At 73.7% G+C, this 55,472-nt stretch carries 53 protein-coding genes (1 of these 53 running past the window's edge); 13 read left to right on the forward strand and 40 right to left on the reverse strand.

The features are described 5' to 3' along the window. Positions 1–193: 193 nt before the first annotated feature. Complete coding sequence (locus ACIA79_RS14885; protein WP_399428648.1) at positions 194–1,333, reverse strand: glycerophosphodiester phosphodiesterase; 1,140 nt, start codon at positions 1,331–1,333, stop codon at positions 194–196. Positions 1,334–1,580: 247 nt separating this feature from the next. On the opposite strand from ACIA79_RS14885, the gene ACIA79_RS14890 reads away from it, so the two are divergent. Then, on the forward strand, positions 1,581–2,252 hold the full coding sequence (locus tag ACIA79_RS14890) for a lysophospholipid acyltransferase family protein (protein WP_399428649.1): 672 nt from the start codon (positions 1,581–1,583) through the stop codon (positions 2,250–2,252). Positions 2,253–2,546: 294 nt separating this feature from the next. Here the strand turns inward: ACIA79_RS14890 and ACIA79_RS14895 are convergent, their stop codons facing one another. The 4 genes from ACIA79_RS14895 to ACIA79_RS14910 all read right to left on the reverse strand — a co-directional run bounded on the left by ACIA79_RS14895 (position 2,547) and on the right by ACIA79_RS14910 (position 7,639). After that, on the reverse strand, positions 2,547–4,091 hold the full coding sequence (locus tag ACIA79_RS14895; protein ID WP_399428650.1) for an MFS transporter: 1,545 nt from the start codon (positions 4,089–4,091) through the stop codon (positions 2,547–2,549). After that, positions 4,088–4,639 (reverse strand): TetR/AcrR family transcriptional regulator, encoded by a 552-nt coding sequence (locus ACIA79_RS14900; RefSeq protein ID WP_399428651.1) that lies wholly within the window; start codon positions 4,637–4,639, stop codon positions 4,088–4,090. The genes ACIA79_RS14895 and ACIA79_RS14900 overlap by 4 nt, the downstream gene beginning before the upstream one ends. Positions 4,640–4,846: 207 nt before the next feature. Continuing rightward, on the reverse strand, positions 4,847–6,274 hold the full coding sequence (gene argH, locus ACIA79_RS14905; protein ID WP_399428652.1) for an argininosuccinate lyase: 1,428 nt from the start codon (positions 6,272–6,274) through the stop codon (positions 4,847–4,849). Positions 6,275–6,445: 171 nt separating this feature from the next. Next, complete coding sequence (locus ACIA79_RS14910) at positions 6,446–7,639, reverse strand: argininosuccinate synthase (RefSeq protein ID WP_399428653.1); 1,194 nt, start codon at positions 7,637–7,639, stop codon at positions 6,446–6,448. 196 nt (positions 7,640–7,835) lie between these two features. Here ACIA79_RS14910 and ACIA79_RS14915 point away from each other — a divergent pair, with 196 nt between their 5' ends. Then, positions 7,836–8,519 (forward strand): L,D-transpeptidase, encoded by a 684-nt coding sequence (locus ACIA79_RS14915; protein WP_399428654.1) that lies wholly within the window; start codon positions 7,836–7,838, stop codon positions 8,517–8,519. 87 nt (positions 8,520–8,606) lie between these two features. Here the strand turns inward: ACIA79_RS14915 and ACIA79_RS14920 are convergent, their stop codons facing one another. The 10 genes from ACIA79_RS14920 to ACIA79_RS14965 form a co-directional block, all read right to left on the reverse strand. Then, positions 8,607–9,170 carry an arginine repressor gene (locus ACIA79_RS14920; protein WP_399428655.1) on the reverse strand — a complete coding sequence of 188 codons (564 nt, stop codon included), beginning with the start codon at positions 9,168–9,170 and terminating at the stop codon, positions 8,607–8,609. Positions 9,171–9,177: 7 nt separating this feature from the next. Beyond that, complete coding sequence (locus ACIA79_RS14925) at positions 9,178–10,374, reverse strand: acetylornithine transaminase (protein ID WP_399428656.1); 1,197 nt, start codon at positions 10,372–10,374, stop codon at positions 9,178–9,180. Then, positions 10,371–11,273: an acetylglutamate kinase gene (gene argB / locus ACIA79_RS14930; RefSeq protein WP_399428657.1), complete on the reverse strand. Its 903-nt coding sequence runs from the start codon at positions 11,271–11,273 to the stop codon at positions 10,371–10,373. The genes ACIA79_RS14925 and argB overlap by 4 nt, the downstream gene beginning before the upstream one ends. Beyond that, positions 11,270–12,421: a bifunctional glutamate N-acetyltransferase/amino-acid acetyltransferase ArgJ gene (argJ, locus tag ACIA79_RS14935; protein ID WP_399428658.1), complete on the reverse strand. Its 1,152-nt coding sequence runs from the start codon at positions 12,419–12,421 to the stop codon at positions 11,270–11,272. The genes argB and argJ overlap by 4 nt, the downstream gene beginning before the upstream one ends. Positions 12,422–12,533: 112 nt before the next feature. Next, positions 12,534–13,562, reverse strand: a complete 1,029-nt coding sequence (gene argC / locus ACIA79_RS14940) for an N-acetyl-gamma-glutamyl-phosphate reductase (RefSeq protein WP_399428659.1) — start codon at positions 13,560–13,562, stop codon at positions 12,534–12,536. A gap of 246 nt (positions 13,563–13,808) precedes the next feature. Beyond that, positions 13,809–15,101, reverse strand: a complete 1,293-nt coding sequence (locus ACIA79_RS14945; protein ID WP_399428661.1) for an alpha/beta fold hydrolase — start codon at positions 15,099–15,101, stop codon at positions 13,809–13,811. A 225-nt stretch (positions 15,102–15,326) separates the two neighbouring features. Next, entirely contained in the window at positions 15,327–16,013 is a 687-nt protein-coding gene (locus ACIA79_RS14950; RefSeq protein ID WP_399428662.1) for a response regulator, read from the reverse strand. Continuing rightward, positions 16,010–17,401, reverse strand: coding sequence for a sensor histidine kinase (locus ACIA79_RS14955; RefSeq protein ID WP_399428876.1), 1,392 nt, complete (start codon positions 17,399–17,401; stop codon positions 16,010–16,012). Before ACIA79_RS14955 ends, ACIA79_RS14950 begins: the two co-directional genes overlap by 4 nt. A 28-nt stretch (positions 17,402–17,429) precedes the next feature. Next, the gene (locus tag ACIA79_RS14960) at positions 17,430–18,596 is read right to left on the reverse strand and encodes an acyltransferase (RefSeq protein ID WP_399428663.1); all 1,167 of its coding nucleotides are present in this window, start codon (positions 18,594–18,596) and stop codon (positions 17,430–17,432) included. After that, positions 18,589–19,542, reverse strand: coding sequence for an alpha/beta hydrolase (locus ACIA79_RS14965; RefSeq protein ID WP_399428664.1), 954 nt, complete (start codon positions 19,540–19,542; stop codon positions 18,589–18,591). Before ACIA79_RS14965 ends, ACIA79_RS14960 begins: the two co-directional genes overlap by 8 nt. Before the next feature lie 362 nt (positions 19,543–19,904). Between ACIA79_RS14965 and ACIA79_RS14970 the strand changes: the two genes are divergently transcribed. Beyond that, positions 19,905–20,453 carry a hypothetical protein gene (locus ACIA79_RS14970; protein WP_399428665.1) on the forward strand — a complete coding sequence of 183 codons (549 nt, stop codon included), beginning with the start codon at positions 19,905–19,907 and terminating at the stop codon, positions 20,451–20,453. A 43-nt stretch (positions 20,454–20,496) separates the two neighbouring features. Here ACIA79_RS14970 and ACIA79_RS14975 read toward each other — a convergent pair whose 3' ends face one another. The 3 genes from ACIA79_RS14975 to ACIA79_RS14985 all read right to left on the reverse strand — a co-directional run bounded on the left by ACIA79_RS14975 (position 20,497) and on the right by ACIA79_RS14985 (position 23,739). Further along, complete coding sequence (locus ACIA79_RS14975) at positions 20,497–21,687, reverse strand: methyltransferase (protein ID WP_399428666.1); 1,191 nt, start codon at positions 21,685–21,687, stop codon at positions 20,497–20,499. Positions 21,688–21,806: 119 nt separating this feature from the next. Next, positions 21,807–22,244 (reverse strand): GNAT family N-acetyltransferase, encoded by a 438-nt coding sequence (locus ACIA79_RS14980; protein WP_399428667.1) that lies wholly within the window; start codon positions 22,242–22,244, stop codon positions 21,807–21,809. Between the two features lie 55 nt (positions 22,245–22,299). After that, on the reverse strand, positions 22,300–23,739 hold the full coding sequence (locus ACIA79_RS14985) for a PLP-dependent aminotransferase family protein (protein ID WP_399428668.1): 1,440 nt from the start codon (positions 23,737–23,739) through the stop codon (positions 22,300–22,302). On the opposite strand from ACIA79_RS14985, the gene ACIA79_RS14990 reads away from it, so the two are divergent. Both ACIA79_RS14990 and ACIA79_RS14995 read left to right on the forward strand, forming a co-directional pair. Then, on the forward strand, positions 23,738–24,658 hold the full coding sequence (locus ACIA79_RS14990; RefSeq protein ID WP_399428669.1) for a DMT family transporter: 921 nt from the start codon (positions 23,738–23,740) through the stop codon (positions 24,656–24,658). The two genes, ACIA79_RS14985 and ACIA79_RS14990, sit on opposite strands and share 2 nt — an antisense overlap. Before the next feature lie 121 nt (positions 24,659–24,779). Further along, positions 24,780–24,971 (forward strand): DUF1918 domain-containing protein, encoded by a 192-nt coding sequence (locus ACIA79_RS14995; RefSeq protein ID WP_399428670.1) that lies wholly within the window; start codon positions 24,780–24,782, stop codon positions 24,969–24,971. A 50-nt stretch (positions 24,972–25,021) separates the two neighbouring features. Here ACIA79_RS14995 and ACIA79_RS15000 read toward each other — a convergent pair whose 3' ends face one another. Further along, complete coding sequence (locus ACIA79_RS15000; protein WP_399428671.1) at positions 25,022–26,275, reverse strand: glycoside hydrolase family 10 protein; 1,254 nt, start codon at positions 26,273–26,275, stop codon at positions 25,022–25,024. 158 nt (positions 26,276–26,433) lie between these two features. Here ACIA79_RS15000 and ACIA79_RS15005 point away from each other — a divergent pair, with 158 nt between their 5' ends. Beyond that, entirely contained in the window at positions 26,434–27,297 is an 864-nt protein-coding gene (locus ACIA79_RS15005) for a 3-hydroxybutyryl-CoA dehydrogenase (RefSeq protein WP_399428672.1), read from the forward strand. A gap of 129 nt (positions 27,298–27,426) precedes the next feature. Next, positions 27,427–27,684, forward strand: coding sequence for a hypothetical protein (locus tag ACIA79_RS15010; protein WP_031080007.1), 258 nt, complete (start codon positions 27,427–27,429; stop codon positions 27,682–27,684). Between the two features lie 25 nt (positions 27,685–27,709). Here the strand turns inward: ACIA79_RS15010 and ACIA79_RS15015 are convergent, their stop codons facing one another. The 10 genes from ACIA79_RS15015 to infC all read right to left on the reverse strand — a co-directional run bounded on the left by ACIA79_RS15015 (position 27,710) and on the right by infC (position 38,670). After that, entirely contained in the window at positions 27,710–28,240 is a 531-nt protein-coding gene (locus ACIA79_RS15015) for an NUDIX hydrolase (RefSeq protein WP_399428673.1), read from the reverse strand. Positions 28,241–28,317: 77 nt separating this feature from the next. Then, a complete protein-coding gene (locus ACIA79_RS15020) occupies positions 28,318–29,658 on the reverse strand; it encodes a transcriptional regulator (protein ID WP_399428675.1) in 1,341 nt (446 codons plus the stop codon). A 270-nt stretch (positions 29,659–29,928) separates the two neighbouring features. Beyond that, a complete protein-coding gene (locus tag ACIA79_RS15025) occupies positions 29,929–30,981 on the reverse strand; it encodes a PP2C family protein-serine/threonine phosphatase (protein WP_399428676.1) in 1,053 nt (350 codons plus the stop codon). Between the two features lie 202 nt (positions 30,982–31,183). Continuing rightward, a complete protein-coding gene (gene pheT, locus ACIA79_RS15030; protein ID WP_399428677.1) occupies positions 31,184–33,712 on the reverse strand; it encodes a phenylalanine--tRNA ligase subunit beta in 2,529 nt (842 codons plus the stop codon). Continuing rightward, positions 33,712–34,836: a phenylalanine--tRNA ligase subunit alpha gene (gene pheS, locus ACIA79_RS15035; protein ID WP_399428679.1), complete on the reverse strand. Its 1,125-nt coding sequence runs from the start codon at positions 34,834–34,836 to the stop codon at positions 33,712–33,714. Before pheS ends, pheT begins: the two co-directional genes overlap by 1 nt. Positions 34,837–34,975: 139 nt before the next feature. Next, a complete protein-coding gene (locus tag ACIA79_RS15040) occupies positions 34,976–36,133 on the reverse strand; it encodes an ATP-binding protein (RefSeq protein WP_399428680.1) in 1,158 nt (385 codons plus the stop codon). A 55-nt stretch (positions 36,134–36,188) separates the two neighbouring features. Beyond that, entirely contained in the window at positions 36,189–37,043 is an 855-nt protein-coding gene (locus tag ACIA79_RS15045; protein ID WP_399428681.1) for a TrmH family RNA methyltransferase, read from the reverse strand. Positions 37,044–37,147: 104 nt separating this feature from the next. Continuing rightward, positions 37,148–37,534 carry a 50S ribosomal protein L20 gene (rplT, locus tag ACIA79_RS15050; RefSeq protein WP_058944927.1) on the reverse strand — a complete coding sequence of 129 codons (387 nt, stop codon included), beginning with the start codon at positions 37,532–37,534 and terminating at the stop codon, positions 37,148–37,150. A gap of 104 nt (positions 37,535–37,638) precedes the next feature. Next, a complete protein-coding gene (gene rpmI / locus ACIA79_RS15055; protein WP_010476245.1) occupies positions 37,639–37,833 on the reverse strand; it encodes a 50S ribosomal protein L35 in 195 nt (64 codons plus the stop codon). Between the two features lie 126 nt (positions 37,834–37,959). Further along, on the reverse strand, positions 37,960–38,670 hold the full coding sequence (gene infC / locus ACIA79_RS15060) for a translation initiation factor IF-3 (protein WP_399428682.1): 711 nt from the start codon (positions 38,668–38,670) through the stop codon (positions 37,960–37,962). Between the two features lie 290 nt (positions 38,671–38,960). Here infC and ACIA79_RS15065 point away from each other — a divergent pair, with 290 nt between their 5' ends. Beyond that, positions 38,961–39,335, forward strand: coding sequence for a DUF1844 domain-containing protein (locus tag ACIA79_RS15065; protein WP_031080027.1), 375 nt, complete (start codon positions 38,961–38,963; stop codon positions 39,333–39,335). Between the two features lie 44 nt (positions 39,336–39,379). On the opposite strand, the gene ACIA79_RS15070 is transcribed toward ACIA79_RS15065, so the two are convergent. The 3 genes from ACIA79_RS15070 to ACIA79_RS15080 are packed head-to-tail and all read right to left on the reverse strand — an operon-like array spanning position 39,380 to position 42,236. Further along, positions 39,380–40,111, reverse strand: a complete 732-nt coding sequence (locus ACIA79_RS15070) for an SseB family protein (RefSeq protein ID WP_399428683.1) — start codon at positions 40,109–40,111, stop codon at positions 39,380–39,382. Between the two features lie 20 nt (positions 40,112–40,131). Further along, positions 40,132–41,316: a type VII secretion-associated serine protease mycosin gene (gene mycP / locus ACIA79_RS15075; RefSeq protein WP_399428684.1), complete on the reverse strand. Its 1,185-nt coding sequence runs from the start codon at positions 41,314–41,316 to the stop codon at positions 40,132–40,134. After that, entirely contained in the window at positions 41,313–42,236 is a 924-nt protein-coding gene (locus ACIA79_RS15080; protein WP_399428877.1) for a hypothetical protein, read from the reverse strand. The genes mycP and ACIA79_RS15080 overlap by 4 nt, the downstream gene beginning before the upstream one ends. A 717-nt stretch (positions 42,237–42,953) precedes the next feature. Between ACIA79_RS15080 and ACIA79_RS15085 the strand changes: the two genes are divergently transcribed. Next, entirely contained in the window at positions 42,954–44,156 is a 1,203-nt protein-coding gene (locus ACIA79_RS15085) for an amino acid deaminase/aldolase (protein WP_399428685.1), read from the forward strand. Positions 44,157–44,249: 93 nt separating this feature from the next. On the opposite strand, the gene ACIA79_RS15090 is transcribed toward ACIA79_RS15085, so the two are convergent. From ACIA79_RS15090 to ACIA79_RS15115, 6 genes are all read right to left on the reverse strand, one after another. Then, entirely contained in the window at positions 44,250–44,717 is a 468-nt protein-coding gene (locus tag ACIA79_RS15090; RefSeq protein ID WP_399428686.1) for a cupin domain-containing protein, read from the reverse strand. A 124-nt stretch (positions 44,718–44,841) separates the two neighbouring features. Then, positions 44,842–45,747, reverse strand: a complete 906-nt coding sequence (locus ACIA79_RS15095; RefSeq protein ID WP_399428687.1) for a DUF2510 domain-containing protein — start codon at positions 45,745–45,747, stop codon at positions 44,842–44,844. Positions 45,748–45,756: 9 nt separating this feature from the next. After that, the gene (locus tag ACIA79_RS15100) at positions 45,757–45,987 is read right to left on the reverse strand and encodes a hypothetical protein (protein WP_399428688.1); all 231 of its coding nucleotides are present in this window, start codon (positions 45,985–45,987) and stop codon (positions 45,757–45,759) included. An 80-nt stretch (positions 45,988–46,067) separates the two neighbouring features. Beyond that, complete coding sequence (locus tag ACIA79_RS15105) at positions 46,068–46,850, reverse strand: 3-oxoacyl-ACP reductase (RefSeq protein WP_399428689.1); 783 nt, start codon at positions 46,848–46,850, stop codon at positions 46,068–46,070. Positions 46,851–46,856: 6 nt separating this feature from the next. Beyond that, the gene (locus ACIA79_RS15110; protein WP_399428690.1) at positions 46,857–48,221 is read right to left on the reverse strand and encodes an aldehyde dehydrogenase family protein; all 1,365 of its coding nucleotides are present in this window, start codon (positions 48,219–48,221) and stop codon (positions 46,857–46,859) included. An 8-nt stretch (positions 48,222–48,229) separates the two neighbouring features. Then, positions 48,230–49,594, reverse strand: a complete 1,365-nt coding sequence (locus tag ACIA79_RS15115) for a glutamine synthetase family protein (protein ID WP_399428691.1) — start codon at positions 49,592–49,594, stop codon at positions 48,230–48,232. A 78-nt stretch (positions 49,595–49,672) separates the two neighbouring features. Here ACIA79_RS15115 and ACIA79_RS15120 point away from each other — a divergent pair, with 78 nt between their 5' ends. The 3 genes from ACIA79_RS15120 to ACIA79_RS15130 all read left to right on the forward strand — a co-directional run bounded on the left by ACIA79_RS15120 (position 49,673) and on the right by ACIA79_RS15130 (position 52,717). Then, positions 49,673–50,419, forward strand: a complete 747-nt coding sequence (locus ACIA79_RS15120; RefSeq protein ID WP_399428692.1) for a FadR/GntR family transcriptional regulator — start codon at positions 49,673–49,675, stop codon at positions 50,417–50,419. Positions 50,420–50,561: 142 nt separating this feature from the next. Next, positions 50,562–52,010, forward strand: coding sequence for an ethanolamine permease (gene eat / locus ACIA79_RS15125; RefSeq protein ID WP_399428693.1), 1,449 nt, complete (start codon positions 50,562–50,564; stop codon positions 52,008–52,010). 23 nt (positions 52,011–52,033) lie between these two features. Further along, a complete protein-coding gene (locus ACIA79_RS15130; RefSeq protein ID WP_399428694.1) occupies positions 52,034–52,717 on the forward strand; it encodes a gamma-glutamyl-gamma-aminobutyrate hydrolase family protein in 684 nt (227 codons plus the stop codon). A 430-nt stretch (positions 52,718–53,147) separates the two neighbouring features. Here ACIA79_RS15130 and ACIA79_RS15135 read toward each other — a convergent pair whose 3' ends face one another. Then, positions 53,148–54,047: a LysR family transcriptional regulator gene (locus ACIA79_RS15135; RefSeq protein WP_399428695.1), complete on the reverse strand. Its 900-nt coding sequence runs from the start codon at positions 54,045–54,047 to the stop codon at positions 53,148–53,150. Between the two features lie 70 nt (positions 54,048–54,117). On the opposite strand from ACIA79_RS15135, the gene ACIA79_RS15140 reads away from it, so the two are divergent. After that, a complete protein-coding gene (locus ACIA79_RS15140) occupies positions 54,118–55,251 on the forward strand; it encodes a TDT family transporter (RefSeq protein ID WP_399428696.1) in 1,134 nt (377 codons plus the stop codon). On the opposite strand, the gene ACIA79_RS15145 is transcribed toward ACIA79_RS15140, so the two are convergent. Continuing rightward, positions 55,190–55,472 carry the 3' end of a helical backbone metal receptor gene (locus tag ACIA79_RS15145; protein ID WP_399428697.1) on the reverse strand. 434 nt of this gene lie beyond the right edge of the window, so only the last 283 of its 717 coding nucleotides appear in the window; the start codon falls outside the window, past its right edge — the gene reads right to left on this strand; it ends in the stop codon at positions 55,190–55,192. The genes ACIA79_RS15140 and ACIA79_RS15145 overlap by 62 nt on opposite strands.

A 55,472-nucleotide genomic window follows, 5' to 3' on the forward strand; every position in this document is an offset into this window, starting at 1 on the left:
AGCGGGGTCCTCGGGCACCGAGAAGTGCGGCACCAGGGCCTCGTACAGCGCCTTGAGCCGCTCGGTCTCCGCCTCGTCGGGGGGGGGGGGGGGGGGGGGGGGGGGGGGGCGGGGGCGGCCCCCCCCCCCCCCCCCCCCCCCCCCCCCCCCGCGACCCGGCGGGCGTGACCCGGCGGGCGTGACCCGGTGGGCGTCAGCGGTTGCGGAAGTCCGCCGCCGCCAGCAGCCCCGTGTCGGGGTGGTCGGTGAAGATGCCGTCGATACCGGTCGCGAAGTACGCCTCGTACGCCCCGAAGACGTCCCCGAACGCCGTCGGGTCCGTACCGCGCCGGAAGTCGGCCGGGAGGAAGCTGTTCTCGTTGCGCAGCGTGTACGGGTGGAGGACCAGGCCCTTGGCGTGCGCGTCGCGCACCAGAGTGGTGGGCTCGCCCAGCCTGCCGTCCTCGCCGCGGGGGATGACGAGGTCCAGCAGCGGGCCGATGCCCTGCGCGAAGGACGCGATCCACTGCAGGCCCCGGGGCGTGATCAGATCGGCCACCGTGCGCGGGTCGCCCGTCTCGCGGAAGTCCCAGGGCCGGTCGTCCGCCGTCCACAGCAGCACGACGCGCGGCGTGCGGACGAGCTTCGCCATCCGCTGCATGCTGGTCGGCTCGAAGGACTGCAGGAACGTCGGCGAGTCGGCGCCGTCGCGCCCGTACCGCCGCAGCAGCCTCGCGAGCCGCTCCTCCAGGCCGAGGCCCAGCGCGCGGAAGTAGGTGGGGTGCTTGGTCTCGACGTGGAGCCACACCGGGTGGCCGCGGCGGCGGCCCTCCTTCTCCGCCCAGCGCAGCACCTCCTCGAAGGTGGGAACCGCCCAGCGCCCGTCGTACACGGTGTTCTCCTGGCGCGTGCCGGGGATGCGCTCCTTCGCGCGCAGGGTCTTCAGCTCCGCGAGGGTGAAGTCCTCGGTGAACCAGCCCGTCAGGGCCGTGCCGTCGACGGTCTTCGTCGTCCTGCGGGAGGCGAACTCGGGGTGGTCGGCGACGTCCGTCGTGCCCGTGATGTCGTTCTCGTGGCGGCAGACCAGGTGCCCGTCCTTCGTGGGGACGAGGTCCTGCTCGATGACGTGCGCGCCCATGTCGAGGGCGAGCTGGTACGCGCCGAGGGTGTGCTCGGGCCGGTGGCCACTGGCGCCGCGGTGCGCGATGACCGCCGGGACGGGCAGCTCGCGGTAGGGGGCGGACGGCCGGGCGTGGGCCGTGCCGCCGCCGGCCGCGAGGGCGGCGGCCGGGCCGAGCACCGCCGCTCCCAGCACGGTCCGCCGGCCCGGGGTCCTGCGCGCACCCTGTGTCATGGAGGCTCCTTCGTGTACGTCGTCGAGCATCGTGGGCGTCCTTTCGGACGATCGAGCGGGGCCGATGGTAGGGAATTCGGCCTTACGTACGGGAGACCCCCGACGAACGGGTGGAAAACACAGGTCAACACCGTGTATCGGCGGTGTGAACCCGGTGTGCGGGGGCACGTGACCCGCGAGTATCGTCCTCACCTGCACATACTGGTACTGGTCACTTACTCGGTCGGCTACTTCGTCGGAGGACTCGTTGTCCCGCTTCGCACTCATCAAGGCAGTGCTCGGCCCGGTCTTGCGCCTGATGTTCCGCCCCCGGGTGGAGGGCGCCGAGCACATCCCCGGCACGGGTCCGGTCATCCTCGCGGGCAACCACCTGACGTTCATCGACTCCATCGTGCTGCCGGTCGTCTGCGACCGGCAGGTCGTCTTCATCGGCAAGGACGAGTACGTCACGGGCAAGGGGCTCAAGGGCCGGCTCATGGCCTGGTTCTTCACGGGCGTCGGCATGATCCCGGTGGACCGCGACGGCGCGAACGGCGGTGTCGCGGCGCTGATGACCGGGCGTCGGGTGCTGGAGGAGGGCAGGATGTTCGGCATCTACCCGGAGGGCACCCGCTCCCCCGACGGCCGGCTCTACCGGGGCCGTACGGGGATCGCGCGGCTGACGCTGATGACGGGCGCGCCGGTGGTGCCGTTCGCGGTGATCGGCACGGACAAGCTCCAGCCGGGCGGCGCGGGCCTGCCGCGCCCGGGCCGGGTGACGGTGCGTTTCGGCGAGCCGATGGAGTTCTCGCGCTACGAGGGCATGGACCGCGACCGCTATGTGCTGCGGGCGGTGACGGACTCGGTGATGGCCGAGGTCATGCGGCTGTCGGGCCAGGAGTACGTGGACATGTACGCCACGAAGGCCAAGGCGGCGTAGCGGCCCGTGGCCGCAGGGCCACACGGCACGTGGGCCGGCGCCCCCGTACAGCGGACGGCTGTACGGGGGCGCCGGCCGTTTCACGCGGCGGGCCTAGGGGGTGTCGCGAAGTGGCGTCGTCCGCCCGCAGGGCGGGGCCGGCGGCGTCCGGTGCGTGCGATCGCAAGGCGGAAGAGCCGGCCACGTGCGGTGGGGGCACCTCCCGTGCCCGAAGGGCAACGGGGGTGACCGACGACAACGCAGCGAGCGTGCGTGCCGGGCGTTGCCGGGCAGACGGGAATTTGCGGACACCCCCTACGGGTGCTCCACGCCGTCCGCGAGCTTCTGGCCGCGCAGCAGGAACCACGCCGCGACCGCGGTCGCCAGCAGGACCACCGCGCCGACGCCCGCCGCGATGCGCAGGCCCTCGACGAACGCGTCCTGGGCGGCCGTGACGAGCGCGGCGGCCGTCGCGTCCGGCAGTCCGGCGGACACCTCCACCGCGCCGCCCAGCGATTGGTGCGCCGCGGCGGCCGTACCGGCGGGAACGCCGTCCGGCGTGACGAAGTCGCTGTAGACGCCCGTCACCACGGAGCCGAGCAGCGCGATGCCGAGCGCCGCGCCCAGCTCGTACGCCGTCTCCGAGACCGCGGACGCGGCGCCCGCCTGCTCCCGCGGGACGCTGGAGAGGATCACGTCCGCGGTGACGGTGAACGCGAAGCCCGCGCCCACGCCGACGACCAGCAGCGTCGCGCCGAGCAGCGGGTAGCCGGTGGTCCGGTCGAGCAGGGTCAGCGCGGCCAGCGCCAGGCCGACCGCGGCGAGGCCGCCCGACACCACGGACCGCACCGAGAAGCGGCGGGCGACCACGCCGGCCACCAGACCGGCCGTCACGGCTCCGACGGCGGCGGGCAGTTCCGCCAGACCGGCCTCCAGCGGCTCGCGCCCCTGGACCAGCTGGAGGAACTGGGAGAGGAAGAACACCAGCCCGGACAGTCCGAGAATGGTCAGCAGGTCCGCCAGAACCGCTCCGGAGAAGCCCCGGTGGTGAAAGAGCCTCATGTCCAGCAGGGGCGCCTCCAGCCGGAGCTGGCGCCGCACGAACAGGGTCAGCGCGGACGCGCCGGCCACGGCGGCGACGGCCATGTCGAGGCGCAGGCCGTGCGCGGCCGCCTCCTTGACCGCGTAGACGACGCCGATCATGCCGACGAGCGAGAGCGCGACACTGGGCAGGTCCCACGGGCCGGGCGCCGGGTTCTTGGACTCGGGGATCAGCTTGGCGCCCACGACCACCAGGACCACCATGACCGGCAGGTTGATCAGGAAGACCGAGCCCCACCAGAAGTGCTCCAGCAGGAAGCCGCCGACGACGGGGCCGACGGCCGCGCCCGCGGAGGCCATGGCTCCCCAGATGCCGATGGCGAGGCTGCGCTCGCGCGGGTCGTGGAAGAGGTTGCGGATGAGCGCCAGCGTCGACGGCATCAGGGTGGCACCGGCGACCCCGAGCAGCGCCCGCGCCACGATCATCATCTCGGGGCTGGTGGCGTACGCGTTGAGCACCGACACGGCGCCGAAGGCGGCGGCACCCGTCAGCAGCAGCTTCTTGCGGCCGATGCGGTCGCCGAGGCTGCCCATGGAGACGAGGAGACCGGCGATGACGAAGGAGTAGACGTCGCCGATCCACAGCAGCTGCGTACCGGTCGGGCGGAGGTCCTCGCTGAGGAACGGGGTCGCGAGGCCGAGCACGGTGGCGTCGACCGCGACGAGCAGCACGGCCAGGACGAGCACGGCGAGCGCCAGCCACCGCCCGAGCCGGCTGACGACCTCCGATTCCTCGGCCGGCTGTGCGGGTCGGATCATTTGTCCACGCTCCTGCGTGCTCCGCCGAGCAGCAGCTCGGCGATCATGTACTGGAAGTCCTTGCCGGCCACCCGGCCGTCCTGCACCGCCCAGGCGCAGGTGCCGACGAGGCCGTAGAGCGCCTCCGTGAGCCAGGCCGGCGACAGGTCGATCCGGAAGTCGCCCTCCTCCTGGCCGCGCCGGAAGAGCGCGGCGACCCGGGCGTCGAGGCGGGCCCAGCCCTCGTTCATCTGGTCGCCCTCGAAGAGCTGGTTCTCGGTGACGAGGAAGGCGAGCAGTCCGGCGACCGGCTCCACCCCGGCGATGAGCCGGCGCAGCGCCTCCTCGGCGGTGCCGTCGTCGAACCGGGCCCGGTCGATGGCTGCCTCGAACTCCTGGATCCCGAGCGACTCCAGCGCCCTGACCAGCGCGTCCCGCCCGGCGAAGTGCCGATGGAGGGTCGCGCGGCCGATTCCCGCGGCGCGGGCGACCTCGTCCATGGTGGCGGTCGCCTTGCGGGAGAGGAGGGCGGCGGCGGTGCGCAGCACCTGCTCACGATCGACTGTCATGAGACGACCATACCCCCAAGTGAGACATCAACGTCTCATTCGGAATGCGAGTGCCTCACCGGAGGGGTAACGCCTCCGGAGACCTCCGGCCCTTTCCGGAAACGCCGCCACCCGGTCGCTGCGCGCCGATCCCCCTCCGTACCGGGCCGATACGGGGAGGATCTCGGCGCGCTCGCGGACCGGGCGGCGGCGCTGTGACGGGAGGGGTTACCGCTCGGCGGTGGCCCAGGCGCGCTGGATGACCAGGTCGGCCTTGACCTCGGCGAGCTGGACGGCGACGGCGGAGGGGGCCGTGCCGCCGCGGCCGCTGCGGGAGGCCAGGGCGCCGGGGACGTTCAGGACCGTCCGCACCTCGGGGGTGAGGTGCTCGGAGATCTTCGCGAACTGCTCGTCGGTGAGCTGGTCGAGCTCGATGCCGTGCGCCTCGCACTCCTTGACGCACTCGCCCGCGACCTCGTGCGCCACCCGGAACGGCACGCCCTGCTTCACCAGCCACTCCGCGATGTCCGTCGCGAGCGAGAAGCCGGCCGGGGCGAGCTCCTCCATCCGCTCCCGGTTGACGGTGAGCGTGGCCATCATGCCGGTGAAGGCCGGGAGCAGGACCTCCAGCTGGTCGCAGGAGTCGAACACCGGCTCCTTGTCCTCCTGGAGGTCGCGGTTGTACGCGAGGGGCAGGGCCTTGAGGGTCGCCATGAGGCCGGTCAGGTTGCCGATCAGGCGGCCGGACTTGCCGCGCGCGAGCTCGGCGATGTCCGGGTTCTTCTTCTGCGGCATGATCGACGAGCCGGTGGAGAAGGCGTCGTGCAGGGTCACGAAGGAGAACTCCTTCGTGTTCCAGATGATGACCTCCTCGGCGATCCGGGAGAGGTTCACGCCGATCATCGCGGTGATGAAGGCGAACTCGGCGACGAAGTCGCGCGAGGCCGTGCCGTCGATCGAGTTGCCCGCGCTGCCGTTCTCGAAGCCCAGGTCCTTGGCGACCGCCTCCGGGTCCAGCCCGAGGGAGGAGCCGGCGAGGGCGCCGGAGCCGTACGGGGAGACCGCCGTGCGCTTGTCCCACTGGCGCAGCCGCTCCGCGTCCCGGGAGAGCGACTGGACGTGGGCGAGCACATGGTGGGCGAAGAGCACGGGCTGGGCGTGCTGGAGGTGGGTGCGGCCCGGCATGGCGACGTCCGGGTGGGCCTCGGCGAGGCCGACGAGGGCGTCCTGGAGGTCGGCGAGGAGGCCGCCGATGATCCGGGCGTGGTCGCGCAGGTACATCCGGAACAGCGTGGCGACCTGGTCGTTGCGGGACCGGCCGGCCCGCAGCTTGCCGCCCAGGTCGGGCCCGAGGCGCTCCAGCAGCCCGCGCTCCAGCGCGGTGTGGACGTCCTCGTCGGCGATGGTGCCGGTGAACGACCCGTCGGCCACGTCGGCCTCCAGCCGGTCGAGGCCCGCCAGCATGCGCGTCAGCTCGTCGTCGGTGAGCAGCCCGGCCTGGTGGAGCACGCGGGCGTGGGCCCGGGAGCCGGCGATGTCGTACGGCGCGAGGCGCCAGTCGAAGTGCACGGACGCCGACAGCTTGGCCAGCGCCTCGGCGGGACCGTCGGCGAAACGGCCGCCCCAGAGCCGGACGTCACCGTTGTTGCTGCTCACTGCTTGCTCCTCCGAGGGGTGGTGCACGGTTCGGGATGCACTGTTCGGGACAGGGGATTCACCGCGCGGGACGCACGGTCCGGACGGCGGTGCGCGGGACGCGCCGCGCCGGATGTGCGACCGCCTCCCCGCCGGGATCAACGGGGAGGCGGTGTGGCGGGCGGACGCGGATCAGGCGAGGTCGCGCTTGGCCGCGATCTTCGACGAGAGGGCGAAGATGTCGATGAAGCCCTGGGCCTTCGACTGGTCGAAGGTGTCGCCGGTGTCGTAGGTCGCCAGGTTGAAGTCGTAGAGCGACTCGTCGGACTTCCGGCCGGTGACGACGGCGCGGCCGCCGTGGAGGGTCATCCGGATGTCGCCGGAGACGTGCTGGTTGGCCTCGGTGATGAAGCCGTCCAGGGCCCGCTTGAGCGGGGAGAACCACAGGCCGTCGTAGACGAGCTCGCCCCAGCGCTGCTCGACCTGCCGCTTGTAGCGGGCCAGCTCGCGCTCGACGGTGACGTTCTCCAGCTCCTGGTGGGCGGTGATCAGTGCGATGGCACCGGGGGCCTCGTAGACCTCGCGGGACTTGATGCCGACGAGCCGGTCCTCGACCATGTCGATCCGGCCGATGCCCTGGGCGCCGGCCCGCTCGTTGAGCTGCTGGATGGCCTGCAGGACGGTGACGGGCTTGCCGTCGAGGGCGACCGGGACACCCTCCTTGAAGGTGATGATCACCTCGTCGGCCTCGCGCGGCGCGGCCGGGTTGGAGGTGTACTCGTAGATGTCCTCGATCGGCGCGTTCCAGATGTCCTCGAGGAAGCCGGTCTCGACGGCGCGGCCGAAGACGTTCTGGTCGATGGAGTACGGGGACTTCTTGCTGGTCGCGATCGGGAGCTCCGCCTTCTCGGCGAAGGCGATCGCCTTGTCCCGGGTCATGGCGTAGTCACGGACCGGAGCGATGCACTTCAGGTCGGGCCCGAGAGCCTGGATGCCGGCCTCGAAGCGGACCTGGTCGTTGCCCTTGCCCGTGCAGCCGTGGGCGACGATGCCGGCGCCGTGCTTCTCGGCGGCGGCGACCAAGTGCTTGACGATGGCGGGCCGGGAGAGCGCCGAGACGAGCGGGTAGCGGTCCATGTACAGGGCGTTCGCCTTGATCGCCGGGAGGCAGTACTCCTCGGCGAACTCGTCCTTGGCGTCCGCGACCTCCGCCTCGACCGCACCGCAGGCGAGCGCGCGCTTGCGGATGACGTCCAGGTCCTCGCCGCCCTGGCCGACGTCCACGGCGACGGCGATGACCTCGGCACCCGTCTCCTCGGCGATCCAGCCGATGGCGACGGAGGTGTCCAGTCCGCCCGAGTAGGCGAGTACGACGCGCTCGGTCACGGGTTTCTCCTTACGGTGCATTCACTGACAGGTATAACTATGCAGACCCCTGTATGTTTTGTCAACGCAGCTCGTCGCCCAGGGGCACGGGTCAAGGGGCACGGGGGGTCCGGGGACGCCGGGTCGGTGGCGGGTGGCCGCCCGTCCGGACGCGTCGTACGGGCGGGGCGCGGCAGCGCGGCGTAGCGTCCGCGGCATGCGCCTCGCTCTCGTGCTCGCGTCCGTCCTGCTGCTGCTCCCGCCGGCGGAGGGTGCGCCCCTGCCCGCGCGGATGGCCGACACCGGGGGCGGTACGCAGCTGATCACGGCCGAGGCGCCGCACGCCGGCTCCACGACCGGAACGGTGAGCTGGTGGGACCGGCGCGGCGGCCGGTGGGCGCGGGCCGGCTCCACGACGGCGCGCTTCGGCGCGAACGGCCTGGTGGACGGGGCGCGGCGCCGGCAGGGCACCTCGACCACGCCCACGGGCCTGTACTCGCTGCCGTACGCCTTCGGCATCCAGGCCGCCCCGCCGGGCACGGGCTTCGCCTACCGCCGCGTGACCCGCGACTCGTGGTGGTGCCAGGACAACCGGTCGCGGTCGTACAACCGCTGGGTGGAGGGGCTGCCCGCCGACTGCCGGGCGGCCGAGTCCGAGCACCTCCTCACCTACGGGCGGCAGTACGCCCACGCCCTGGTGACCGGGTTCAACTACGCACGCCCCGTCCGCGGGCGGGGCGCCGGCATCTTCCTGCACGTCGCCGGCGACGGCCCCACGGCGGGGTGCGTGTCGGTGCCGCTGCGCGCGATGGAGCGGATCCTGGCGTGGGCGGAGCCGGGCCGGCGACCGCACATCGCGATCGGCACGGCGTCGGGGCCGACCGCCCTCACCCGCTACTGACGCCCGCTCACCCGGCCCGGGGGGCCTGCCCGTCCGGCCCGGCCGCCCGCTCGCCCCGCGCCGGGGAGCGCCCTGCCGCTCGGCGCCCTACCGCTCGCGCTGCGCCAGGCGCAGCAGGTGGTCGGCGAGCGCCTGGCCGCCGGCCGGGTCACGCGAGATGAGCAGCAGCGTGTCGTCGCCCGCGATGGTGCCCAGGACGGCGTGCAGTTCCGCCTGGTCGATGGCGGAGGCGAGGAACTGCGCCGCGCCCGGCGGGGTGCGCAGCACCACCAGGTTGGCGGACGCCTCGGCGGAGATCAGCAGTTCGGCGGAGAGGCGCCGCATGCGCTCCTCCTTGGCCGACTCCCCGAGCGGTGCCTGCGGCGTGCGGAAGCCGCCCTCGCTGGGGACCGCGTAGATCAGTTCGCCGCCCGTGTTGCGGATCTTCACCGCGCCGAGCTCGTCGAGGTCGCGGGAGAGCGTCGCCTGAGTGACGCTCAGCCCGTCGTCCGCGAGGAGCTTCGCCAGCTGGCTCTGGGAGCGGACCGGCTGCCGGTTGAGGATGTCCACGATCCGGCGGTGGCGTGCGGTGCGGGTCTGCGGAACGGACGGCCCTCCCCCAGACTCCGTCTGGGGGGACCCCCAGTGGTCATTGTCCTGGGTCTGGCTCATCGTCGTCTCATTCTCCGGATCGTCCTTCCCCGTTGACTGCGTCCAGGACGCCGGGCAGGGCCCGGAGGAAGGCGTCCACCTCGTCGTCACCGATGATCAGCGGCGGCATGAGCCGTACGACATCGGGGGCGGGCGCGTTCACCAGGAGGCCGGCGTCCTGAGCCGCCTGCTGCGCCTGGGGCGCGAGGGGCTCGGTGAGCACGATACCCAGCAGCAGGCCGGCGCCACGGACGTGGGAGACCAGCGGGTGGCCCAGGGCCTCGATCCCGTCGCGCAGTTTCTCCCCGAGCCGCTTGACCTGGTCGAGGGCGGAACCGGCGGCCAGGGTGTCGAGCACGGCCAGACCGGCGGCGCAGGCCACGGGGTTTCCGCCGAAGGTGGTGCCGTGGTGCCCCGGGCCGAACAGCTCGGCCGCCGGGCCGAAGGCGACGGTCGCGCCGAGGGGCAGCCCGCCGCCCAGGCCCTTGGCGAGGGTGACGACGTCGGGCTCGACGCCGTGCGCCTGGTGCTCGAACCAGTGGCCGCAGCGGCCGATGCCGGTCTGCACCTCGTCGAGGACGAGGAGGGTCCCGGTGGCGCGGGTGATCTCGCGGGCCGCCTTGAGGTAGCCGGCGGGCGGGACGACGACGCCGTTCTCGCCCTGGACGGGCTCGATGATGACGAACGCCGTCCGGTCGGTGACGGCCGACCGCAGCGCCTCCACGTCTCCGTACGGCACATGGGTGACGTCACCGGGGAGCGGCAGGAACGGCTCCTGCTTGCCGGGCTGGCCGGTGAGTGCGAGCGAGCCCATGGTGCGGCCGTGGAACCCGCCGTCGGTGGCGACCATGTGGGTGCGGCCGGTCAGCCGGCCGATCTTGAAGGCCGCTTCGTTGGCCTCGGCGCCGGAGTTGCAGAAGAAGACCTTGCCGGGGCGGCCGAAGAGCTGGAGCAGCCGCTCGGCGAGCGCGACGGGCGGCTCGGCGACGAAGAGGTTCGAGACGTGACCGAGCGAGGCGATCTGCGCCGAGACGGCCTCGACGACCGCGGGGTGGGCGTGGCCGAGGGCGTTGACGGCGATGCCGCCGACGAAGTCCAGGTATTCGGTGCCGTCGGCGTCCCAGACCCTGGCGCCCGCACCGCGCACGAGGGAGAGCCGGGGCGTGCCGTAGTTGTTCATCAGGGCGCCCTGCCAGCGCCCGGTCAGCTGCTCGTTCGCGCTCACGGCTCCCCCTGTCCGTCCGGCACGACCATGGTGCCGATGCCCTCGTCGGTGAAGATCTCCAGCAGGATGGAGTGCTGCACGCGGCCGTCGATGACGCGCGCGGTGGTCACGCCGTTGCGTACGGCGTGCAGGCAGCCCTCCATCTTGGGGACCATGCCGCTGGAGAGCTCGGGCAGCAGCTTCTCCAGCTCGGTGGCGGTGAGGCGGCTGATGACCTCGTCGCTGTGGGGCCAGTCCTCGTAGAGGCCCTCGACGTCGGTGAGGACCATCAGGGTCTCGGCACCCAGCGCCGCAGCGAGTGCCGCAGCCGCCGTATCAGCATTGACGTTGTAGACATGTCCGTCGTCCTGGGAACGGGCGATCGACGAGACGACCGGGATGCGGCCGTCGGCGAGCAGGGCCTCGATGGCGCCGGCGTCGATCGCGGTGATCTCGCCGACCCGTCCGATGTCGACGAGCTCGCCGTCGATGCGCGGCTGGTGCTTGGTGGCGGTGATGGTGTGCGCGTCCTCGCCGGTGAGGCCGACGGCGAGCGGGCCGTGCCGGTTGAGCAGCCCGACGAGCTCGCGCTGGACCTGGCCGGCGAGGACCATGCGGACGACGTCCATCGCGTCCTCGGTGGTGACCCGCAGGCCCGCCTTGAACTCGCTGACGATGCCGTGGCGGTCCAGGGCGGCGCTGATCTGCGGGCCGCCGCCGTGCACGACGACCGGCTTGAGGCCGGCGTGGTGCAGGAAGACGACGTCCTGGGCGAAGGCGGCCTTGAGGTCCTCGTCGATCATGGCGTTGCCGCCGAACTTGATGACGACGGTCTTGCCGCGGTGGCGGGTCAGCCAGGGCAGCGCCTCGATGAGGATCTGGGCCTTGGGCAGGGCGGTGTGTTTCCGCGTCGTGCTCATGAGCTGTACGCGCTGTTCTCGTGGACGTAGTCGGCGGTGAGGTCGTTGGTCCAGATCACCGCGGACTGCGAGCCCGCCGCCAGGTCGGCGGTGATCGTCACCTCGCGGTACCGCATGTCGACGAGGTCGCGGTCCTCGCCGACCGAGCCGTTCTTGCAGACCCAGACGCCGTTGATGGCGACGTTGAGCCGGTCGGGCTCGAAGGCGGCTCGGGTGGTGCCGATGGCGGACAGGACGCGGCCCCAGTTGGGGTCCTCGCCGTGGAGGGCGCACTTGAGGAGGTTGTTGCGGGCGATGGAGCGGCCCACCTCGACGGCGTCCTCCTCGGTCGCCGCGTTGACGACCTCGACGCGGATGTCCTTGGACGCCCCTTCGGCGTCCCCGATGAGCTGGCGGCCGAGGTCGTCGCAGACCGCGCGGACGGCATCGGCGAAGTCGGCGTACGCCGGGGTGGTGCCGGAGGCGCCGGAGGCGAGCAGCAGGACGGTGTCGTTGGTGGACATGCAGCCGTCGGAGTCGACCCGGTCGAAGGTGACGCGGGTGGCGTCGCGCAGCGCCTTGTCGAGCGTCGGGGCGTCCACGTCGGCGTCGGTGGTGAGGACGACGAGCATGGTGGCCAGGCCGGGGGCGAGCATGCCCGCGCCCTTGGCCATGCCGCCGACGGTCCAGCCGTCCTTCGTGACGACGGACGTCTTGTGGACGGTGTCGGTGGTCTTGATGGCGATGGCGGCCTTCTCACCGCCGTGCTCGCTGAGGGCCGCTGCGGCCTTCTCGACACCGGGCAGCAGCTTGTCCATGGGCAGCAGGACGCCGATGAGGCCGGTGGAGGCGACGGCGACCTCGCCGGCGCCGATGCCGAGGACGTCGGCGGCCTTCTCCGCGGTCGCGTGGGTGTCCTGGAAGCCCTTGGGGCCGGTGCAGGCGTTGGCACCGCCGGAGTTGAGCACGACGGCGGTCAGCTCACCGCTCTTGAGGACCTGCTCGGACCACAGGACGGGGGCCGCCTTGACGCGGTTGGACGTGAAGACGCCCGCGGCGGCGCGGCGAGGCCCGGTGTTGACCACGAGGGCCAGGTCCGGGTTGCCGTTCTCCTTGATCCCGGCGGCGATGCCCGCCGCCGTGAATCCTTTCGCTGCCGTGACGCTCACTGCGCTTCTCCGTTCGCTTCGCCGCGGTGGCGGCTGATGTCGCTGTCGCCCGCGCAGCACAGGGGTGCGGGGCTCGTTGTCGTCCGCCGGCCGGCGGCTGCCCGGGCGTCGCTCACGGTGCCACTCCGATCGTGGAGAGCCCGGTCCCCTCCGGGAGCCCGAGGGCGATGTTCATGCTCTGCACCGCGCCGCCGGCGGTGCCCTTGGTGAGGTTGTCGATGGCGCTGATGGCGATCACGCGGCCGGCCGCCGGGTCGTACGCGACCTGGACCTGGACGGCGTTGGAGCCGTACACGGAGGCGGTGGCGGGCCACTGCCCCTCCGGGAGCAGGTGGACGAACGGCTCGTCGGCGTAGGCCTTCTCGTACGCGGCGCGCACGTCCTCGGCCGTGGTGCCGGGCCGTGCCTTGGCGCTGCACGTGGCGAGGATGCCGCGGGCCATCGGGGCGAGGGTCGGGGTGAACGAGACCGTCACCGGCTCACCGGCGACCGCGCCGAGGTTCTGCATCATCTCGGGGGTGTGGCGGTGACCGCCGCCGACGCCGTACGGGGACATGGAGCCCATGACCTCGGAACCGAGCAGGTGCGGCTTGAGCGCCTTGCCGGCGCCGGAGGTGCCGGTGGCCGCGACGATCACGGCCTCCGGCTCGACGAGACCGCTGCCGTACGCCGGGAACAGGGCCAGGGACACGGCGGTGGGGTAACAGCCGGGCACCGCGATGCGCTTGGACCCCTCCAGCGCGGCGCGGGCACCCGGCAGCTCGGGGAGGCCGTAGGGCCAGGTGCCGGCGTGCGGGGAGCCGTAGAACGCCTCCCAGCCGGCGGCGTCCTTCAGCCGGAAGTCGGCGCCCATGTCGACGACGAGGACGTCGTCGCCGAGCTGCTCGGCGACGGCGGCGGACTGGCCGTGCGGCAGGGCCAGGAAGACGACGTCGTGGCCGGCGAGCACCTCGGCGGCGGTCGGCTCCAGGACCCGGTCGGCGAGCGGCAGCAGATGCGGCTGCAGGCCGCCGAACCGCTGGCCGGCGTTGGAGTTGCCGGTCAGGGCGCCGATCTCGACGTGGGGGTGCGCGAGGAGCAGCCGGAGGAGCTCTCCGCCCGCGTATCCGCTCGCACCCGCCACTGCTGCTCGAACTGCCATCGAATCCTCCTCATCGATGGCATGACTATACGCAGCTATGCAGCTTTATGCAAAGGCGTCCGATGTCCGACCGGCCTGGGCTTCAGGGAGCCCGCTGGGGCCGATGCACGGAACGTCCTCGCCGGCGGTTCAGCCAAGACGTCACTCCCTGCGGCGGCCCGCACACAAGCGGTGCGTGATCCGGATACGGCTCCAGCGGGGCGCCCGGTTGCGTGGCGGACGAGGCGGACACGACGGGGAGCAGTCCTACGAGTGCTCGTGCATGAGGGCGAGAAGCTGTTCAAAGACGGCCCCGTTGCTGATGCGCAGGCCATCGTGCTGGTACTCGGTGGTCACCCAGGGCTTCAGGCCGCGGATGACCTTGGTCATGCCCAGCGACAGGTCGCGGTCGAGGTACATGTCGTCGTGATAAAGGACGGCAACCGACGGAACGGTGTTGTCGCGGAGGCGATGGATGTCGTAAAGGGCGGGCCAGTCAGCGCGCTCGGCCAGGAGATGGGCGGCCTGACGGAACGGCCGCAACAGCGGGTCGGTATCGAACATCCAGGGATAGATCATCTCTCCGGTGAACAGAAGGGGTGCGTCCGAGTCGAGTGCGGCTGCGGCGTCGAAGGCGGGGAACTCATTCCGGATCCGGTGGGCGGACCAACGGGTGCCTCCCGTTCCCTGCGCGTAGGTGGCCTCGTGCAGCAGGTAGTAGAGCGGTCCGCCGGCAACGCCGGCCAGTTCGCGGTCGACTTGGAGCAGGAATGCGTCCGACGGTTCGGTACCACCGGTGAAGGGGTCTTCGAGAAGGTGGTGCAGCCGGAGGCTTCCGTCGGTGGCGCCGAGTATGTTGCCCAGGGATTGGAAGGCTTCGACGGTCAGTATTCTGCCGCTCGGCAGGATCACCCGGTGGTCGCGCAAGTATCCGCCAATGGCTCGGGCTTGGTGCACGTCGTCCGGGAATCGGTGGTAGTGCTCGGCATTCTTGATCGTGACCTTGGGATACAGGGCACGGTAGACCTGGTCCGCGGTCGCGCACACGCCGGGCAGTCCTCCGGTGATGAAGACCTCGGCGAGACCGTGCGGAGCAAAGGACAGGTACGTGGTCGCGCACAGGCCGCCGAAGCTCTGACCCAGTACGCTCCATGGCCGGTCCCCCACGAGTGTCCTGCGGACCATCTCGGCATCCCGCACGATCGCGTCCGCGCGGAAGTGCGACAGGTAGTGCGCCTGCGCGCCGGGATCCCGGATCCGGGCCGGAAGACGGCGGTCGACCGGAGTGGAGCGTCCGGTGCCGCGCTGATCCAGCAGGAGCACGCGGTAGTCCTGCAGGGCACGGTTCAGCCAGCCTTCACCACCGGTTGGGCGAGGGGCTGCAGATCCAGGGCCGCCGCCGAGGAACAACAGCCACGGGAGATCGTGGCCGGCCTTCCCCGTGACGCGTATCTCACGTGCGTACACCTGGATCCGGCGGTCATCGGGCCGGTCATGGTCGAGGGGAACAGTGAAGGTGTGGTCGATGTGCGTCGTGCCGAATCCACGGGATGTCGTCATGACGTCATCCTTGGGCCTTCACTCCTCCGCAGTGGAGTGGTTTTCGATGCGCCGCGAGCAGAGGGTGGCGCCGGACGGCCGCCTCTCCCGCGCCGGCTGTGAAGGGCCGGATGCTGTCGAGTGCTGCATCCGGCGATGGACGCACACGAAGCGCTCCGGGCCATGGGCCGTGCGGCTCCGCGCCGGGGGCGAGCACTCGTGACTCACCGGGGCGGAGGCGTCACCTCAGGGGGCAGGGGGGCCGGCCGGGCGTACCAGCCCCGTCTCGTAGGCGTGGACCGCGGCTTGCGTCCGGTCCCGCAGGCCCAGCTTGACCAGGATGCGGCTCACATGGGTCTTGACCGTCTGCTCCGCGACCACGAGGCGCTCGGCGATCTCCGCGTTGGACAGGCCCTGCGCGACCAGGGACAGGACCTCGGTCTCGCGTTCCGTGAGGTCGCCGGCGCGGCCCTTGAGCGGGGCCCGGGCGGAACGGGTCACGCGGGAGAACTCGGCGATGAGGCGCTTGGTGACGGCGGGCGCGAGCAGCGCCTCACCGCCCGCGACCACGCGGACCGCGTGCGCGAGCTCGGCGGCCGACGCGTCCTTCAGCAGGAAGCCGGAGGCGCCGGCGCGCAGCGCCTCGTACACGTACTCGTCGAGGTCGAAGGTGGTCAGGACGAGCACCTTGGCGGTGGTGCCGGGCGAGGCGGTGAGGCGGCGCGTGGCCTCGATGCCGCCGAGGCCGGGCATGCGGATGTCCATCAGGACGACGTCCGGGGCGAGGGCGTCGACCTTGGCGAGGGCGTCGAGGCCGTCGACGGCCTGCCCGACGACCTCGATGCCGGGCTCGGCGTCGAGCAGCACCGTGAAGCCCTGCCGGACCATCATCTGGTCGTCGGCGATCAGGACGCGGATGGGGGTCGTCGTCATGCGGTGTCCTCGGTGGGGGCGGTCGGGGCGGATCCGTGAGCAGCGCGGGGTGCGTCCGGGGTGCCGGGGGTGGTGTGGGTGCCGGGCGGGGCGGCCGGGAGGAGGGCGGTCACCTCGAAGCCGCCGTCCGGGGTGGGCCCCGCCGCCAGGTCGCCGCCCAGCATGGCGGTGCGCTCCCGCATGCCGAGCAGGCCGTGTCCCGCGCCGGGCGAAGGGACGGCCGGGCGGTCCGGCGGCGTGTTGGTGACGCGGACGGTGAGCCCGGACCGCGCGTACCCGAGCTCCACCCGCGCGTGCGCGCCGGGTGCGTGCCGCATCACGTTGCTCAGCGACTCCTGCACGATGCGGTACGCCGACAGCTCGACGCCCGGCGCCAGCGGGCGCGGCCGGCCGGTGGTGCCGGCGGTGACGCCGAGACCCGCACCCCGCACGTTGGCGAGGAGCTCGTCGAGCTGGGCGAGCGAGGGCTGCGGGGCGTGGCGCACGGCGTGGGCCAGGGCGTCCTCGGAACGCAGCACGCCGAGGACGCGGCGCAGTTCGGCGAGCGCCTCGACCGCGTTCTGGCGGATGCCGGCGAGGTTCTCCTTCAGCTCGTCGGGCGGATCGGCGACCAGGTGCGGCGCGACCTGCGCCTGGATGGAGATGACCGACATGTGGTGGGCGACCACGTCGTGCAGCTCGCGGGCGATGCGGTTGCGCTCCTCCAGCAGGGTGCGCCGCGCCCGCTCCTCGGCCGTGAGCTCCTCCTGGACCTCGAGTGCGGTCCGGGCCACCTGGCGACCGCGCAGCGCGGCACCGAGGACGCCGGCGACGACGAGGGCCGCGAGCGTGGCCCGGCGGGCGTACGGGCTGGTGCCCGAGCCGTACGAGGCGCACACCAGGGCCACGGCGACGCTGAGCACCAGCACCTCGGCCGCCACCCGGAGGCGCACCCGCAGCGCCACCATGAACAGCACCGCGATGTGCACGGCGAGCCCCACGGCCGTCCAGGGCGCCGGGTGCGGCGCGAGGCCGGGCTCCGGCCAGACGGTCGTCACCGGGAGGGGGTGGGCCCCGGCGAGCAGGGCGACCGCGGCCATGGCGAGCGTGGACCCCCACCAGGCGGCCAGCGGGCGGAACAGCGCGGCGACGAGCGAGACGGCCTGGACGCCCGAGAGCAGGAAGCCCAGCTCCGGGCCCATGCCGTAACCGCCGGCGTACTCCTCCGCGTTGATGGCGAAGGCGAGCGCCGCGCACACCACCAGCAGCACGACGACGGCCGGGAGCCAGTCGCCCGCCGGACGGCGCCCCGCCCCCGGCGCCGTCCGGTCACCGGTCCACAGGTCCGCGGCCAGGGTGCGGGGCAGAGCCCGCGCTCCGCGCGCCGCGCGCACGAGCACCTTCGTCATGTCCCCCCGCTTCTCCACGGTTGCCACCCTAGGCACGCCGCATCGCCTCGGACTCGGCGGGACGCCCCTCGCGCACCACCCGGCTCGCGCCCCCGGGCGCCCTTCTGCGTTCGTACGTACGGAACGCCGACCAGCACACCACCAGCGCCCCCGTGAAGACCGGGAGCCAGGCGAGCCGGGCGGCCACCCAGCCGGCGCCGTCCGGCACGGTGTGCAGCCCCGGCAGGGGGCTGTCGGCCAGCAGTCCGGTCGCGGTGACCGCGATCATCGCGGTCTGGTGCCACAGGAACACCGTCATGGCGGAGAGGTTCACCAGCGCGACGGCCGCCCAGGCCGCGGGCCGGCGCAGCGCCCGGCGCAGCGGTCCGAGCAGCAGCAGGGCGCCGCCGCACTGGGCGAGGCCGAAGGTCACGGCAGCCAGGGACGGCGGGCCGAGGTTCGAGGTCCCGGCACCGGGAACGCCGACCATGGAGGCCGGGTAGCCGGCGCCCAGGACGAGACCCGCCGCGGCCGCGGCGCCCGAGGCGAGCAGCGCCCATCCGGTCGCGCGCCCCGGCAGGCCGTTCCTCGCCCACGAGGCGCCCAGGCAGTACGGGACCAGCCAGCCGGCCACCACGTTGATCCAGCCTGCCTCCGGCGGGCCGCCCAGGCCGAACCGCACGAGGTCGGCGTGGAGCACGACGGCGAGCGGCCACAGCGGGTGCAGCCGGGCGACCAGCGGGGTCGCGGCCGTCAGCGCCGCGAAGACCACCAGGAACCACAGCGGGGACCACACCAGCCGGAGCAGGGCATGCACGGTCGGGAGGCCCGCTCCCGCCGCGAGCATCGCCCCCGCCGTGACCGCCCACACCGCCGACACGGCGGCCACGGGCCGGAACAGCCGCGCCATGCGCACGCCGAGCCACCGCCGGTACGCCTCACCGCGGGCGCGGGCGGCCGCGTGGCTCCTCGTGCCCACGTACCCGCCGACCAGGAAGAAGACCGCCAGGGTCTGCAGCATCCAGGAGACCGGGGCCAGTCCGGGCAGGTACGACAGCGGGCTGGTGACGCGTATCGCTCCGCTGTCGGCGACCAGGGCGGTCACCAGCCAGTGGCCGAGGACCACGCCGAGGATGGCGAGGGCGCGCAGGGCGTCGACGGCCCGGTCGCGGTCGGGCGGGGTGGCGGAGTCGATCCTCCGGGCGAGGTCACGCATGGTGCCTGCCCCCCGTGGGGGTCGTGCCGGACACGATCCGGGCGAGGTTCTCCAGAGAGGTGGAACCGGGCTTCAGGTAGTCGCTGTGTCCGCCCGTGCCCGCGTCGAACCCGCGGGCGCCGAACCGCTCCGACACCGGGTCCGTCCCGAACCCCACGGTTCCGAAAGGCAGTCGGAGCCGGAGGTGCGGCACGTCGGCGACCCGGTCGCCGGTGCTCCGGGCGGCCCAGACCGTGGCCCGGGTGCGCAACGCGCCGGCGTGGCCGGTGCCGGTGCCCGGGCTGCCGTACAGGACGAGATCGGTGACGCGCAGCCCCGGGGCGGCTCTCGCGCAGACCACCGAGCCGTACGAGTGGCACAGCAGCGACAGCCGGGCGCCGGGCTTGATGCCGGTCAACCGGTGTACGAAGCCGGCCAGTCGGGGTGCGGCGTCGGCCGCCCGGCCGTCGGTCAGTGCCTCAGGGCTCAGGGTGCGGGGCGTGCGGTAGCCCAGCCAGGCGACGACGGCCGCCCGGTCGCCCAGTTCCCGCCGGAGCGCCACCGCGCCCGCGTGGAAGCGCCCGTAGGTGTCGAGGCTGGTGTCGGCGCCCGGTACCAGGACGGCGATCCGCTCGGCACGGGACAGGTCCCCGACGACCTCGGCGGTGCGGCCGCCGTCGCGGCCGTCGAAGAGGAGGAAGCGGCGCTCCGGATCGGCCATCGCGCGCAGTGCGGCAGCCCGCCGCCGGTCGCCGTGGCGGGCGGCCGCGCGCTCGGCCGCGCGGATGCCGTCGCGGTGGGCGGCGTACCGCGCGTCCAGCGCGTCCGGCGCCGCGGACGTCAGGGGCGGGAGGTGCGGCGGCGCGGGAGCGGGGACGGCGGAGGGGCGCGCCGCGCCCGATACCGGCAGCGCCACCGAGGCGGTGATGAGCGCGGCGAGCAGGGCGCGGTGGAGGCGGGAGGCCATGGGCAGGTCCTTCGGGGACGCGCGTACGCGGGAGGCTCGCGGGCAGGGCCCGGCGGGCTCGCGGGGCCGGGGCGTACGGGGGTGGGGCGGCGGGTGGGGCCCGCGCCGGAGGGCTTTCCGCCTCTCCGCCGACGACGTTATGGATCACCCCGTGGAGTCGGCGTCCCGCCGGGGAGCGCACCTTCCGCGTAGTTCTCGAGTACTACGGGTCCGGGCCCCGCTGCCGCCGCCGCGGGGGCGCTCGACGGGGCGGAGCACGCCCCTCGTACGCTCGGCCGCGCCCTGGCACGGCGAGCGCCTGGAGTTTCGACGGTGCGCCGGGGAACAGGGCCACCGAGAACAGCGGGTACGGGAGGGATCAGGTGACAGCGAGTCCGGAGGCGGCCGTCCTCACACGCGTGGCGGAGCTCGTCCGTGACGCACCGGCCGGGAGGGGCGGGGCGCTGTGGCGGCTCGCGGCCGACGGCCGGCAGCTGGACGCCAACGTCGTACGGCTGGGGCCGGACGCCCGCGTGGCGGTGCACGTCGAACCGGACCTGGACGTCCTCCTGTTCGTGGTGGACGGCACCGGGCGCCTGGACACCGGCGATAACGGCGAGGGCGCGCGGGAGCTCGGCGCGGGCGCGGTGGTGTGGCTGCCGCGCGGCGCGCGGCGCGGGGTGCTGGCGGGGTCGGCGGGACTGGTCTACCTGACGGTCCACCGGCGCCGCCCGGGGCTGTCGATCCGCAGCGCGCCGCCGTCGGCGGCGGTCGCGGAGCCGGACGAGGGGGGCCGGGCCGCCGGAACCGCGGCGGGCGGCGAGCCCGTGTGCCTGCTGAACCGCGTGTGCCCGGAGTGCGGGCGCCTCGCCCCGGACGAGTCCGGCGTCCGCTTCTGCGGGCGGTGCGGCAGCCGCCTGCCGTCGGACTGAGCGCCGCAGGCCCGCGCGGGCGCTGGCGCGGGCCGGCCGTGGATCAGCGCTTCGTCGCGCGCAGGACGACGAACTTGGGGTCGCTCGCGACCACGTCGCAGTTGCCGAAGAGCCGGCGCAGCGTCACGTGGTAGCCGAGGTGCCGGTTGCCGATGACCCACAGCTCGCCGCCGCGGCGCAGTGCGCGGCGGGCGCCCGTGAACATGCGCCGGGCCGTGCGGTCGGTGGTGGCCTGGTGGCTGTGGAAGGGCGGGTTGTTCAGCACCAGGTCGACGGAGCCGGCCGGTACGCCGTCGAGCCCGTCGCCGACGAGGAACTCCGCCTTGGTCCCGGGCGCCGCGCTCGCCCGGAAGGTCTCCTCCGCCGAGGCCACCGCCTGGTACGACTCGTCGACCAGGAGCAGCTCGGCGTCCGGGGCGGCCAGCGACACCGCGAGCCCGACGACGCCGTTGCCACAGCCCAGGTCCACGACCCGGGAGCCGGCGAGATCCGTCGGCAGGTGCCGGAGGAAGAAGCGCGTACCGATGTCGAGGCGGTCGGCGCAGAAGATGCCGGCGTGGTTGACGACCGTGCGGCCGGCGACGGCGCCCGGGGCGTCGGCGGGCAGCGCGTACCGGTGCGGCCAGGGGCTCGGGGTCCGCGGCAGGTCCGGGTCCGGCGTGGCCAGGATGAGCCGGGCCTTCCTGACGGCGAGGGAGGTGCGGGTCGGCCCGATGATCCGCTCGAACAGCTGCAGCGTGGAGGTGTGGATCTCCTTGACCATGCCGGTGCCGGCGACGACCGTACCGGGATGGACCGCGGGGGCGATCCGGTGGAGCTGGTCCTCCAGGAGCGCGAGGCTCTTGGGGACGCGCACGAGGAGCACGTCGATGCGCTCGGGCGGGGTGTCACGGGTGGTCAGCAGCCGGACGCGGGACGCGTCGGCACCGTTGCGGGCGAGGTTGGCGCGGGTCGCCTCGCGGGTCAGGTGCGAGTCGGTGATCTGTACGGGGCCGAGGTGGGCGAGCGAGGTGACCAGCGCGCCCCACCGGTCGCCGACCACGGCCACGGTGCCGGCGGGCGCGGGCGCGCCGGGAAGGTCATCCTCCCCGGACGGGAGCCATGCGGGGTGCTCCTCCGCGAGGTGCCGCAGCAGGTAGTCGTCGGCGGCGTCCCACGCGCGCAGCGGGTCGCGCGGGTCCTCGGGGAAGCGGGCGAGCTCGACATCGGCCCATGACGTGGTCAGACGGTTCATCGTGCTCTCAGGCTAGCCGCTCCCCCGCGCCCGGCCGGACCCGGAGCGCTCCCCCGCCCCGCGCCGGGGCCGGCGGCCCCGCACGGCCGCCGGCGCCGCCGCCCGCCGGGGTCCGCGTGCTACGCGAACCCCAGCGCCATCCAGTGCGCGGGGACGTCCAGGGCCTTGAAGCCGGCCTTCTCGTACACGCCGTGCGCGTCCTCGGTGGCGAGGAGGATGCGCTTGATGCCCAGTGGGGCGAAGTGGTCGCGCACCGCTTCGACGAGGGCGGTGCCGAGGCCGATGCCGCGGGCGGAGCGGTCGACGTAGACGTCGCACAGCCAGGCGAAGGTGGCGTGGTCGGTGACGGCGCGGGCGTACGCCACGAGCTCGCCGGACGCGGTCTCGTACGCGCCGAAGTTGAGCGACCCGTCGATGGCGCGGTCCTGCTTGTCGCGGCTGCGGCCGAGCGCCCAGTACGCGTCGGTCGACAGCCAGTGGTGGATGCGGGCGCGGTCGAGGCGGGCGGGGTCGGTGGAGATCTCGTACGCGTCCAGGGCTGTCGTCTGCTCGTCCATGATCGGACTGTGGCAGGCACGGGGCCGGTTGTCAGTGGTGCGTGCCACGCTCGTCTCAGGACCGCAGTTCGTCGTGGGCGGCGCGCAGGCGGCGCACGCCTTCGGCGATCTCGGCCGGTCCCGCGACGCCCGCGAAGCTCAGGCGTACGTGGCCGGCGGGGGGTTCGGCGCAGAAGTAGGGGCGGCCGGGGGCGACCGCGACGCCCGCGCGCAGGGCGGCGGCGAGCAGGGCGGGCTCGTCGGTGGTGTCGGGGAGGCGGAGCCAGAGCTGCTGGCCGCCGGAGGGCAGGTGGGGCAGGGCGAGTTCGGGCAGGTGTCGGGCGAGCGCGGCGGCCATGGCGGTGCGGCGGGACGTCAACTCGGCCGATACGGACCGCAGGTGACGGCTCCAGGAGGGGGATCCGACGAGTTCCAGGGCGGCTTCCTGGAGGGGCCGCGGTACGAAGAAGGTGTCGACGACCTGGATGGCGCGCAGCCGCCCCAGCACCGGGCCGCGCGCGGCGAGCGCGCCGACCCGCAGGCTGGGCGAGGCGACCTTGGTGAGCGAGCGGACGTGGACGACGACGCCGTCCGGGTCGTCGGCGGCGAGCGGTGCGGGGAGCGGGCCCGCGTCCTCGTGGGCGAGGCGGCGGGCGAAGTCGTCCTCGATGACGAACGCGCCGGCCGCGCGGGCGATGCGCACGACCTCGCGGCGGCGGTCGGCGGGGAGGACCGCGCCGGTGGGGTTCTGGAAGAGCGGCTGGGAGACGAAGACGCGGGCTCCGGTGGCCCTGAAGGCGGCGGCCAGCAGGTCGGGGCGGACGCCGTCGCGGTCGGTGGGCACGGGGACGGGGCGCAGCCCGGAGGCGCGGGCGACGGCGAGCATGCCCGGGTAGGTGGGCGATTCGACGAGGACGGGGGTGCCGGGCGGGGCGAGGGCCCGCAGTGCGGTGGTGATCGCGGACTGGCCGCCCGCGGTGATCAGGACGTCGGCCGCGGTGACGGAGCCGCCGATCTCGCGGGCGAACCATTCGCGCAGCTCGGGCAGGCCGTCGGTGGGCGGGCGGCCCCAGGCGCCGGGCCGCCGGCCGGCCCGGGCGAGGGCGGCGGCGAGGGCCCGTTCGGGCTGGAGGGAGGGGTGCAGGTACCCGCCGTTGAATTCGATGACGCCGGTCGGGGGCGCGGCGAGCGTGACGAGGACGCCTGAGGCGTCGACGGAGCGCGGTACGAGCTCGGTCGCCGAGTCGGCGCTCAGGGCGACCTCCTGCCAGGAGGTGTCACCGGGGGGCGGGGCGCTGTCGGTGCGGGGCCGGGCCCGGAAGGCGCCGGCGCCGGGGCGGGTGACGACCAGCCCTTCGGCGGCGAGCTGTGCGAGGGCGCGCGAGACGGTCACCGGGGAGACGCGGTGGCGCTCCACGAGCGCCCGGCTCGACGGCAGCTTTCCACCGGGCGGGTAGCGGTCCAGCTCCCGCTTCAGCGCATCCGCCAATTCCGCGACACTGCTACGCTCTGGCATGACAGCACAGGATAGCGCTACTCGTCCGGCCCCGATAGCGGTCACGGCTCCGCCCGTGCAGGGCGCCCGCGGCGGCACCCTGCTCGCCCTGCTCGGGGTCGTCGCCTTCTCACTGACTTTCCCCTCCACCGTCTGGGGGCTGGAGAGCTTCGGCCCCTGGTCGCTCGTCGCCGTGCGCAGCACGCTCGCGGCGCTGATCGCCGGAGCCTTCCTGCTGGCGCTGCGCGTACCGGTCCCCGACCGCCGGCACTGGGGCGGGCTCGCGGTGGTGGCCGGCGGCGTCGTGGTGGGCTTCCCGCTGCTCACCACGCTGGCGCTGCGGACGTCGACCTCCTCGCACGCCGCGGTGGTGGTGGGGCTGCTGCCACTGACGACCGCCGCGTTCGCCGCGGTGCGCACCGGCAGGCGGCCGTCCCGGGCGTTCTGGGCGGCGGCGCTGGCCGGGGCGGCGGTGGTGGTCGTGTTCACGCTCCAGCAGAGCGGCGGCGGGCTGTCGGCCGGCGACCCGTACCTGTTCGGCGCCCTGCTCGTGTGCGCCGCGGGCTACACCGAGGGCGGCCGGCTGGCCCGGGTGATGCCGGGCTGGCAGGTCATCGGCTGGGCCCTGGTGCTGTGCCTGCCGCCGGCGGTGGCCGGTTCGGCGGTCGCGCTCGCCGCGGAACCGGTGCGGCTGACCGCCCACGGCGTGATCGGCCTGGCCTGGGTGGCGGCGGGATCCACCTTCTTCGGCCTGTACGTCTGGTACCGGGGGATGGCGGCGGTCGGCATCGCCCGGGCGAGCCAGCTCCAGCTGGCCCAGCCGCTGCTCACGCTGGTCTGGTCGGTGCTGCTGCTCGGGGAGCCGCTCTCGGCCGCCGCACCCCTGGCGGCCGGAGCGGTGCTGGTGTGCATCGCCGTCACCCAGCGGACCGGCTCCTGAGCCGCTCCCGAAGTGACATAGGGCGCATCTACGGACGTAAACTCCTCATACGGGCACATCCGGCAGTCCGCACTGAACTGCGCAACCCCCAGGCAACAGACCGGCGCGAGGAGGTCACTCGATGCACGCGAGCAAGGGCGACAAACTGACGGTGCACGGCAGGCACGTCGGCCAGCACGACCGGACGGCGGAAGTGGTCGAGGTGCTGGGCCAGGACGGGAACCCCCCGTACCGCGTCCGCTTCGAGGACGGGCACGAGACCGTGATGTCGCCCGGCCCCGACAGCGTCGTCCGGCACAAGGAACCGGGCTAGAGCCCGCCTGGAGCCCGCCTTCCGGACCGGGCCCCGGCGGGCCGGCGGCGCTACGGACGGGCCGCCCTAGGGTAGTGATCGGCCACCACCCTGGCCATCGCCCCGATGCGGTCCGTCATCACCTCCTTGGCCGAGAAGAAGACATGGCCCCGCACGCGGTGGTGGTCCTCGGCGAAGGTGAGGTGGCGGGAGAGTTCCGCGGGGTCCTGCCAGGCCGCGGGCTGGGCCGGGTCGCCCGCCTTGTACAGCGCCTCCCCGACGTACAGCCGGACGTTGGTGCCCCGGACGACGTCGTCCCACCAGGGCACCAGGGTGGCGTAGTCGGCCGGGGCGAATCCGATGTGCCAGTACAGCTGCGGCACCACGTAGTCGATCCAGCCCTCCTTGACCCAGGTGCGGGTGTCGGCGTGCAGATCGTCGTAGGTCTGGACACCGGCCCGGGTGTCGGAGCCGAGCGGATCGGTCGTCGCGTTGCGCCACACCCCGAACGGGCTGATCCCGAACGCCGTGTGCTTCCGGGTCTCCGCGATCCCGTCCGCCATCTCGCGCACCAGACGGTCGATGTTGTCCCGCCGCCACGCGGCCCGGTCCGGGAAGCCGGAGCCGTACTCCTCGTACGCCTCGTCGTCCGCGAAGGTCTGGCCGGCCACCGGGTACGGGTAGAAGTAGTCGTCGAAGTGGACCGCGTCCACCGGGTAGCGGCGCACGGCGTCGAGCATCGCGTCCTGCACGAAGCACCGCACCTGCGGCAGGCCCGGGTTGTAGTAGAGCTTCCCGCCGTAGGGCAGGACCCAGTCGGGGTGGACCCGGGCCGGGTGGCCCTCGGCGAGCCGGGACGGATCGGTGTGGTTGGCGACCCGGTACGGGTTGAACCAGGCGTGCAGTTCCAGGCCGCGCCGGTGCGCCTCCTCGACGGCGGTGCCCAGCGGATCCCAGCCGGGGTCCCTGCCCTGCACCCCGGTGAGGTACTGCGACCACGGCTCGTACGGCGAGGGCCACAGCGCGTCGGCCGTGGGCCGCACCTGGAAGATCACCGCGTTCAGCCGCCGCTCCACGGCGCTGTCGAGGCGGGCCAGCAGTTCGGCGCGCTGGGCGTCGGCCGGGAGACCCGGCCGGGAGGGCCAGTCCCGGTTGGAGACCGTGGCCAGCCACATCCCGCGGAACGCCTTGTTGCGGGCCCGGCGCCGCTCGCCCCGGGCGGCCGGGAGCCGCCGGGCTGCCGCGCCCGCGCCGCCCGCCACCATCAGTGACGCCAGCGCCCCCGCCGCGCCCGCCACCAGACCCCTTCTTCGGATGTGCCGCATATGTCACCCCTTACGGGTTGGGTTGTCCGGACGTCCCCGCAGAGCATGCCCGCCCCGGCCCGCGCTCCACCGGTGCGAACGGAGTAACGTCGGGGGGTCGAGGCGGGCGCCGGAATCACACGGAGGACCTGCCACCGGGAAACAGCGAAAGGCACGATGTGACCGACATCGAACGCGTCGGAGTGGTCGGCTGCGGCCAGATGGGCGCCGGCATCGCGGAGGTGTGCGCCCGCAGCGGCCTGGAGGTCAAGGTCGCCGAGACCACCGGCGAAGCGCTGGAGATCGGCCGTACCCGGCTGTACAACTCGCTCGCCAAGGCCGCCGAACGCGGCAAGATCACCCAGGAGGAGCACGACGCGACGCTGGCCCGGCTCAGCTTCACCACCGACCTCGGCGAGTTCGCCGACCGCGACCTGGTCATCGAGGCGGTCGTGGAGAACGAGCAGGTGAAGACGGAGATCTTCCAGGTCCTCGACCAGGTGGTGACCCGCCAGGACGCGATCCTCGCCTCGAACACCTCCTCCATCCCGCTGGTGAAGCTGGCCGTGGCGACGTCCCGCCCGGACCAGGTCATCGGCATCCACTTCTTCAACCCGGCCCCGGTGCAGCAGCTCGTCGAGCTGATCCCGGCGCTGACCACCTCCGAGGGGACGCTCAGCCGCGCCCAGGCGGCGGTCGAGAAGGTGCTGGGCAAGCACGCGATCCGGGCCCAGGACCGCTCCGGCTTCGTGGTGAACGCGCTGCTGATCCCGTACCTGCTCTCCGCGATCCGGATGTTCGAGTCGGGCATCGCCAGCCGCGAGGACATCGACAACGGCATGGAGATGGGCTGCGCCCACCCCATGGGGCCGCTGAAGCTCGCCGACCTCATCGGCCTGGACACGGTCGCCTCCGTCGCCGACTCGATGTACGCCGAGTACAAGGAGCCGCTGTACGCCGCTCCCCCGCTGCTGCAGCGCATGGTCGACGCGGGCCGGCTCGGCCGCAAGACGGGCTCGGGCTTCTACCCGTACGGCTCGTAACGCAGCGCCACCGGTTTTCGCACGGGGTGTGCGGAGCGTGTTCGCATATGCCCTTCGCACACGCTCCCCGCGCCCCTGTGCGGGGAGTTGACTCGGATCCGCTCGGACAACGAAGAGGAGCGGAAAACCGTGACCACCGACCCCGAACACTTAGCGGCCGTCGAGGAGTTCGCAGAACTGCGCCGCTGTCTCGACGTCGGCCTCGCCCGGATCGACGGGCAACTGGCGCTGCTGGCCCAGCGCCACGGCCAGATCGACCGTGATCTGACCGATCTGGCCGCGCGCGTCGCGGCGCTGGAGCACGCCAAGTGGCCCCTGCCCACCGTCTCCGTGCTGACCACGGTGGGCGCCCTGGCCGTCGCGGTCTGGCAGGGCCTCGGGCGCTGAACCGGCGGCTGCCGGTCCGGCCGCGTCAGCCCAGCCGCAGATGGTGCAGCATCAGCAGCCCGGCCGCCATGTTGGCGGCCGGGACCTCGCCCCGGGCGATCATGTCCGGGACCAGCTTCAGCGGGATCCACTCACGGCGCGACGACTCGAAGTCGTCCTCGGGAGGCCCGGTGTACGTGGCGTCCTCCGCCCAGTAGAGGTGGTGGCGGGCGTCGGTGAGGCCGTTGGAGGGCTCCACGGTGAGCAGGTGGCGCAGCGGTCCCGGCCGCCAGCCCGTCTCCTCCTCCATCTCCCGCGCCGCGGCCGCGGCGATGTCCTCGCCGTCCTCGACGACGCCGGCGGCCAGCTCCCACCCCCAGCTGTCGGTGATGAAGCGGTGGCGCCAGAGCATCAGCACCTCGTTCGCCTCGTTGACGGCGGTCGCCACGGCGACCGGGCGGAGCCGGATGAGGAAGTGGTCGAGGTGGCGGCCGTCGGGGAGGGCGACGTCCGCGAGGTTCACCTTGAACCAGCGGTTCTCATACACAGTCTGTTCGTTTAAGTTCGTCCACTGCACGTTTCTGCCACCTTCCGACAAGTCGATGGCAATATCGCAGCAGCTACCTGCTCACGAGGAAACTCGTGCCCCGGCCGTCAGAGCGGAACGCGCAACGCCCCGTCGATGCGTTCGGCCGCTTCCCGCGCCTCCCCGCACCCGCTCTCCACCAGGTGTTCGCGCACGGCGCGCAGCCGGTCCCGCAGCCGCTGCGACTCCATCCCCCGGGCCCGCTCGGCCATTTCGACGGCGGTGCGCGCGGCCCGGTCGGCCTCCCCCTGCCGCAACTCGATCTGGCTGAGCATCGCCAGCCGGTGGACCCGCCCCCGATCGTGCGCCGGCGTGCGGACGGCGGCCGTCGCGTGTTCCCGGGCACCGCCGAGTTCCCCCAGACTGAGCAGCGCCTCGGCCACCTGCACGTTCACCAGCCCCGGCTGCACGTACCCCGTCTCGTCCGGCTCGCGGCCCGGCCGGATGCGCTCCGCCTCCGCCTCCGCGTGCCGGATGCACCGCAGGGCACTGGAACCGTCACCGAGGTGCGCGTACGCCTTCGCCTGCATCGCGTACAGATCCGCGGCGAGCGCCGGGGTGATCTGCTGCCCGGCCGAGCGCAGGGCCGCCTCGGCGAACGCCACCGCCTGCCGATACTCCTCCATGAACAGCGACTGGTTGACCAGCAGCGCGATGACGTACGCGCCGAGCCCCCGGTCCCCGCTCGCCTTCGCCAGCCGCAGCGCCTGGTGGAAGTAGCGCTGCGCGAGGCCATGGGCGTCGGAGTCGTACGCGCAGATGCCGGCCACCGCCACCAGCCCGCCGGTCGCGCGGTGCAGCTGGCGGCCCAGGGCGTCGCTGTAGGCGCCGCGCAGGAGCGGCGCGGTCTCCGCGTTGAGGAACCCGACGATCCGGGCGCGCGTGGCGATGCCGCCCGCCTTCCGGTACATCAGCTCGTAGTGCGCCCGCGCCGCGCGCAGCATCTGGATGTCGGAGGCCGAGACGCGCGTCCGGCCGTCGCGCGAGACGTCGGCGTCCTCCGGCGGGTTCTCCCACTCCCACACGGGCATCACCGCGGGCGTGCCGGTGACCGCCGGGGCGCCCAGCATGTGCGGCCGCTGCTGCTCGTCGGAGCGCCACAGGGCGGTGGCCCGCTCGACGAAGCCGGACAGCGGCGAGCCGTGCGGGGCGGCCCCGTCCCCGGGGACACCGAGCCCGATGTCGTCGAGCGTGACGGGGCGGTGCAGCCGCGCGCCGAGCACCTCGCAGATCAGGTCCGGCACCTGGCCGCGCGGCCGCTGGCCCTTCAGCCAGCGGGCGACGGCGGTGTGTTCGTACCGCAGGGCGAGGCCTCTGGCGCGGCCCGCCTGGTTGACGTGCGCGGCCAGGCCGGCATGGGAGATGCCCGCTTCGTCGAGCAGGGCGTCGAGCAGGGTGTTGGGCTGCATGGGGGCCCCTTCGAAGGCTCGGTGCGCCCAGCGTAGTGGAGTCGCATTCGCACGGGGTGTGAACGGAATGCCCGTATCCGTGCCCCGCGTGCTCTCCCGCCATGCCCCGGGCGCCGGTTGACTGAGCGGTCTCTCACAGAGGCGGCAGGGTCACCGGCTCCCCCTCGTACAGTGCGGTGGCCCGCCGACGCGTCGTCCGTCCTGCCGGATCTGCCCGACACTCCGCGGCAGGGCGGGCGGCGCCGGCCGCACCGACCGTCCCTGGAGCCGCTACCGATGGGAGGGTGCGGGCCGGGTCCGGCGCAGCCCGTGTTCCGCGGACTGCGCCGGCACCGGCGCGCGGTCGTTGCGTACGACGAGCAGGGCCACGTCGTCGGTGAGCCGGCCGCCGGTGTGCCGCAGCAGCGCGGAATGCACGCTGCGGATGACGGCGGCGGGTGCCGCGCCGGTCGCGGCGGCCCGCGCCAGCACCTCGTCCAGCCGGAAGAACTGCCCCGCCGCGTTCCTCGCGTCCTCGGCGCCGTCCGTGTGCAGGAACAGCGCCTGGCCGGGCAGGAGCCGGCCGCACCGGTGCACGGGCAGGGCGCCGGGGAGCGGGAAGGCACCGAGCGGCGGCAGCGGGTCGTCGGGCGCGACCGGTTCGGCACCGGGGCCCAGGAGGTAGGGCCAGGGGTGCCCGCAGTTGAGCGCCAGGACCTCCCCGTCCCGGCCGATCTCCAGCAGCAGGACGGTGACGAACTCCTCCGCCGACGGGCTGTGCCCGTACCGCCCGCCGAACGCGGGGTGTTCCTCGCGCGCCCGCTCGCGCAAGTGGCGCGACAGCGCCCGGTCCAGCCGCCGCAGCACCCCGTCGAGCCGCTCCTCGTCGTACGCGGCTTCCCGGAAACTGCCGAGGACGGCCGCGGCCGCGCCGAGAGCCCCGAGCCCGTGGCCGCGCACGTCGCCGATGACGAGCCGCACGCCGTGCGGGGTGACGACCGCCTCGTACAGGTCGCCGCCGACGGACGCGCCGCGGGCGGCGGAGAGCTGGCCCGCGGCGGCGGACAGGCCGTCCAGCCGGGGCGGGAGCGGGCGCAGCAGCACCTGCTGGGTGGCGTGGGCGATGGCTCTGACCTGCCTCAGCTCGCGCACCAGGCCGTAACGGATGCCCAGCACCAGCCCGGTGCCGACCGTGAAGAAGACCACGCTGGTGGCGATCCGGGTGGCGAGCCCTTCCTGCTGTGCCAGCGGACAGGTGAGCTTCCACAGGACGGCGACGCCGCCCCAGACGGCGGGCGGCGCGAGCGGGGCGAGGCGACGAGGCCAGGATCGCGTACGGATCATGCGGACCGCCCTTCTTCAGGCCCCACTCGCGGTCGGGACGAGTCTGTCGATCGTCCCCGTCCGGGGGGAAAGTGCACCAGACTTCCCACTCGAACGAGTGACGCGCGGATCACCCGTGGTGGGTCCGGCGAACAGCGGCGGAGGACGGAAGAAGGGGCATGCCCGGGGTTGCGGGCATGCCCCTCCGGGCGGCGATCGGCCGTCAGGCGCCGCGCAGCACCGCGCCCGTGCGCTCGGTGGCCAGCGCCACCGCGGCGTCGCGGGCGGCCGAGGCCTCCTCGACGGTCAGCGTCCGGTCGGCGGCGCGGAAACGCAGCGCGTACGCCAGGGACTTGCGGCCCTCACCGATCTGCTCGCCGGTGAAGACGTCGAACAGCCGGATGTCCTCCAGCAGTTCGCCGGCGCCTTCCCGCAGCGCGCGCTCGACCTCGGCGGCCGGCACGTCCTGGGCGACGACCAGTGCGACGTCCTGCGTGGCGACCGGGAAGGTGGAGATCCGCGGCGCCCGCAGGGCACCGGCGGACGCCCGCTCGACGGCGTCGAGGTTCAGCTCCATCGCGCAGGTGCGGGCGGGCAGGTGCAGCGCCTTGACGACGCGCGGGTGCAGCTCACCGGCGTACCCGACGATCTGCTCCGCACCGTCGGCCACGACCGCCAGCTCCGCGCACCGGCCGGGGTGCCACGGCCCGTACTGGCCCTGGCGCACGATCAGCTCGGCGCCGGCCTCGCGGGCGACGGTCCGCGCGGCCTCGACCGCGTCGGCCCAGTCCGCCGGGCGGTCCTTGCCCCACCAGCCGGCCTGCTCGCGCGCCCCGGCGAGGACGACGGCGACGTGGCGCGGCTGCTCGGGCAGCGGAGCGTTGAGCCGTGCGATCTCCTCGTCGGTGGGACGGCGGTCGACGGGCAGCACGATCGTGGTGCCCGCTTCACCGGCCGGGTGGAAGACCAGCCCGGTCTCGAACAGCGCCAGGTCGTGGCTGCCGCGTCCGTCGTTGCGGCGCAGCGCGCCGAGCAGCCCGGGCAGCAGCGTGGTGCGCATCGCCGGCTCTTCGTCGGAGAGCGGGTTGACGAGCCGGACCACCGTGCGGTTCGGGTCGTCCGCCGCCAGGCCCAGCTGGTCGAAGACCTGCTCCGCGACGAAGGGGTAGTTGGGCGCCTCGACGTACCCGGCACCGGCCAGCGCCCGGCCGACACGGCGGTGCAGCCGCTGGCGGGCGGTCAGCCCGCGGCCGGACGGCGGCTGGGGCAGCGTGGACGGGAGGTTCTCGTACCCCTCCAGCCGGATGACCTCTTCGGCGAGGTCGTTCGGGTGGGCGAGGTCGGGGCGCCACGACGGCACGGTGACGGTGAGCTCGTCCTGCCCGTAGACGTCGCAGCCGACCTCCTGCAGTCGGCGCACGACGGTCTCGCGGCCGTAGGAGACGCCGGCGACCCGGTCGGGGTGGTCGGCGCGCATCGTGACCGTGCGCGGCGCGGACGGCGCGATGACCTCGGTGACGCCGGCCTCGGCGGTGCCGCCCGCGAGGAGGACCAGCAGGTCGACGGTGCGCTGCGCCGCGGCGGCCGCGGCCTGCGGGTCGACACCGCGCTCGAAGCGCCGGGACGCCTCGGAGGACAGCTTGTGGCGGCGTGCCGTGCGGGCGATGGAGATCGCGTCGAAGTGCGCCGCCTCGATGACCACGTCGGTGGTCCCGCGCACCTCGCCCGTCTCCGGGTCGGTGACGGAGTCGGCGATCTCGGTGTTGGCGCCGCCCATCACGCCCGCGAGGCCGATGGGCCCGCGGTCGTCCGTGATGACCAGGTCCTCGGCGTCGAGGACGCGCTGGGCACCGTCGAGCGTGGTGATCTTCTCGCCGGGCTCGGCACGGCGCACGCCGATCGCGCCCTGGACGCGGGTGCGGTCGTAGGCGTGCAGCGGCTGGCCGAGTTCGAGCATCACGTAGTTGGTGACGTCGACGGCGAGTGAGATCGGCCGCATGCCGGCCTTCTGCAGGCGGCGGCGCAGCCAGATCGGCGAGCGGGCCTCGGGGTCGAGCCCGACGACCGTCCGCGCGGTGAAGCGGTCGCAGCCGACGGGGTCGGTGACCTTCACGGGATAGCCGTACGAGTTCGGCGCCGGCACGTCGAGGAGGGCCGGGTCGCGCAGCGGCAGCCCGTAGGCGGTGGCGGCCTCGCGGGCGACACCGCGCAGGGACAGGCAGTAGCCGCGGTCCGGGGTGACGGCGATGTCGAGGACCTCGTCGTGCAGCTCCAGCAGCTGCTCCGCGTCGATGCCGACCTCGATCTCCGGCGGCAGCACGATGATGCCGTGAGTGCCGTCGTCACCCATGCCCAGCTCGTCACCGGAGCAGATCATGCCGCGGGACATCCGGCCGTACGTCTTGCGCTCGGCGATCTGGAAGTCACCGGGCAGGACCGCGCCGGGCAGGGCCACGACGACCTTGTCGCCCACGGCGAAGTTGCGCGCCCCGCAGATGATCTCCTGGGGCTCGCCGGTGCCGTTGGCCGCGCCGACGTCGACGGTGCAGAAGCGGATGGGCTTCTTGAACTCGGTCAGCTCCTCGATGGTGAGGACCTGGCCGACGACCAGCGGGCCCTTGAGGCCGGCGCCGAGCTGCTCGACGGTCTCCACCTCGAGACCGGCCGCGATGAGCCTGGTCTGTACGTCTCGGCCGGTCTCCGTCGCCGGCAGGTCGACGTACTCCCGCAGCCACGAAAGCGGGACCCGCATCAGATCTCCATCCCGAACGGCCGGGTGAACCGGACGTCACCCTCGACCATGTCTCGCATGTCTTCGACGTTGTGGCGGAACATCAGCATCCGCTCGATGCCGAACCCGAAGGCGAATCCGCTGTACTTCTCGGGGTCCACGCCGCAGGCGGTGAGCACCTTGGGGTTGACCATGCCGCAGCCGCCGAGCTCGATCCAGCCCTCGCTGGAGCAGGTGCGGCAGGGGCGGTCCGGGTTGCCGACGGACTCGCCGCGGCACACGTAGCAGACCATGTCCATCTCGGCGGACGGCTCGGTGAAGGGGAAGAAGTTCGGCCGCAGCCGGGTCTTCATGCCCTCCCCGCCGAAGAGCGCCTGGACCATGTGGTCGAGGGTGCCCTTGAGGTCCGCCATGGTGAGGCCCTCGTCGACGGCGAGCAGCTCGACCTGGTGGAACACCGGGGTGTGCGTGGCGTCCAGCTCGTCCGTGCGGTACACGCGGCCGGGGCAGATCACGTACAGCGGCGGCTCGCGGTCGAGCATGGAGCGGACCTGGACGGGCGAGGTGTGGGTGCGCAGCACGACGCCGGAGCCGGACGTGCCCTTCTCGTCGGCGACGAAGAAGGTGTCCTGCTCCCCGCGGGCGGGGTGGTCGACGGCGATGTTGAGCGCGTCGAAGTTGAGCCACTCGGACTCGACCTCGGGGCCCTCCGCGACCTCGTAGCCCATGCCCACGAAGATGTCCTCGAGGCGCTCCATGAGCGTGGTGAGCGGGTGGCGGGCGCCGGCCGGGGTGCGGTCGTAGGGCAGTGTGACGTCCACGGCCTCCTCGACCAGCACATGGGCGTCGCGCTCGGCCTCCAGCTCGGTCTGGCGGGCGGCGAGTGCCTTGTTCACGGCACCGCGGGCCTGGCCCACGCGCTTGCCGGCCTCGGCCTTGGCGTGCGGGGGCAGGGCGCCGATCTCCCGGTTGGCGAGCGCGAGCGGCGAGGCGGGTCCGGTGTGCGCGACCTTGGCCTCGTGGAGCGCGTCGAGGTCACCGGCGGCGGCGAAGGCGGCGAGCGCCTCGTCCCGCATGCGCTCGATCTCTTCCGGTTTCAGTGCCTCGACCTCGACAGGGTCGTACGACTTATTGGGTGCCGACATCTCTTCCCGTACTTCCGATGGGCTGGCTGGGGCCCCCGCTCGACGACCGAGGACGCAAAGGTGCCAAAGGACGAGTCTAACGGGGTATGGGGTGGCGGGTGCGCCGCGGATCAGCCCGTGGACTCCTGTGCCGCCTCTGTCAGGTCAGATAGGCGGGGGCGCCCACGGGCAGCGTAAATCGGAACTCGGCGCCGCCGGCCGGTCCCCGGCCGACGGTGATCGTCCCACCGTGCGCCTCGACGATGCCCTTGACGATGTACAGGCCGAGACCGGTCCCGCCGCGCTTGCTGCCCCGCCAGAAGCGGGTGAACACGCGGCCCATCGACTCCTCGGGAATGCCGGGTCCTTCGTCGCTCACGGTGACGGCCGTTCCCTTCTCGTCGTCGGTGCCGGTGGGTGCCACCTCGATGGTGACGGTTCCCTCGCCGTGCCGCACCGCATTTTCGAGCAGGTTGCCCAGCACCTGGTCGATCTTGTCGGGGTCGGCCCACAGATCGGGCAGCGGGCGGCGCACGCGGACGAAGAACCGGTCCGGGGACTGCCCCCGGGCGGTGTGGGCCTGGATGTGGCGGCCGACGGCGGCGGCGATGTCGACGGGCTGGCGGCGCACCTCGAGGCGGCCGGAGTCTATTCGGGAGATGTCGAGCAGCTCGGCGATGAGCCGGGTGACGCGGTTGGCGTCGGCGTCGACCGTCTCCAGCATCAGCCGCTTCTGGTCGTCGGTGAACCGCTCCCACTTGGCGAGCAGGGTCGCGGTGAAGCCCTTGACGGAGGTGAGCGGGGAGCGCAGTTCGTGGGCGACGGTGGCGATCAGCTCGGCGTGGCTGCGCTCGGTGCGGCGGCGCGCCTCGGTGCCGCGCAGGGTGACGACGACCTTGCGGACCGGCCCGGTGGGGTGCTCGCGGACGTACGTGGCGGCGACGAGGACCTCGCGGCCACCGGGCAGCAGCAGGTTGCGCTCGGGCTGCCGGACGCGGATGGCGAGCCCGCCGTAGGGGTCGGTCAGCTGCCACCAGCGGCGGCCCTTGAGGTCCTCCAGAGGGAGGGCGAGCTCCAGGGGGCGGCCGAGGGCCTCCGCGCGGGGCACCGCGGTGATGCGCTCGGCCGCGGTGTTGAAGCACACGACGCGGCCGTGCTCGTCGGCGACGACGAGGCCGTCGGGCAGCTCGTCGGGATCGTACGCGTGGCCCGCGGGCGCGGCGGCGGGCGTCCCGGCCTCGCCGGGCGTTCCGCAGGCTCCGGGCACGTCCAGTAAAGCGCCCGGCGCCGCCGCCGGCCTGCTCGTCCTGAGCGTCATCCCCGCAATCCCACCCCTCCGTCTAGCGCAGTGGGCCCCCGAGCCCGTCAGCCTACTAGGTGGAGGTGACGGAGCGGCACCCTCCGGCAGCGCGCTGCGCACGGGCGGAGCCGTAGAGACATACGGCCGCGGCGGTCGCCAGGTTCAGGCTCTCGGCCTTGCCGTGGATCGGTACGCGCACCACGGCGTCGGCGAGCGCGCGGGTCTCCTCGGGCAGGCCCCAGGCTTCGTTGCCGAAGATCCAGGCGGTGGGACCGCCCATGGTGCCCGCGTCGAGCTCGTCGTCGAGGTCGGCCTCGCCGGCCCCGTCGGCGGCGAGGACCCGTACGCCCGCGCGCCGGAGTCCGGCGACGGCCTGCTCCACGGGGACACCGACGGCGACGGGGAGGTGGAAGACGGAGCCGACCGAGGCGCGCACGGCCTTGGGGTTGTACAGGTCGACGGAGGCGTCGGTGAGCACGACGGCGTCCGCGCCGGCGGCGTCGGCGCACCGCAGCACGGTCCCGGCGTTGCCGGGGTCGCGTACGTGGGCGAGCACGGCGACGAGCCGGGGGCGGCCCGTGAGGATGTCCTCGAAGGGCGAGTCGAGGAAGCGGCAGACCCCGAGGAGCCCCTGCGGCGTGACGGTCTGCGAGACCTCGGCGAGCACGGCGTCGGAGGCGTGGTGGACGCGGGCGCCGGTGGCGCGGGCGGCCGCGACGATGTCGGCGTACCGCTCGGCGGCGTCCAGGGTGGTGAAGAGCTCGACCAGCGTCGGCTCGCCTCCGCTGCGGTGCGCGACGGCCTCCCGGACGGCCTGCGGGCCCTCGGCGATGAACAGCCGCTCCTTGCCCCGGAAGTTCCGCTTGGCGAGCCGCCGGGCGGCGACGACGCGCGGGGATCGCGGGGAGATCAGCTCGGGGGTGCCCATGGTGGTCGGCGGCTCTCTCTATCTCGTACGCGCGGAGGTGGAACAGACCGGACCCGCAGGCGCGGGGCCTGCGGGTCCGGGCGGAAGCACTGCTGCCTGGGAGATCAGGCGGCGGCCTTCGGGGCGTTGACGTCGCTCGGGAGCGCCTTCTGGGCGGCCTCGACGAGCGCGGCGAACGCGCCCGCGTCGTTGACGGCGAGCTCGGCCAGGATCTTGCGGTCCACCTCGATGTTGGCGGCCTTCAGACCCTGGATGAAGCGGTTGTAGGTGATGCCGTTGGCGCGGGCAGCGGCGTTGATGCGCTGGATCCACAGCTGACGGAAGTCGCCCTTGCGCTTCTTGCGGTCGTTGTAGTTGTAGACGAGGGAGTGGGTGACCTGCTCCTTCGCCTTGCGGTACAGGCGGGAGCGCTGGCCGCGGTAACCGCTGGCCTGCTCGAGGATCGCCCGGCGCTTCTTGTGGGCGTTGACTGCCCGCTTGACGCGTGCCACGTGTTAACTCCTTGTAGCGGGGCCGTGGTTGGACTCACACGACCCGGAAACGATTGGGTCCCGGTGGTGACCGGATGCCCTCGTCACCGAGGGCGGGAGGTCAGTCAGATGCCCAGCATCTTCTTGATCTTGGCGCTGTCACCCGGGGCCATCTCGGCGTTGCCGGTGAGGCGACGCGTCAGCTTGGACGACTTGTGCTCGAGCAGGTGGCGCTTGCCGGCGCGCTCGCGCAGCACCTTGCCGGAGCCGGTGATCTTGAAGCGCTTCTTGGCACCGCTGTGCGTCTTGTTCTTCGGCATAGCGCCGTTCTCTCCTCGTCAGTGGCGCTCCCAGCCGGTCCGGGGACCGGCGCGCGGGAGCGTCAGATGTATCGGTTGCATCCCGGGCGGGTGCCCGGGAAACAGGCCTTCGGCGGGGCCTCGGGCCTACGGGGCGGACTGCTCGGCCTCGGCGGGCACCTCGGCCTGCGCGTCCTCGTCCGCCTGGGCGGGCTGGCCCTGGCGCTCCGCCTTGCGGGCGGCCTGCGCCTCGCGGGCCTCGGCCATGGCCTCGGTCTTCTTCTTGTGCGGACCGAGAACCATGATCATGTTGCGGCCGTCCTGCTTCGGGTTCGACTCGATGAACCCGAGGTCCTGGACGTCCTCCGCCAGCCGCTGCAGCAGCCGGTAGCCGAGCTCCGGCCGGGACTGCTCGCGACCACGGAACATGATCGTGATCTTGACCTTGTCGCCCTGCTTGAGGAACCGGACGACGTGACCCTTCTTGGTGTCATAGTCGTGCGGGTCGATCTTCGGCCGGAGCTTCATCTCCTTGATGACCGTGTGCGCCTGGTTCTTGCGCGCCTCACGGGCCTTCATGGCCGACTCGTACTTGAACTTCCCGTAGTCCATGAGCTTGCACACGGGCGGGCGGGCGTTCGCCGCGACCTCGACGAGGTCGAGGTCGTACTCCTGCGCAAGCTCCAGGGCCTTGGCAAGCGGAACAATCCCGACCTGCTCGCCGCTGGGACCGACAAGTCGCACCTCGGGAACGCGAATCCGGTCGTTGATGCGGGGCTCGGCGCTGATGGATCCTCCTCGGTAGCACCACGCGACCGCCTGGCGGACGGACGCGTAACGTCTGTTGTGTGAGACCAACCGCGCCGGTGCATGAAAAATGCCCCGGACGGGACACAGGCGGGGCTCCTCGTGCTACCGGAGCACCGCCACGGCGTACCGCGGGGCGCACATTCGGGCGGCACCATCGTCCGTACGGAACGATGGTCGCCACCTGACCGGTGACCCGCCGTCCCGGAGGACGGCCAGGTGGGAGAGCGGAGCCTCCACTTGTGGGCCGGAGCACGAGTCGTGTCCGGCCGGTCGTCACACCAGGTTACCAGCTCCGGCCGGGTGCGGCTAACCGGGAGAGGGCGCCTATCGTGGGCGTCATGAGTGACGCCACGCCGAGCAACCCCTCCGCCTCCGAGACCACCGACTTCGAGACCATGACCCGCGACATCGCGGAGGTCCCCGCGGTCGAGGTGATCGTGACGGTCGCCGTCAACCTGATGAGCGCCGCGGCGGTGAAGCTCGGGCTCACCGAGGAGGGCGACGAGCACAAGGACCTCGACGAGGCGCGCAAGCTGGTCCACGCGCTGGCGGGCCTGCTGGACGCGAGCGTCACGGAGATCAGCTCGTTCCACGCGGCGCCGCTGCGCGACGGCCTGAAGTCGCTGCAGCTGGCGTTCCGCGAGGCGTCGGTCGTCCCGGACGAGCCGGGGCAGGGGCCGGGCGAGAAGTACACGGGGCCGGTGTTCGGCTGAGCCCCCCGCGGCTCGGGCCCGGGCAGGGGCCGCGGCCGCGCAGGTCAGTTCCGTACGTAGAAGGGCTCGCCCGGGGGCGTGGCCGCGGCCGGCAGGAGTGCCAGGTCGAGGCCCCGCACCAGGCGGGCCCTCAGTGTTTCGTCGGCCGCGAGCGCGCGGGCGACACGGCCGGCCGCCTCGGCGGGCACCGCGTCGGGAGCCAGGACCAGGGCGAGCGTCCCGTCCGCGGCGCCCCGGCCCAGGTGGGCCCGCAGCACCGCGGGCTCGGCCGCCACCACGTCGCGCACGGCCCGCGTGACGGCCGGGTCGGCGAGCGGGTCGGTGGTCGTACGGCCCTCGGCCAGGGCGAGCAGGGCCCGTCCGGTCAGCTGGTACGGCACGGGGCCCGCGAGGTCCAGCACCAGCGTGTCCGCCTTCTCGTGCGCGGCGGCCTGCAGCGCCTGGTGCAGCGGTACGGCGACGGGGCGGGCCTGCGGGTCCCAGAGCGCCAGGGACGCCAGGGAGGTGAAGGCGGGCAGCGCGCGGCGGTCGCCGGCGGTGAGCGTCGGCACGGCCATGTCGCTGGTCTTCTCGCGGCGCAGCCCGTTCTCGTCCTCCTCGACCTCGCCGAGGACGGCCACGACCGGGACGAGCAGCCGGGCGCCCTTGAGGGCGGCCAGCACGCGCGGTTCCGCGGACCGGTCCGCGGCCCAGGCGGCGAGGGCCGCCGAGAGCTCGGGGTCGGCGGTGCCGTCGTCGTCGGAGAAACCGGGGTCGGGGATGTTCTTGAGCGCCACGCGTCGAGCCTAACCGGGTCTCAGCGGCGTGCCGCGCCGCCCCCGCGCCACAGCACCACCGCCACCGCCACCAGCGCGACGCCGACGCCGCCGGTGACCGGGGCGAGCAGCCCGAGGGCCGTCCGCTCCGCCTGTGCCGCCACCGGCCCGTCGCCGAAGTAGCGCCCCGTGTAGCCGGAGGTGACGGCCTTGGGGTCGCCGGGGCGCAGCTTCGCGCCCGCGGCGATCGCGGCGGCCGGGTCCACCGTCCCGTACCCCTTGTCGTCGTCGTGGCCGCCGCCCGCGGGACGGTCGCGGGCCGTGTCCGTGAGCAGCTTCTTGATCTGCGCGGGGGTGAGGTCCGGGTGGGCGGAGCGGACGAGGGCGACGGCTCCGGAGACGAACGCGGAGGCCGCGCTGGTGCCCCAGCCCTGGTAGTACTTGCGGTCCGGGTCCGCGATGACGATGTCGACGCCGGGTGCGCTGACGGTGGCGTACCAGCGGCTGGTCGAGAAGGCCGCGTGCGTGCCGTAGCGGTCGACGGCGGTGACGGCGATGACCCCCGGGTAGGCGGCGGGGTAGGAGATGTGGTCGCCCTTCTCGCCGCCGTTGCCCGCCGAGGCCACCACGGACACGCCCTTGGCCAGGGCGTACTGGACCGCGGCGTCCTCGGCGGCGTCGGCGTGGGCCGACTTGCTGTCGTCGCCGAGGGAGAGGTTGATCACGTCGGCGCCCTGGTCGACGGCCCAGCGGATGCCCCGGGCGAGGGCGGTGCCGCGGGTGGCGCGGGCCTTGTTGCGGGCGGGGTCGGTGCCTTCGAGGATGACGCGGACGGGGAGGATCCGCGCCTCGGGCGCGATGCCGAGGACTCCGTCCTGGTTCCCCGGGCCGTGGCCGTGGCCCGCGATGATGCCGGCCATGGCGGTGCCGTGGCGGGCCCACGCGCGGTCGCCGGAACCGGCGCCGAAGCCGATGAGGTCCTTGCCGGGCAGGACGTTGCCGGCGAGGTCGGGGTGGGTGGGGTCGACACCGGTGTCGAGGACGGCGACGGTGATGCCCGCGCCCTTGGTGGTGCGCCACGCCTCGGCGGTGTGCAGCGCCTCCAGGCCCCACTGCTGGGTGCGGATCGCGTCGGCGTGGGCGGGGGCGGCGGGCAGCACGGTCAGACCCGTGGCGATCCCGGTCGCGAGGAGGGCGGCGAGGATGCGGGGGCGTCGTCGTCTCACGTCGGCTCCTCGGCGGTCCGCCGGGCCACCGCCACGCGCAGGCCCCGTTCGATCCGGTCGGCGATGCCCTTGGCCTCGTGGCCGAGCCCCGCCTGGGCGGCGGCGGTGGTCCGGCCGGCGGCCATCGCCTCGGTGGCGGGCTGCGGGTCGGGCACGGTGCGGCCGTCGGCGAAGCCGGACACGGCGTAGACGACCACCGGTGCTTCGGTGAGCACCCGCACCCGCCAGCTGGCGCGCTGCTCGTCGCCGAAGCGCGCGGCGACGGTGCCGGGCGCCGGGAGGGTGCGGGGCATCAGGTCGGTGCGCTCGTCGAGGCCCTCGTCGCCGAAGCGGGCGTGCAGGCCGGCCATGGCAGGGGCGTCGGCCTCGGTGAAGACCATGCCGACGGTGGTGACGCTGGTGGACGTGGCGTCGGTGTACGTGGCGCGCAGTACGCGCGCGCAGCCGACGGGTTGCAGCGCCTTGACGAGCAGCGGGTCGAGCGCGCCCGCGCAGGGGCCGTCGGGCGCGACGGCGACGCGCGACCAGACCCGGTCGGCCCGGCCGGGTCCGGCTCCGTCACCCCGCAGCGTGCGCGGGAAGAGGGTGTCGACGGGGGCGCTGTGCCAGAGGGTGCGCGCCTCGGAGTAGGCCGTACGGGAGGGGGCCCCGGTGTCGGCGTCGCCCACGAGCCACGCTCCGGCCGCGGCCCCGCCGATGCACCCGAGCCCGAGGACGAGGCAGGCGAGGGCGGCCCGGGCCCGCCCCGGGTGCCGCTCCTGGACGGGCCGCAGGCGGGTGGTGGTCTCCACGGGGGCTTCGGCGGGGGGCGGCCCCCAGTACGACGGCTGCGTCCCGTACGCCCCGGCTCCCGGCGCGGGCCCGAGGGTGACGGCCCCGACGGGCCGCCGCCGGGTGGGCTCCGCCGGTACGGGCCGCAGGCGTGTGGTGGTCTCCGTCGCCGGACGCTCGCCCGCGGCGGGCACGCCGGCCGGGTGCGGCGGCCGGGCGGGCGGTAGGGGGCCCGGCGGTATCGCGCGGCCGGCGGGGGCGGCGGGCGGGGTGGTCCGGCCGGCGGCCGGGGCCTGCCCCGGTGCCTCCGGGGGCATGGGCCCCGCCGCGCGCCGAGGCGCCGGCGCCGGGGGCGTGGGGGTGCCCGGGCGTGCCGCAGGGGCCGCCGGCCGGCCGGGGGCGGGCGCGCTCCGAGGCGCCGCGGGGGCCGGTGGGGTTCGCGGGGTCTGCGCGGCCTGCGCGGCCTGCGGGGCCTGCGGGGCGGACGCGGGAGCAGGAGAGGGCGGCGTGCCGCGGTCGACGGCGGTGGAAGGCGCGGGCGTGCCGGAGGCGGGAGCGGGAGAGGACGACGGGGGCTCCGTGGGCCGGGCGGGTGCCGGAACGGGCGGGGCTTTCGGAGGGGTCTGCGCAGGGGCGTCCGGTGGGAGGAACGCCTCCGAGATGCGGGAGGCGGGGCGTCGTGCTTCGGTGCTCATCCGCCCCCCTGCGTGTCGTCCGGATCGCGTTGCGGGGCAGGCCCGTTCATCAGCGCGTGTCGTCACTTTACGGCTTCCGCCCAGGTGCGCCGCAACGAGGCCGCAGCTCGGGGAGGATCTGACCGGAACATCCCCCTACCCGGAGGTAGCACGGTCTGGCAGGCTCGGGCCATGACTCCCCGTGCCGCTGACCGGGCCCGGTACGACCGGGCCACCGCCCACCTCGACGCGCCGCTCGCGGTCGTCGATCTGGAGGCGTTCGACGCGAACGCAGCCGATCTGGTCCGCCGGGCCGGCGGGAAGCCGCTGCGCGTGGCGAGCAAGTCCGTGCGGTGCCGGGCGCTGCTGGAGCGGGTGCTCGCACGGGACGGCTTCGCGGGGATCATGTCGTTCACCCTGGAGGAGTCGCTGTGGCTGGCGCGGGCCGGGTTCGACGACGTACTCCTCGCGTATCCGTCGGCGGACCGGGCGGGATTCGCCGGGCTGGCCGGTGACGCCAAGCTCGCGGCCGCGGTGACCGTGATGGTGGACGACCCCGCGCAGCTGGACCTGATCGACGCGGCGCGCGACGGCGGCACCGAGGAGATCCGGGTGTGCCTGGAGCTGGACACGTCGCTGCACCTGCTCGGCGGGCGGGTACGGGTCGGGGCCCGGCGTTCGCCGCTCCGCACGGCCGCACAGGTGGCGGAGGTGGCCCGTACCGTGGCGCGGCGGCCGGGGTTCCGGCTCGTCGGGCTCATGGCGTACGAGGGACACGTCGCCGGTGTCGGTGACGCGGTCGCCGGGCGGCCGCTGCGGTCGCGGGCCGTGCGTCTGATGCAGGCGGCGGCCCGCCGCGAGCTGGCCGTGCGGCGGGCGGCCGTGGTGGACGCGGTGCGCGCGGTCGCGCCGGAGCTGGAGTTCGTCAACGGCGGCGGCACCGGCAGCGTGCAGCACACGGCGGCCGAGGCCGCGGTGACCGAGATCGCGGCCGGTTCGGGGCTCTACACGCCGCGGCTGTTCGACAACTACACGTCGTTCACGGGCCGTCCGGCCGCGCTGTTCGCGCAGCCGGTCGTCCGCCGCCCCGGCGTGGGCGTGGTGACCGTGCTCGGGGGCGGCTACCCCGCGTCCGGCGCGGCGGGCCGGGACCGGCTGCCCGTCCCGTACCTTCCGGAGGGGCTGCGCTACGACCCCCAGGAAGGGGCGGGCGAGGTGCAGACGCCGCTGCTGGGCTCACCCGCCGACGACCTGCTGATCGGGGACAAGGTGTGGTTCCGGCACGCGAAGGCCGGTGAGCTGTGCGAGCGGTTCGACGCGCTGCACCTGGTCGAGGGCGACCGGGTGACGGCGACCGTGCCGACGTACCGGGGCGAGGGCCGGACGTTCCTCTAGACTCCGGCCGGTCGCCTCGCCCCCTCCGCGGCGGCGAATCCGGGGGCGACGACCGCGGAGCGGGCCGGCGGGCTCGGGCAGGGAGCGCCGGTCCTACGGCTTGTCGGTGCCGTGCGTCGCGTCGGTGCCGTCCGCCTCGTCGAGGTGGTACAGCTCGGGCACCGAGACCTTGATCGGTTCCTGCGTGGTCCGTGCGATCACGACGACCACCGGCTCGTCCGGGTCCGGATTCTCCTCGCGGTGGGGGACGAACGGCGGGACCAGCAGGAAGTCGCCGGGCCCGGCGGAGATCCGCACCTCCTGCCGGCCGTCGTGGTGAACGAACACGGGGTGTCCGCTGACCACGTAGATCCCCGCCTCCGAATCGCCGTGGTGATGGTTGTCCGTCGCGCTCAGCGGCGGGTTCTCCACCAGTCCCATCCAGAGCTTCTTGGAGCCGACGGTGCTGCCGCTGAGAGCGGCGTGGCCGTGCAACTCGCCGGCTCGTACGTGGTGGATGCGGTTGCCCCGCGGCGCTTTGCCGGTGCCCGGTGCGGTCCCGGTGCCTTCGTGGACGGTCATCGTGCGGCCTCCTGGCTCCTGTTGTCGGCCTTCGGTCGCGGACCAGGCTGCGATCGCCGTACCGAGGTGACAACTTCCGGTGCGGAAACGGCAACACGCACCGGGAGCACGGCCGCGCCGTCCGTCAGGGGCCGATGGAGCTTCCGACTCCGCCGCCCGTCGAGCTGCCGATGGGGCGGATGCCCCGTGTGATCTCGTCCATGAGGGCGAGGGCGGGCCCGTCCGGGCCTGCGTCGAAGGCGAACCGGACGACGACCGGTGACTCGCTGCCCATGGGTGAGGGGAATGCCAGGGACTGGACCCAGCCGCCGGGGCCGAAGGCGGTCGTCACCCGCCAGCGGACGAGGTGTCCGGTGCGGCCGGCGACGACGGCGGGCCGGGAGGCGACCACGCGGTGGGACCGGATGCCGCCGTAGTGTCGGTTGCCGAGTGCGTCCTCCTCGTAGGCGCGGTCGGCGGCCGTGGCGATGTCCTGCTCGGCGATCTTCCGGTAGGAGGCCCCGGCGTCGGCGCTGACGGTGGAGGAGGTGACGGTGCCGCGCCGGCAGTCGCGGCCGGTGTCGGCGGGGCAGGGGGCCTCGGCCACGGTGACCACGGTGGGGAGGTCGGTCGTGGTGAACTCCGGCTTCTCCCACCCGTCGGGGACGGGCAGCGTGATGCCGTTGAGCTGGTCGACGAGGACCGTGGGGTCCTCGCCGGGAGTGGCGCCCGGGGTCGGGGTCGGACTGGGGGCCGGGACCGGCACGGCCGTGGAGGGGGCCTGGGAGGTCGCGGCGCTCGCCGGGGGCGCCGCGGTGTCGTCCTCAGGGACCAGCATGACCGCGGCCACGGCGATCGCCACCACCACGGCGACGCCCGCCACCGCGACGGGCAGGGCCCGCCCCGCGCGGTGGGGCCGCGGCGAGCGCGTGTGTCCGGTCCAGGCCGTGCCGTCCCACCAGTGCTCGACGGCGGGGTTGCCGGGGTCCGGGTACCAGCCTGGGGGTACCCCCGTGCCGCCCGGCACAGGAGGCGGGGTCGTCATGCTCATGCAGTCACCTTAGGGCGCGCCTCGGGACCCGTGCAGGGAGTCCTCCCCGCCGGGTGCGACGCTGCCGTGGTCGTCGTGGACGGGCCCGGCGGTGCCGTCGCCGTACCAGCCGCCGGTGGCCGCGGGGCGGGGGGCTTCCGGCGTCGCGTGGGCGGGTCCGGACGCGGCGGTCAGGCCGGTGACCGCCAGGGCGGAGGCGGCCGCCGCGGCGGCCCATCGGCGCAGGTCTGTCACGTACACGCTCCAGGTCTACGCAGGACAGCCGGGCGTCGGACGACGCCCGGCTGTCGGGGTGGTGGAGGCGGGGTGAACGGCAGGGGTTACAGCGGGGTGACGTAGGCGCCGGAGATGCCGCCGTCGACGAGGAAGTCGGTGGCATTGACGAAGGAGGAGTCGTCGCTGGCGAGGAACGCGACGGCGGCGGCGATCTCCTCGGCCTCGGCGAACCGGCCCACCGGGATGTGAACGAGGCGGCGGGCGGCCCGCTCCGGGTCCTTGGCGAACAGCTCCTGCAGCAGCGGGGTGTTCACCGGCCCGGGGCACAGGGCGTTGACGCGGATGCCTTCGCGGGCGAACTGCACGCCCAGTTCCCGCGACATCGCCAGCACGCCCCCCTTGGAGGCGGTGTACGAGATCTGCGAGGTGGCGGCGCCCATGATGGCGACGAAGGAGGCGGTGTTGATGATGGAGCCCTTGCCCTGGCGCCGCATGTAGGGGATGGCGGCCTTGCAGCACAGGTACACGGAGGTGAGGTTGACGTCCTGGACCCGCTTCCAGGCCTCCAGGCCCGTCTCCAGGATGGAGTCGTCGTCGGGCGGCGAGATGCCGGCGTTGTTGAAGGCGATGTCGACGCTGCCGTAGGTGTCGTACGCGGCCTTGAACAGGGCCTCGACCTGTTCGGCGTCGGTGACGTCGACGCGCACGAAGGTGCCGCCGACCTCGTCCGCGGCGGCCTTGCCGGCCTTCTCGTCGATGTCGCCGCACACGACGTGGGCGCCTTCGGAGGCGAGGCGGCGGGCGGCGGCCAGGCCGATGCCGCTGCCGGCGCCGGTGATGACGGCGGTACGGCCCACGAGGCGGCGGCACACAGGGTTCTCGGTCATGTCGGTTCAGGCCTCCGTGCTGATGAAGACGTTCTTGGTTTCGGTGAAGGCGGTGAGGGCGTCGGGGCCGAGCTCGCGGCCGAGGCCGGACTGCTTGAAGCCTCCGAACGGCGTCCAGTAGCGGACGCTGGAGTGGGAGTTGACGGAGAGGTTGCCCGCCCGGACGGCGCCGGAGACGCGCAGGGCACGGCCGACGTCGCGGGTCCAGACGGAGCCGGACAGGCCGTAGTCGGTGGCGTTGGCGAGCCGGACGGCGTCCTGCTCGTCGTCGAAGGGCAGGACCACGGCGACCGGGCCGAAGACCTCCTCGACGGCCGCCGGCGCGTCGGGCGCGAGTTGGGTGAGGACGGTGGGCGGGAACCAGAAGCCGGGGCCTTCGGGCGCCTTGCCGCGGATGCCGGCCGCGTCCCCGGGGACGTACGAGCGGACCCGGTCGAGCTGGGCCCGGGAGATCAGCGGGCCCATCTGCGTCTTCTCGTCGGACGGGTCGCCGACGACGATCTCCTCGACGGCGGGCGCCAGCAGTTCCAGGAAGCGGTCGTACACCCCGCGCTGCACGAGGATGCGGGTGCGGGCGCAGCAGTCCTGGCCGGCGTTGTCCAGGAAGGACATCGGGGTCGCGGCCGCGGCGGCCTCGATGTCCGCGTCGGCGAAGACGATGTTGGGGCTCTTGCCGCCGAGCTCGAGAGTCACGCGCTTCACCCGGTCGGCGCAGGCGGCCATGATGCCCTTGCCGACGCGGGTGGAGCCGGTGAAGACGATCTTGGCCACGCCGGGGTGCTCGACGAGGGCGTGGCCCGCGACGGGCCCGGCACCGGGCACCACCTGGAACAGCCCCTCGGGGAGCCCCGCCTCCAGGGCCAGTTCGGCGAGCCGGAGTGCGGTGAGCGGGGTGGTCTCGGCGGGCTTGAGGACCACCGCGTTGCCGGCCGCGAGCGCGGGGGCGGTGCCCCAGGCGGCGATCGGCATGGGGAAGTTCCAGGGGGCGATCACACCGACGACGCCGAGGGGTTCGAGGATCGTGACGTCGAGTCCGCCGGGGACGGGGATCTGGCGGCCGTTGAGGCGTTCCACTCCCCCGGCCGCGTAGTCGAGCAGGTCGCGGACGTTGCCGGCTTCCCAGCGGGCGTTGCCGATGGTGTGGCCGGCCTCGCGGACCTCCAGGCGCGCCAGTTCCTCCACGTGGTCGTCGACGACGGCGGCGAAGCGGCGCAGGAGGCGGGCCCGGTCTGCGGGGGCCGCCGCCGCCCACCCGCGCTGGGCGGTGGTGGCGCGGGCCACGGCGGCGTCGACGTCGGCGGCGGTGGCGGCCGGGACGGCGGCGACGACCTCTTCGGTGGCGGGATCGAGTACGAGGTGCTGGTCGGACAAGTCGTTCCTCACATGCGTTCGAAGGAGCGGCGCAGCTCCCAGTCGGTCACCGCGGCGTCGAACGCTTCGAGCTCGACCCGCGCCATGTTGCGGTAGTGGGCGACGACCTCGTCCCCGAAGGCGGCCTTGGCGACGGGGCTGTTCTCCCACAGCTCGGCGGCCTCGCGCAGGGTGGTGGGGACGTGGGCGTATCCGGCGGTGTACGCGTTGCCCTCGCACGCCTCGGGGAGTTCCAGCTCCTGCTCGATGCCGTACAGACCGGCCGCGACCAGGCCGGCGACGGCGAGGTGCGGGTTGACGTCGCCGCCGGGGAGGCGGTTCTCGAAGCGCAGCGAGCGGCCGTGGCCGACCACCCGGAGGGAGCAGGTGCGGTTGTCGTACCCCCAGGCCACGGCGGTCGGGGCGAAGGACCCGGGCTGGAAGCGCTTGTAGGAGTTGATGTTGGGTGCGTAGAGGAGGGAGAAGTCCCGCATGGCCGCGAGCTGCCCGGCCAGGAAGTGCCGCATCACCGGGGACATGCCGCCGGGCCCCTCACCCGCCATGACGTTGCGCCCGTCGGCGTCCTGCAGCGAGAGGTGGATGTGGCAGGAGTTGCCCTCGCGCTCGTTGTACTTGGCCATGAAGGTGAGCGAGACGCCCTCCTGGGCGGCGATCTCCTTGGCCCCGGTCTTGTAGACGGCGTGCTGGTCACAGGTGACGAGGGCTTCGTCGTACTTGAAGGCGATCTCGTGCTGCCCGGGGTTGCACTCGCCCTTGGCGGACTCGACGGTCAGGCCCGCGCCCGCCATCTCGTTGCGGATGCGGCGCAGGAGCGGCTCGATGCGGCCGGTCCCCAGGACCGAGTAGTCGATGTTGTACTGGTTGACCGGGGTCAGGCCCCGGTAGCCGGCGTCCCAGGCCTGTTCGTAGGTGTCCTTGAAGACGATGAATTCGAGCTCCGTGCCGACGTGGGCGGTGTAGCCGCGCTCGGCGAGCCGCTCCAGCTGGCGGCGCAGGATCTGGCGGGGCGCGGCGGTGACGGGGGTGCCGTCGCTCCAGGCGAGGTCGGCGATGAGCAGGGCCGTGCCGTCGTTCCAGGGGACGCGGCGCAGGGTGGTCAGGTCGGGGCGCATGGCGAAGTCGCCGTATCCCTTGGTCCACGAGGACATCTCGTAGCCGTCGACGGTGTTGAGTTCGACGTCCACGGCGAGGAGGTAGTTGCAGCCCTCGGTGCCGTGTTCCAGTACGTCGGAGAGGAAGAAGGGTGCGGCGAACCGCTTGCCCTGGAGCCGCCCTTGCATGTCGGGGAAGGCCAGGACGACTGTGTCGATCTCACCGCTCGCGACGAGGCTGCGCAGCTCGTCGACCGTGAGCGGGGGTTTGCGGTCTGCCACGGGGATGCTCCTCCTTCGGTCAGCCGGGAGCCATAAGGTATTGCCGAAGACCATTGCTTGGGAAGGGGAAACCGCGAGGTGGCGGAGAAGAGCTCGGGGAAGGGGCCGGAGGACCGGCTCGCGCCCGTCCTGCGGCCGGTGCGGGCGGGCAACGGCTTCGAGGAGGCCCTGGAACAGATCCTCCAGGTGGTGCGGCTGGGCCTGGTGCCCGGCGGGGAGCGGCTGCCCGCGGAGCGGGAGCTGGCGGAGCGGATGGGGATCAGCCGGGTGACGCTGCGCGAGGTGCTGAAGGTCCTCCAGGAGCAGGGCCTGGTGGAGAGCCGCCGCGGCCGGTACGGCGGAACGTTCGTGCTGCACCGGGACCGCGCGCCGGGCGACACGGGCGAGGAGGAGCTGCGCCGACGCATCTCCTCGGTCGACGTCGAGGACACACTGCGCTTCCGCGAGGTGCTGGAGGTGGGGGCGGCGGGGCTCTGCGCGGCGCACGGCCTGTCCGAGGAGGGCGGCCGGCGGCTGCGCACGGCGCTCGCCGCCACGCACGACGCGCCCCTGGAGGACTACCGCCGCCAGGACACGCTGCTGCACCTCACGCTCGCCGAACTGTCGGGGTCGCCGACGCTGACGGCGCAGTACGCGGCGGTCCGGGCGACCGTCAACGACCTGCTGGACTGCATCCCGCTGCTGGTGCGCAACCTGGAGCACTCACAGCACCAGCACACCGCGCTGGTGGAGGCGGTGCTCGAGGGCGACGCGGACGCGGCGCGCGAGGTGATGCGGGAGCACTGCGCGGGGACGGCGGCGCTGCTGCGGGGCTTCCTGGCGTGAGCCCCGGCGCGGCCCGGGCCGGCACCCCGGCGCGAGCCCCGTAACCGGAACGTAACGCACGGGTCTTGCGCTGTCGCCGCGCCACCGCAAAGGTATGGGTCCATTCCATTGGGCCCCGACCGCTTGCGGGAGCGCTGCTGCCATGACGCTGGAAGAAACCAAGGACACCGCCGGTCCGGCCGGCTCCGACGACTATCTGGAGCGACGGGCCCTGCGCCGGGGCAGCGCCGGCTGGCTCCTGCTGACCGGCCTGGGCGTCGGGTACGTCGTCTCCGGCGACTTCTCCGGCTGGAACATCGGCCTCGCCGAAGGCGGCTTCGGCGGGCTGGCGATCGCGACCGTGCTGATGGGCGTGATGTACGCCTGCCTGGTGTACGCGCTGGCCGAGCTGTCCGCGATCCTGCCCGCGGCGGGCGGGGGCTACGGCTTCGCGCGCCGGGCGCTCGGCACGTGGGGCGGCTTCCTCACCGGTACCGCCATCCTCATCGAGTACATCCTGGCCCCGGCCGCCATCTCGATCTTCATCGGCGACTACGTCGAGTCCCTCGGCCTGTTCGGACTGGAGTCCGGCTGGCCGGTCTACCTGGCCTGCTTCGCCGTCTTCATCGGCATCCACCTGTGGGGCGTCGGCGAGGCGCTGCGCTTCAGCCTGATCGTGACGGCGATCGCGGTGGCGGCGCTGCTGATCTTCGCGGCGGGCGCGCTCACGGACTTCCGGGTGGACGGGCTGGACGACATCCCGGTCGACGGGAGCGCCTTCGGGTCGAACTCCTGGCTGCCGTTCGGGCTGCTCGGCATCTGGGCGGCGTTCCCCTTCGGGATGTGGTTCTTCCTGGGCGTCGAGGGCGTCCCGCTGGCGGCCGAAGAGGCGAAGGACCCGGTGCGGTCCATGCCGCGGGCCCTGTCGCTGTCGATGATGATCCTGGTGCTGCTGGCGGTGCTGACCTTCTTCGCGGCCACGGGCGCGCGGGGCTCCGCCGCGATCCAGGACGCGGGCAATCCGCTGGTCGTCGCGCTGCAGGGCGACGGCGACCCGACCGCGCTCAGCCGCTTCGTCAACTACGCCGGCCTCGCGGGCCTGGTCGCCTCCTTCTTCTCCCTCATCTACGCCGGCTCGCGCCAGCTCTTCGCCCTCTCCCGGGCCGGCTACCTGCCGCGCTTCCTCTCCCTGACGAGCCGCCGCAAGTCGCCGTACCTGGGGCTGCTCATCCCCGGCGCGATCGGCTTCGCGCTGGCGGCGGGGACCGGGAACGGGGCGCGGATGCTGAACATCGCGGTGTTCGGCGCCACCATCTCGTACGCCCTGATGGCGCTGTCCCACATCGTGCTGCGGCGCCGCGAGCCGGACCTGCCGCGCCCGTACCGCACGCCGGGCGGCGTCCTGACCTCCTCCGTGGCCTTCGCTCTGGCGCTCTCCGCGCTGGTGGCGACGTTTCTGGTGGACGTGGACGCGGCACTCATCGCGCTGGGGGTCTACGTCGTCGCCCTCGCCTACTTCGCCTTCTACAGCCGCCACCGCCTCGTCGCGAACGCGCCCGAGGAGGAGTTCGCGGCGCTGGCGGCGGCCGAGGCCGAACTCGAACGCAACTGAGCACGACCGAGAGGAACCCGCCTGTGCCTGCCAAGCCGCTGATCGGTATCACCACCTACCTGGACCCCGCGAAGTGGGGGGTGTGGGACATGCGGGCCGCACTGCTGCCCGAGGTGTACCCGCGCCTGGTCCGGGCGGCGGGCGGCATTGCCGCGATGCTCCCGCCGGACGTGCCGGACGTCGCCGCGGAGGTGGTGGCCCGCCTCGACGGCCTGGTCGTCGCGGGCGGCGCGGACGTCGACCCCGCGCGGTACGGGGCCGAGCGCGACCCGCGGACGGGGCCGCCCGCCGCCGAGCGCGACGCGTGGGAGCTGGCCCTCATCGGGGCGGCGCTGGCGGCCGGGACGCCGGTGCTCGGCATCTGCCGGGGCATGCAGCTGCTGAACGTGGCGCTCGGCGGGACGCTCGTCCAGCACATCGACGGGCACACCGGCGGGCTCGGCGTCTTCGCCCGGCACACCGTCAAGCCGGTCCCCGGCACGCGTTACGAGGCGCTGGTGCCCGACGCGACGACGGTCCCCGCGTACCACCACCAGGCCGTGGACCGGCTGGGCGACGGCCTGACGGCCTCGGCCCACGCGGAGGACGGCACGGTGGAGGCGATCGAGTCGGCAGGCGCGGGGTGGGCGATGGGCGTCCAGTGGCACCCGGAGATGGGCGAGGACCTGCGGGTGGTGGAGGGCCTGGTGGCCGCGGCTTCCTCCTGAACGCGTGAGAGGCCCGGCCCCCTGGGAAGCGTCTCGTGGGGCCCGGCCTCTCACGTGTCTCAGGCCGAGGGGAGCGTGGGCAGTTCCTTCGGCAGGTCCGCGACTCCCGGCAGTCGACAGCCTCGTACGTGTGGCGGGCGAGCTCGTCGGCGAAGTCGACTCCGGGTGGCCCCCTCCGTCAACGCGTCACGGCCGTACCGGCCGAGGTCTTCGAAGAGCCTGAAGGCGCTGTCCCCGACGGCGGCCAGGTCCTGCTGATCGGCCCTGAGGGTCACCCTGCCCGCCACCGCCGCCCTTCTCGGTCGGCGTCTCGTTCAGTTGCATTCGTGAGGATCGTGACGCGCTTTCCGGAGAGCAACCGGCGACCGCGTTGCTCCCGGAGCGTCAAAGGGCGACCCCATCCGTGGAGTTGGAGTCGTCCGCCGCGTCCTCACCCCCGCGCCAGCGACAGCAGGTCGCGGGCCGGGCCCGTCGGCAGGGGGCCCGTCGGCCAGACCGCGCGCAGGGCGCGGTGGAGGCGGACGCTCTCCACGGGGACCTCGACGAGGCGGCGGGAGGCGAGTTCCTCGGTGACCGCGAGTTCGCTCAGCACCGCGGGGCCGGCGCCGCTGACCGCCGCCGCCTTCACGGCCGTCGTGGAGGCCAGCTCCAGCAGCGGGTCCGCGAGCCCGCCGTACTCCGCGAGGGCCGCGTCCAGTACCTGGCGGGTGCCGGAGCCGTACTCGCGCAGGATCAGCGGGGTCGCCGCCAGTTCCGCCGCGCCGACCGTGCCGCGGCGGCGGGCCCACCGGTGCGAGGGCGCCGCGACCACCACCAGCCGGTCGTGGGCGACGACCGCCGAGTCCAGGCCGTCCGGCACGGCGAGGCCCTCCACGTAGCCGAGGTCCGCCTCGCCGGCGAGCAGGCGCTCGGCGACGGCCGCCGAGTTCCCGGCCTGGAGCGAGACGGCCGTGTCGGGGCGCTCCGCGCGCAGTGCGATGAGCCACCCGGGCAGCAGGTACTCCGCGATCGTCATCGACGCCGCCACCCGCAGCCGCGAGTCCCGCCGGTCGCGCAGCGCCTGGGCACCGACGTCGAACGCCTCCGCCGCCTCCACCACGCGCCGCGCCCAGTCGGTGACCAGCGTGCCCGCGTCGGTGAGCCGGGAGCCGCGCGGCGAGCGGTCCACGAGGGCGACACCGAGCTGGCGCTCCATGGAGCGGATACGGCTGCTCGCCGCCGGCTGGGTGATGCCCACCTCGCGCGCCGCGCGCCCCAGGCTGCCGTGCCGGGCGACGGCGAGCAGCAGTTCCAGGGCGCCCAGATCGGGCACACGATGCGCGATGCTCATAACTTCAGTTTATGGGGTCATAGGGACAAGATCCCTGGTGGGGGCCATCCGCCCAGGTCAGGGTGGCAGCATGGCAACCCTCGCGCATCCCGTTCCCCTGCCCCGCACCCTGGCCGTCCGGCACCTCGGACCCAACTGGTACGCGACGGTGATGGGGACCGCGATCGTCGGGAACGCGGGTGCCACCCTTCCCCTGCGGGTGCCGGGTCTGCGCGGCGCCTGCACCGCCGTGTGGGCGCTGTCCCTGCTGATGCTGGTGGCCCTGCTGGCGGCCCGCGCGCTGCACTGGGCGCGCCACCGCGACCAGGCGCGCGCCCATCTGCTGGACCCGGCCGTGGCGCCCTTCTACGGCTGTCTGGCGATGGCGCTGGTCTCGGTCGGCGGCGGGACGCTGATCGTGGGCCGGGACGTGATCGGCCTGGAGGCGGCGGTCGCCGTGGACACGGCGCTGTACGCGGCCGGCACGGCCGTCGCCCTGGCGGTCGCCGTGACGATCCCGTACCTGATGGTGGTGCACCACGGGGGCCACGAAGGCCCCAGGGGCCACGGGGGCGAGGGCGCCTCGCCGGTCTGGCTGCTGCCGGTGGTCTCGCCGATGGTGTCGGCGGCGCTCGGCCCGCTGCTGGTACCGCATCTGCCGCCGGGCCAGTGGCAGCGGACGCTGCTGCTCGCCTGCTACGGCATGTTCGGGCTGAGCCTGCTGGCCACCCTGGTGATGCTGCCCCTCGTCCTCGGCCGGCTGCTGTCCGGCGGGCCGCTGCCGCTCGCGCTGACCCCGACGCTCTTCCTGGTGCTGGGGCCGCTGGGCCAGTCCACGACGGCCGCGAGCACGTTCGCCGACGCGGCGCCCGGTGTCGCGTACGGCGGGGGCATCGCGGTCCTGTACGGCGTGCCGGTGATGGGCTTCGCGCTGCTGTGGCTGGCGCTGGCCGGGGCGATGGTGCTGAGCGCGCGGCGCCGGGGCATGGGCTTCGCGATGACCTGGTGGGCCTTCACCTTCCCCGTCGGCACGTGCGTGACCGGTCTGGAGGGCCTGGCCCGGCACACCGGTCTGGCGGCGCTGCGCTGGCTGGCGGTGCTGCTGTACGCGGTGCTGGTCGCGGCGTGGCTGGTGGCCGCGTCCCGGACCGTGCGGGGCCTGGTCAGCGGAGCGCTGCTCGCAGCGCCTGCGGAGCCGTCGCCAGGGACGGCCCGTACCAGGTGAGGTGGCGTCCGTCGACGAGCGCGGCGGGCAGGCCGTCGAACGCCTCGGGGCCGTCGTCGGCGGTGAAGCGGTAGGGCTCGTCCGGCAGGACGACGAGGTCGGCGCCCGAGGCACGCAGCTCCTCCAGGGGGATGCGCGGGTAGCGCTCGGCGTGACCGGCGTACACGTTGGCGACGCCGAGCCGGGCCAGCAGGTCGCCCGCGAAGGTGTCGCGGCCCAGC

The organism is Streptomyces sp. NPDC051310, from assembly GCF_044455245.1.
Classification (GTDB): domain Bacteria; phylum Actinomycetota; class Actinomycetes; order Streptomycetales; family Streptomycetaceae; genus Streptomyces.

Excerpts from the sequence above, each read along its gene's own strand:
- ACIA79_RS14965 (WP_399428664.1), bottom strand. The coding sequence starts at position 19,542 with ATGGCCTCCCGCCTCCACCGCGCCCTGCTCGCCGCGCTCATCACCGCC.
- rpmI (WP_010476245.1), bottom strand. The coding sequence starts at position 37,833 with ATGCCGAAGAACAAGACGCACAGCGGTGCCAAGAAGCGCTTCAAGATC.
- ACIA79_RS15135 (WP_399428695.1), bottom strand. The coding sequence starts at position 54,047 with ATGAGCATCGCGCATCGTGTGCCCGATCTGGGCGCCCTGGAACTGCTG.
- ACIA79_RS15090 (WP_399428686.1), bottom strand. The coding sequence starts at position 44,717 with ATGACCGTCCACGAAGGCACCGGGACCGCACCGGGCACCGGCAAAGCG.
- ACIA79_RS15140 (WP_399428696.1), top strand. The coding sequence starts at position 54,118 with ATGGCAACCCTCGCGCATCCCGTTCCCCTGCCCCGCACCCTGGCCGTC.
- ACIA79_RS14895 (WP_399428650.1), bottom strand. The coding sequence starts at position 4,091 with ATGATCCGACCCGCACAGCCGGCCGAGGAATCGGAGGTCGTCAGCCGG.
- ACIA79_RS14975 (WP_399428666.1), bottom strand. The coding sequence starts at position 21,687 with ATGAACCGTCTGACCACGTCATGGGCCGATGTCGAGCTCGCCCGCTTC.
- ACIA79_RS14980 (WP_399428667.1), bottom strand. The coding sequence starts at position 22,244 with ATGGACGAGCAGACGACAGCCCTGGACGCGTACGAGATCTCCACCGAC.
- eat (WP_399428693.1), top strand. The coding sequence starts at position 50,562 with ATGACGCTGGAAGAAACCAAGGACACCGCCGGTCCGGCCGGCTCCGAC.
- ACIA79_RS14900 (WP_399428651.1), bottom strand. The coding sequence starts at position 4,639 with ATGACAGTCGATCGTGAGCAGGTGCTGCGCACCGCCGCCGCCCTCCTC.
- ACIA79_RS15105 (WP_399428689.1), bottom strand. The coding sequence starts at position 46,850 with ATGACCGAGAACCCTGTGTGCCGCCGCCTCGTGGGCCGTACCGCCGTC.
- argC (WP_399428659.1), bottom strand. The coding sequence starts at position 13,562 with ATGGCAGTTCGAGCAGCAGTGGCGGGTGCGAGCGGATACGCGGGCGGA.
- ACIA79_RS14985 (WP_399428668.1), bottom strand. The coding sequence starts at position 23,739 with ATGCCAGAGCGTAGCAGTGTCGCGGAATTGGCGGATGCGCTGAAGCGG.
- ACIA79_RS15085 (WP_399428685.1), top strand. The coding sequence starts at position 42,954 with ATGACTCCCCGTGCCGCTGACCGGGCCCGGTACGACCGGGCCACCGCC.
- ACIA79_RS14955 (WP_399428876.1), bottom strand. The coding sequence starts at position 17,401 with ATGACGAAGGTGCTCGTGCGCGCGGCGCGCGGAGCGCGGGCTCTGCCC.
- ACIA79_RS15095 (WP_399428687.1), bottom strand. The coding sequence starts at position 45,747 with ATGAGCATGACGACCCCGCCTCCTGTGCCGGGCGGCACGGGGGTACCC.
- ACIA79_RS15040 (WP_399428680.1), bottom strand. The coding sequence starts at position 36,133 with ATGACGCTCAGGACGAGCAGGCCGGCGGCGGCGCCGGGCGCTTTACTG.
- ACIA79_RS15020 (WP_399428675.1), bottom strand. The coding sequence starts at position 29,658 with ATGCAGCCCAACACCCTGCTCGACGCCCTGCTCGACGAAGCGGGCATC.
- ACIA79_RS15025 (WP_399428676.1), bottom strand. The coding sequence starts at position 30,981 with ATGATCCGTACGCGATCCTGGCCTCGTCGCCTCGCCCCGCTCGCGCCG.
- ACIA79_RS14960 (WP_399428663.1), bottom strand. The coding sequence starts at position 18,596 with ATGCGTGACCTCGCCCGGAGGATCGACTCCGCCACCCCGCCCGACCGC.
- ACIA79_RS15000 (WP_399428671.1), bottom strand. The coding sequence starts at position 26,275 with ATGCGGCACATCCGAAGAAGGGGTCTGGTGGCGGGCGCGGCGGGGGCG.
- ACIA79_RS14915 (WP_399428654.1), top strand. The coding sequence starts at position 7,836 with ATGCGCCTCGCTCTCGTGCTCGCGTCCGTCCTGCTGCTGCTCCCGCCG.
- ACIA79_RS15065 (WP_031080027.1), top strand. The coding sequence starts at position 38,961 with ATGAGTGACGCCACGCCGAGCAACCCCTCCGCCTCCGAGACCACCGAC.
- ACIA79_RS14990 (WP_399428669.1), top strand. The coding sequence starts at position 23,738 with ATGACAGCACAGGATAGCGCTACTCGTCCGGCCCCGATAGCGGTCACG.
- pheS (WP_399428679.1), bottom strand. The coding sequence starts at position 34,836 with ATGTCGGCACCCAATAAGTCGTACGACCCTGTCGAGGTCGAGGCACTG.
- ACIA79_RS14885 (WP_399428648.1), bottom strand. The coding sequence starts at position 1,333 with ATGACACAGGGTGCGCGCAGGACCCCGGGCCGGCGGACCGTGCTGGGA.
- ACIA79_RS14945 (WP_399428661.1), bottom strand. The coding sequence starts at position 15,101 with ATGACGACATCCCGTGGATTCGGCACGACGCACATCGACCACACCTTC.
- ACIA79_RS14995 (WP_399428670.1), top strand. The coding sequence starts at position 24,780 with ATGCACGCGAGCAAGGGCGACAAACTGACGGTGCACGGCAGGCACGTC.
- argB (WP_399428657.1), bottom strand. The coding sequence starts at position 11,273 with ATGAGCACGACGCGGAAACACACCGCCCTGCCCAAGGCCCAGATCCTC.
- ACIA79_RS14920 (WP_399428655.1), bottom strand. The coding sequence starts at position 9,170 with ATGAGCCAGACCCAGGACAATGACCACTGGGGGTCCCCCCAGACGGAG.
- ACIA79_RS14950 (WP_399428662.1), bottom strand. The coding sequence starts at position 16,013 with ATGACGACGACCCCCATCCGCGTCCTGATCGCCGACGACCAGATGATG.
- ACIA79_RS15045 (WP_399428681.1), bottom strand. The coding sequence starts at position 37,043 with ATGGGCACCCCCGAGCTGATCTCCCCGCGATCCCCGCGCGTCGTCGCC.
- pheT (WP_399428677.1), bottom strand. The coding sequence starts at position 33,712 with ATGCGGGTCCCGCTTTCGTGGCTGCGGGAGTACGTCGACCTGCCGGCG.